The sequence below is a fragment of the Dyadobacter sp. CY261 genome (assembly GCF_021440085.1).
In the GTDB taxonomy this organism is placed as follows: Bacteria; Bacteroidota; Bacteroidia; order Cytophagales; family Spirosomataceae; genus Dyadobacter.
This window is the reverse complement of the sequence record NZ_JAKCPW010000007.1, coordinates 288,358-346,028: the sequence shown is the minus strand read 5'-3', so window position 1 is coordinate 346,028 and position 57,671 is coordinate 288,358. Positions and strand designations below refer to the sequence as shown.

Below are 57,671 nucleotides of genomic sequence, written 5' to 3'. Positions count from 1 at the left end.
ATTTCCGGAATACGCCTTCGATTGCCGCCAGTGACTCGCTGTTGTTATGAGCGGGATTAAGCTTGATATTAATGACGTTCGCCCAGCCATAATTCAAATGATAAACTGTTTGTGTTACGGTTTTAAACGGAGATTCCATAATCATATCTTTAATGACACCCACCACCTGAAACGCTTTATCGCCCCATTTGACTGTCTTTCCCACCGGATCTTTCAGGCCCATGTAGCGGACGGCCGTTTCATTTAATACCATACCCGATGAATCACCCGCGAATTGGCGGGAAAGATCGCGGCCCGCTACAAACTGCCAGCCAACCGTTTTGCCGAAATCATGGGAAACGGCAATGGTCCCGAAGTTTTCCTTGAAGTTGGGATCTTTTCCCTCCCAGCTAAACCCGCTATTCTGAGAATTCAGGTCCGTTGCAGGAGCAGACGAAGTCGACATATCGGTAACGGCCCCGGTTTGTATCAGGGCATCGCGGAGGGCGTTATAGTGGGCTTGCAATTCGGGCGTGTTGATGGCCACGGTAATCAGCCCATTGCGGTCATAGCCGACCGGCCGGTTTTTGGCGTACTGGATTTGCCGGAACACGATGATCGTGCCGATGATCAACGTGACCGAAACCGTAAATTGGACCACCACCAGCATCTGACGGGGAACCGATGCGAACCGGCCCACCCGGAAGGTACCTTTCAGTACTTTTACCGCCTGGAAAGACGACAGGTAAAGTGCCGGATAACTGCCCGCGATCAAGCCCGTCAGCAAGCTGAAACCAATGCCACAAAGCCAAAAGAACGGATTAGACCATAAAATACTAATCTGTTTATCAGCGACATCATTAAAAAGTGGTAGTATCAATAGTACCATCAATATGGCCAGTAAAAATGCGAAAGCCACCACCAGCAGCGATTCGCTGAAAAACTGACTGATCAATTGGTTACGTAACGATCCGACCGCTTTACGAATACCGACTTCCTTGGCTCGCTTTTCACTCCTTGCAGTGGAAAGATTCATAAAATTGATACAGGCCAGCAGCAGCACAAATGTCCCAATGATGCCGAATAACCAGACATACTGGAACCTCCCTTCCAGGTTACCGGCTTTGTCCCAGCCTGAGTATAGATGCCACTTGCTCATCGGAAGAAGGTAAACCTGTGGTTTCAGGAACGCTACCTCAGGATTGTGTTTCAGCCGAATGTCTTTGATTTTGGCAGAAATGGCATCAAAATCAGTATTGGGAGCAATCTGGGCCAGTACCTGCCAGGAGAAGTTCCCCCACTCCGCATTGTCCTGAGCCCTTTTTACCCACTGCTCCGATGATACGTATAAGTCCCAGGGAGCAATGAATTTCATATCCCGGAACTCGGTATTGTATGGAAAATCTTCATAAACCCCGGTTACCGTCACATTCAGCCTGTTATCGATTTTCATGATCTTGCCCAATGGATCGGTTTCGCCAAAAAGTGCCTGTGCGGCCGATTCGGACAACAGAATGGATGAAGGGTCTTTTAACCCCGCCCTGGTGCCGCTCCGCATTTTCAACGCCAGCATATCCGGGGCATCCGCACTGAGGTAGTTGCCCGTTTTGGTAAATTTCTTGTCGCCATGCGCCAGGATATGATCTTTGGTCCAGGACGACATGATCACGTGTTCAAAATCATCACCATAAACTGTCCGCAGTTCCGTACCCATAGGCGCCGGATTATATTCGCCATGAAACACTTCCCCATTGAAAGTCCCACGCTGCATGACTTTGGCGATGCGGTTGTAATTCTGAAAATACCGGTCGAAGGAAAGCTCGTCATAAATCCAAAGCCCGATCAGGATAGCGACAGCCATTCCTGCGGCCAGGCCACCGATATTGATAACCGAATACACCTTGTTTTTGGCCAGGTTTCGCCAGGCGATTTTGAAATAGTTACGAAGCATAGCAGGTTGAAAAATAAAGGTGGTCCGGTATTCCGGTTGAGATTTAAGTTTTCGGGCTTTGGAACGTGAAAAGGGCCGGATCAAACGCATGACCGCCAGCAAATAGCGCCAGTTGGCTTTCCGCAAACCTGCAGTCCTGCACCAGAATGCATGCATTTCCTGCATATCGCCTTGCAGTTCGTCCTCCAAACCCTCCGGCCCGAGACGGCTCAGCAACCAGGCAGCCCAACGCGGCGGCCCGGGGTAATTTTTATTGTCTACGCGCCCCATAGCTCCAATACCTGCGTTGGAATCTGTTCCCACAACTGGCTGCGCATTGCCCGGCACTCGATCAAGGCCCGTTGTCCGGCCGCGGTGACCGTAAACAAGCGCTTTTGCCTCCCTCCCCGCTCGGCCGTAGCACCGCCCATCCGCGAGATTGCGAAGCCCTTTTCTTCCAGCCGTTGCAGCGTTACGTGCACGGTTGGAAAGCTGATGCTCCGCGCCATCTGCTGCTCAATGGTTTGCGTAACCGATGCGCAATAGGCCTGCTCCTGGAGAGCGGCTACCGTCAGTAACACCAGTTCTTCCAACTCTCCTAAAAAAGCTCTTTTCATAGCAATAAAATCAGATGGAGTATTTGTATGACAAAGTCTATACAAATACCCGGCCAAAAACCTTAAACCGGCTTGCAAGGAGCAAAAAGTTAGTTTTTAGGCTTTTGGCAGTATAATGCCTTGTCCAGAAATGAACAAGGCCACTGCAAAACCGGACAGGATTTCGGCGGCTGACCGCAGTTTCCAGGTTCTTTCCAGCTTTATGGCCGATCTGTAGCCGTTATGAAAATATTGGTGATTGAAAACCAGACGAACCTGAGAGAGGTATAACGAAACCGATATGATTTTTTTCACAGAACTGCTCTGCTTCCGGCCCATTCCAAGTATGAACTTTAACAAATATACTTATTAGACGCAAGCCTCCGACGATTCGGCGTCCCGAACAGGCCGCATACTCAATGACCGAAACCACTTTTGTACGATTACCCATGCAACCGCTACTTCCGGACGACGCACAACTACTGGAACGCCTCGGAAATAACGATCCGCAAGCTTTTGAAGACATTTACCGTCGTTACTGGAAACGACTGCATGATTTCGCCTGCACCAAAACACACGATGCGGATACGGCCGGAGAGATAGTCCAGGAGCTTTTCGTAACCCTTTGGGAGAGAAGAGATTCGTTGCACATCAAGAACTTGCAAACCTACCTTTTCACCGCGGTCCGGAACCGCGTCATCGACCACTTCAAAGAAAAAGCCTTCACCGCGCTCGATTCCGTGGACTCGGCCAGCGAGCCTGAATACCCGATTTTCCTCGACGAACTGGAACAGGCGATGGAACAGGCAGTCGGACAGCTTCCCGAAAAAACACGCAGAGTCTTTGTACTCAGTCGCCTCGAGGGAAATACCGTTCGCCAGATCTCCTCGCTCCTTGGAATGCCCGAGCGGACCGTCGAGTATCACATCACCCAGGCACTACGGAAGCTCAAAACTTTGCTCAAAGAATTTATCTTCCTGATGATCGGCTTCCTGGCCGCTGGTAAATTTTGAAGAATATTTGGGCAAAATCCAGCCATTTAATATAAATATTCAAATAATTTATTTTCTATTTTGCGGTATGGGGACTTTTTTCAGTCTTCTAATCAAATCACTCGTTACCTATGAACAAGCGTCATTTTCATCATTTACTAACCCGCTACCGTTCGGGTGAATGCACCGAACGGGAAGCGAAGCTGGTGGATCAGTGGTTCGCATTGATAGACGGTGACGGAGCAGATTTTACCGACCGGCAGTCGCAGGAAACAGAAGCAAGGCTATGGCAGGCTATCCAGGCCCGGACCCAGTCGGCGACCAGATTCCAAACCGCGTCCCAGACCGAAAAGATTCCCAAGGTATTTGCAGGCACGAAACCACTTCATTTTTTCTTCAAATGGCGGTGGGTGGCCGCGGCGGTGTTGGTGCTGGTTGCCTGGGGCGGCTACGAATGGAGCGTCAGAAATACCGTTGACAATGGTGATCGGCTCGCGGCAGAAGCACCGGCCAACCTGCTTACCAAAACCAACACCACCGGCGAACCTGTGTGGGTATTACTTTCCGATGGCTCGCGGGTGAGCCTGCAACCGCAAAGCACTATCAGATACCCGGCTGATTTTCAGAATTATAAGCGTGAAATATATTTAAAGGGAAAGGCATTTTTTGAAGTCACGCGGGATGAACGGAAGCCATTTCTGGTGTATACCGGCGAGATCACGACAAAGGTGTTGGGGACGAGTTTCTGGATAAACAGATCACAGGCCAGCAGCGATGTGGAAGTGTCGGTAGTGACAGGAAAAGTATCTGTTTTTCAAAAAGACAAAGAAAAAGAGGCCAATGCCGGTGACCTTGTCAGCGGTGTGATCCTGAGCCGGAACCAGAGCGTGAAGTACGCACCCGGGAAGATTTTCGCGGCTATGCTTGTTAAGCGGCCTGTTGCTGGTGATGGCTATAAAACCGCATTTGTTTTCGACGATACGCGTCTGGGCGAAGTGGCTCAAACCCTCGAAAAAGCCTACGGGATTGATATCGTTTTAACCAGCGAAAAGTTAAAAAACTGCCTTTTTACCGCCGACATCAATAAGCAGCCGATGTTTACCCAACTGGACCTGATTGCAGCGTCGGTCAATGCGACGTATACCGTTAAAGGCACTAAAATATACCTGAGCGGAAAGGGCTGTCCGTAACACCTTTAAACTGAAACCGAGACAACTATTCCTGAACGATTACATACGCAGAACCGAAACCCTTTAACCTTTTTGACACCTAATTCCCTGCCTATGCATTAAACCATGACTTTTCTAAAAAGAAAAAGAGCCGAGTGTGTTGAGACCACCTTCGACTCCGATTCCCTCTCTGAACCTGGCCGGGTCCTCATCTGCGAAGATGAACGGGAGGGGTTTTGCCAAACTTTTCTGAAACCTTAACAAAACATTCAAAATTAATGAAAAAACCGATACTTCTTCATCCTCTGCTTCGACATATTATGAGGATAACCCTACTCCATTCGTTGCTGATGGGCATGGCCATGACGATCGGGTTCGCGCGCGAGGTACGCACGCAGGACCTGCTCGACCATTCCATTTCCATTAAAGCCGAGAACCAGGAGCTCCGCAAAGTGCTCGACCGGATCGAGGGCATTGCAAGCGTGAAGTTCGTGTACAGTTCCAACACGATCCAGGCCGAGCGGAAAGTGAGCATTTCGGCTACCGACCGCAAATTGTCCGAGGTACTAAACCTGGTATTGCGCCCGTACAATATTTCATACCGCCTGGTAGGCGGGCAAATCCTGCTGCAATCGGGAAACGGACCGGGGCCGGACGGGGCCCGAAAAGCTGACCTGTCCGTAACGGGGCGGGTTACCGATGAAAAGGGAGACGGCTTACCGGGTGTGAGTGTGGTCGAAAAAGGCACGCAGCGCGGGACGGTGACGGATATCGAGGGAAAATTTTCCATTGAGGTCGGTCATGCGCAATCGGTGCTGGTATTGTCGTTTGTCGGGTATGTATCTCAGGAGATCACGGTAGGCAACCAAAGCGTGATCGACGTGCCGATGAAAGTGGATAGCAAAGCCTTGAACGAGGTGGTCGTGATCGGGTACGGTGCTTTGAAAAAAGGGGATCTGACGGGCGCAGTGGCCACCATTTCAGCCGATAAACTGAAAAGCAAAGCTTCCGTTTCCTATGGCGAGGCTTTGGTAGGACAAATGGCCGGTGTACAGGTGCAGCAAACCAATGGCGCACCGGGTGGCGAGGGCCTGAGCATACGTATCCGGGGCACGGGCTCCATTTCGGCCAGTAGCTCACCGCTTTATGTGATAGACGGCTATCCCATCGACAGCAGTGCGTTCTCCCTGGTCAACAGCTCCGATATTGAAAGCATTCAGGTACTCAAAGACGCTTCGTCGACCGCCATTTATGGTTCCCGAGGCGCTAACGGGGTTGTGATCATTACGACCAAAAAAGGCAGCGCAGGCGCTCCGACGGTTTCATTCAACACCTTCTTCGGCGTGCAGCAGGTCGCCCGGAAGATTGATATGATGAATACCCGGGAGTATATCGAGTTTTTCAAAGACGGCCACAACCAGGCCTGGCTCGACCGCACACCCATGCCCGGCGATCCGGTGCATACGATCCACGACAGTAATGAAATGCGGTCCAAATACACGAATTCAAACTTTTACATTATCCCCGAAGCATTTAATGACCCGTCCAAATTCCCGGACATCAACTGGCAGGACGAGATTTTCCGCAACGCATCTACCCAAAAACACGAGCTTTCAGTAAATGGCGGTTCCGAAAAGGTGCGCTATGCTGTTTCGGGAAGTTATACCAACCAGCAGGGCATTCTGATCAACACCGATTTCAAAAGATATAATATCAGGGCCAACATCACGAGCAATGTGACCAAAAAGCTGGAAGTGGGCGTGGCGGTGAGCTCTTATTACTCCGAAAACAATGAACTGGCCAATGGGAAGGACAGCCCACTTGCCTACGCATTGTACCTGCCGCCGATTTATCCCTTGCGTAACGCCGACGGCACCTACGGCTCACAGGTCCGCAACCCGGAAATCTGGGCGGGCGACGTAGCCAACCCGGTGAGCATTGCGGAGAATGTGACGAATTTCACCAAAAAGAATGCCGTAATAGGCTCGGTATATGCGGACTACGAGATTGTTCCCGGATTGAAATACCGCATCAGCTTGAATGCGAACCTTGAAAACCGCCGGTTAAAATACTACCAACCTTCGTTTGTAGACACCGACGGCTCGCGTGCACCCCGCATTGCAAATGCGCGTAGCGAAACGTGGTTTGGCGGCAACTGGCTGAACGAGCATACATTGACCTGGTCTAAAACCCTGGCCGAAAAGCACAATTTCAACCTGCTCGCGGGTTACACGGCCCAGAAATCATTTGGAGAAAGGAACCAGCTGCGCGCCCAGAACTTCCCGAACGACGCCGTGCGCACTTTGAGTGCCGGGCAGATCGTAGGTGGTACCAGCACCGAATACCGCAATTCGTTGATCTCCTACCTGAGCCGCCTGACCTATTCGTACGACGATAAATACCTGTTCTCGGCCAGCATCCGTCGCGACGGTTCCTCCCGCTTCGGTTCGGAAAACAAATGGGGCACATTCCCCTCCGCGTCTGTCGGCTGGCGCGTGAGTAACGAGGCGTTCATGCAGAATGTAAGCCAGATCTCCGACCTGAAAATCCGCGGAAGCTGGGGTTTGGTAGGGAACAACAAGATCGGCGATTACGACGCCATTGCGCGCACGGTCGTGAATTACTATCCGCTGAACAACACGCTTGTGAATGCGGTGAACCCTTTGAATTATCCCAACTCCCTCCTTGGCTGGGAGAAAACCATGCAATGGAACCTGGGCCTCGAACTCGGCCTTTTCCGCGACCGTGTGCGTTTAGAAGCGGATTTTTATAATAGTAAGTCCGTGGATTTGCTCCTGGATGTGCCGGTACCGACGATCAGCGGCTATGCTACCCAGCTGCAAAACATCGGAAAAGTACAGAACAAGGGGATGGAATACCTTGTCCGCACCCGCAACTCCGTAGGCGCATTTAAATGGTCGACTGATTTCAACATTTCTTTTAACCGGAACAGGGTCCTCGCACTCGGCTCCGACGCCCGCCCGATCTACGCAGGTGCGGCCAATGCGAACAATACCTTCATTACAACCATCGGCCAGCCCATCGCTACCTATTTTGGTTATCAATATGATGGTGTTTTCAGAAATCAGGCTGAACTCGACGCTGCGCCCCACCTCGTGAACGACCGTCCCGGCGATCCCCGCTATGTGGACGTCAACAAAGACGGCCAGATCACCGCTTCCGACAAAACCTTCCTGGGCAGCAACCAGCCGAAGTTCATTTATGGTTTCGGAAATGATTTTTCCTACAAAGGCTTCGACCTCAATGTGCAGCTAACCGGCTCTCAGGGTGCGAAACTGTTCAGCTTTTTCAACCGGATGATCGGCATTTACCATGGCGACCGCAATGGCCGTGCGAAGCTGAAAGACCGGTGGCGGTCGGAAGAAGAGCCAGGGTCGGGTGATATCCTGCGGGCTAACCGTGACCCGAAAGGTTTGCAGAAGGAGCCATCGAGCTACTGGGTGGAGAATGGTTCGTTCCTGCGTATACGCAACGTGTCGCTGGGCTATACTTTCGCTAGCGAGATGCTGCAACGCATTAAAGTGCGTTCGCTGCGTCTGTACGTGACAGGCCAGAACCTGTACACATTCACCAAATACCCGGGTTTCGACCCTGAAACTAGCAGCGAAGGAAATGGCCTTTCACGGGGCGGCGATTACCTGGGCTATCCGGCCGCGCGGACAGTCATTGCAGGGCTTAATGTAACATTCTGATTATTTTCCGGTAAAATTCATTCTTATGAAAAGATATATTATAGCAGCATTCCTCGTCGCGTCGTCGTTGTCGTGCAAGGAAAGCTTTATAGACCTGCAACCCATATCCGATATGAATGCGGGCAATTTTTATAAAACCGAGCAGGATATGAACCAGGCGGTAATGTCGCCCTACTCCTCGCTCCGCGACCTGTACAACCAGCTCTACATTTACACCGGCGAGATCCGCTCGGACAATACAACTTTTTCCTGGGTGCCGGGCAGTTCGAAGGACATGACTTCTATCGACAACTTCGGCGATGTGCTGCTTTCCGACAACCAGAACATCCTCAACCTCTGGAACCGCAGCTATATCACCATCCTGCGCAGCAACATCGTGCTTGATAAGATCGACGCCGTCGCATTCCGGGACGAGAAATTGAAAAACCAATACAAAGCCGAGGCGCGTTTCCTACGTGCATTGGTGTATTTCTGGCTGGTCAGGATTTACGGCGATGTGCCGAAGGTCGATAAGCAAATTTCCGTTCAGGAAGCTTACACCCTTGGCCGGGTGCCTGTGGAAGAGATTTACAATTTGGTGGTGGAAGATTTGAAATTCGCCGAAGCCAATCTTCCGGCCACCTATGCCTCAGCCGACCGCGGGCGTGTGACAATGGGCGGTGCCAAAGGCTTGCTTGCCAAAGTGTACATGTTTATGGCGGGTTATCCGCTGAAAAAAGGTGCTTCGCATTATGCGTTAGCAGAAGCCAAAGCACTGGAAGTGATCAATGACCAGCAATATTCGCTTTTGCCGGATTACAGGGCCGTTTTCGATGTCAAAAACGAAAACAATTCAGAATCGCTTTTTGAAGTACAATATAAAAAAGGCGGCCCCGCGCCCATCGTGACCGGCAGTCCTTGGAGCAACGATTTTGCGCCACGCTTTTCCAACAAAGAGGTGATCCCGGTAGGCGACAAATCAGGTTTCAACGCACCAAGCCCTTCCATGTCGGCTGCTTACGAGAAAGGCGATCCCCGAAAGGCCATTTCCATGGCCGACGGCTACGTATCCGACCCCGGCGGGCAGCAGGTCAATGAAAAGTATGTCAAAAAGTATTACGATGTTTCGTTCTCCGTCGCGCCCGACAATGATAACAACTGGCCCGAACTACGCCTGGCCGACATTTATCTGCTCTATTCCGAAGCGCTCGTGCGCCAGGGAAAACAGCAAGCCACTGCCCTCCTCTATCTGAACAAGATCCGCCAGCGCGCGCGTAACAGCGCGGGTGCGACTGCGGGCGCATTAGCCGATTACCCTGCATTCACCTCGGATGCGGATTTTCTGCTGGCCATTGAGAAAGAACGCCGCGTGGAGCTGGCTTTCGAAAACCACCGCTGGTTCGACCTTGTGCGTACCGAACGTGCGAAGGCGGTCATGAGCCAGGAGCAGAAAGAGCAAAATGGCTTCAATCCGGCCACATGGAGCGATAATATGCTGCTGTTCCCGATCCCGTTGCAGGTGATCCAGTCCAATCCCGAAAAAATCAAACAAAACCCTGGTTACTAATGTCAATGCAATCCAAAATGCTACGCGTGTTCGCGGGCGGAATACTCGCCTGGATGTTCATCTCCGCCGCCTTTGCCCAAAAAGACAACGCGCTCACTCCGAAAGAAAAGAAAGAAGGCTGGGTGCTTCTGTTCGACGGCGCCTCCACCAAAGGCTGGGCCACCACCGGCGGCAAACCGGTGCCCGCAGGCTGGGAAGTCAGAAACGGCACCCTTTCAACAAAAGAAGGTGGTAAGGGCGGCGACATCGTCAGCGACGGCGAGTTCTCCGACTTCGACCTCAAAGCCGATTTCAACATTGCGCCAGAGGGCAACAGCGGCCTCAAATATTTTTTTACCAAATACGAACAAGGCGGTAACCTGGGCTTCGAATACCAGATCCTCGACGACAAGCTGGCCGAGGACAACAAGAAAGCCAACCACCTCACCGGCTCTTTCTACGACGTCATGCCGCCCGACGAATCCAAAAAGAAAGTGCACGCGCCTGGTCAATGGAACACCCTGCGCATTGTAGCCAAGGGTAAAAACGTGCAGCATTATCTCAATGGCGTAAAAATCCTTGAATTTACCCGAAGCGGAAAGGTATATATTGACGCCGTGGCACTTAGTAAATTCAACAAGGCTGTTCCGGCATTCGGATCGGTGGAAAAGGGCCATATCCTGTTACAGGAACACGGGGCCGAGGTTTCATTCAAAAACATCAAAATCAAAGCATTATAAATCATGGCAAACAGACGCGAATTTTTGAAAACGACCGCCGCAGGAACGCTGGGCGTAGCTATCGGCGGCACGGCTATGGGTTTCAGTGCAAAAAGCTATAACCGCATTGTCGGTGCCAACGACCTGATCCGCGTAGCGACGATCGGGGTTAACAGCCGTGGCAAGAGTATGAGCGCGACTTTCGCCGGTCAGAAGAATGCCGAAGTGGGTATCGTGTGTGACGTGGACGAACGGGCTATCCCGAAAGCCATTCAGGCCGTGATGGACGCCAAACAAACCGCAACGCCGAAATCAGAAAAAGACTGCCGGAAAGTACTCGCCGACAAATCCATAGACGCCATTTACATTGCCACACCCGACCACTGGCACGCCCCACTGACGATCATGGGCTGCCAGGCGGGCAAGCACGTGTATGTGGAGAAGCCATTGAGCCACAACCCGCGCGAGGGTGAGCTGGCGATTGAAGCCGCGCGCAAGCACAAGCGCGTGGTGCAAATGGGCGCGCAGCGCAGGTCCGCACCGGTGCTCACGGAAGGCATCAAGCAATTACATCAGGGCATTATCGGCCGGGTGTACCTGGCTAAAACCTGGTATACCAACAAGCGCAAGGCCACTTTCCTGAAACCCGGCACCGTCCCTTCCTGGCTCGATTATGAACTGTGGCAGGGCCCGGCTCCGCGTATGCCGTATAAGGAAGGTCTGATCCATTACGACTGGCATTGGTTCTGGCACTGGGGGACCGGGGAGGCACTTAACAACGGGACGCATGAAGTGGATGTAGCGCGCTGGGGCTTGGGAGTAGACTTCCCCACCCGTGTGAGCTCTATCGGCGGACGGTACGAGTTCAAGGACGATTGGGAGACGCCCGACACGCAGGTGATCGCGATGGATTACCCGGGCCGCATTTCGCTGATCTGGGAATCGAGAAGTTCCAACGGCCGCAAGATCGAAGGCCAGGACCGTGGGATCATTTTTTACGGGGAAAACGGCAGCTTAGACACCGGTGGCGACAGCTACAAGGTGTACGACCTCGACGGCAAGCTGATCAAGGAAGTAAATTCCCCTACAGAAGAAGCTGGTATGCAGGGCCGTAACCTTGCCAGTCCGAGCCTGGGCATGGACAATCTCCACGTGGCCGATTTCCTGGACGCGATCCGCAACAACCGCAAACCCAACTGCGACGTCGAACTCGGTTACAAAAGCGTGGTAGCCATGCAGCTCGGCAACATCGCCTGGCGCGTGGGCCGCGACCTGAAAATAGACCCGAAAAACGGGCACATTATAGGCGATAAGGAGGCCGAGAAACTATGGTCACGCGAGTATGCCAAAGGCTGGGACCCGATCGTATAACCTGACCAACGCCCTGCAAGCCTTTGGTTCGCAGGGCGTTTTATACACGAAGCGGCACGGATTTTGAGGGGAGAGTCGACAGAATCTCTTGGTTTTGAAACTATGGTTTTACGTTTTCTGTCGGTTGCGGCTATCGGCCTGGTTGTTCTTGCCTACTTCCTTTATAATTTCTTCTTCTCTGTTAATTTCCCCTTTCAGGATGACTTTTTATTAATCCAGTTTATCGAAGTGGTCTCGCATGGCGGACTGAATTTTAGCGATATTACAAACGAGCTTTTTCGAACTTTCAATGATCACAAGGCAGCTGTGCCCCGCCTGATCGCGCTCATCGATTACAATCTTACCGGACACCTAAATTTTCGATTCTACATATTGCTGGTTCTGATCAACGTGATCTATATATTCAGCTTTATTCTGATACAGTTCAGGAAAACCCGCCTTCCCATTTACTACTTCCTGCCTGTCCCCTTCCTGTTTTTCCAGCCCTTGTTTCATGAAATCTCTGGCTGGGCATTAAACGGTATGCAGCATACGTTTCTAACTGCCTTTACCGTGACAGCCATATTACTGGTTTCCAGTCGTATACGAGGAGCATTCTACATGGCCATGCTTTGCTGCTTCCTCGCGACGTTTACGCACGGCAACGGCATTCTTTCCTTCGCAGCGATCATCTTTTACTTTTTGTGTTTCAAAAACTTCCGAAAAGCGATCATGACTTTCGTATCCATGGTTGGTTGCCTGGGAATTTATCTGGTCGACTACGAATCCGGCCAGGCTGTGAGATTACCCAAAGATGCCGCTTCCTTTCTGGCTTCCTTTTTCGGGTTCATCGGTTCGGAAGTGTCGCTATGGTCACACCCAAAATTACTATCGATAGTATGGGGCCTGGTTATCACCGCATTTATGACCTACCTCCTGGTAAAGATTGCCGGGACTTACTTTAATAAAACCGCCACGATAAAACCGGGAACGGTGGAACTGTTATCCCTTTTCGCGTTTATTGTAGTGACCAGTTTGGTAGTCGCATTATTCCGGTCCTGGACGGGAAGCACCATTGCGAGCCGCTTCCAGATCTACGCCGCGCTTTCGACTGTGTTGTTTTATATTCTAATGCTGGATTACACAGCATTTTTTAAGAAAACGAGTGTCCTGGTTGTTGTGACCGGTCTCAGTATCCTTTATTGGAGCTATTCACATTATTACTTTACCGGCGTGGTGGCGGCCAAGAAAACAACCTACCTTGCCGACCTGTATAACTGGCCTACTAACCGGACGATGTTCTCCGTAGAAAAAAGCATTCTGAAAAATGCAGATTTTTACCTGACACCAGCCTACGAGAAAGGTTTCTTTCAATTGCCTAAATCATTTACAGATAAGAATCAACTTGATTCCATGTTTCTGGCCAACCCGTCCGCTAATGGGGTCTACAAAATGTTTGTGGAAATCTGGCAGGTGGAGCGGGCTAACAGGGGCGGCAATGAAACCTTCGACCAGTTTTTCATCAGCAGCCTCGACGCCCCCCATCCAAAGCACGTCCTTGCCGATCGCTTTCTGGTTTTGAGCAACACGAAGCAGCATGTGGTTCACCTGATGTGTGCAAATCCAAAAATAGAAGGCCGTAAAAATTTCCTGACGGGCGGCGCCTATTACAAGCCGGGTTTCAATACAGTAATCCGCCGTGACGATCTCGCTCCGGGCAAGTATGAACTGGGTTTGCTCGACGTTGAAAATGACGGGCTACAAACATTTTACCGGCTCGACAAGTCGTTGCTGGTTGAGAACGAGCGCCTTTCCCTTCAATAGTTTGTCATTGGGAAGTGACAAACTATTTCTTTTTATATTCTGATAATCAATTGATTACACAGAATAACTTATTGAAAATAAATCCTCATATTTACTTCCACGAGACCCGTCAGAACGGACCAAAAGGCTTTGCTTTAACGGCCTTCGTGCCAATTAAATCAATCAGTTACACCCTCTTAAATTCAAATTCATGAAATCAGCCATCATTACCGGCGCCAGCAGGGGCATCGGGTTCGAAACTGCGCTTGCATTCGCAAGGGCCGGCTACAATGTATTTGCAACGGTACGTAATCCCGACGGCGTGGCCGAACTGAAGGAAACAGCGGCAAGAGAATCCTTGCCGATAAAAGTCCTGAAAATGGATGTCAACTCGGACGAATCGGTCAACGATTGCATTCATGCGATTTATGAGGAAACTGACACGATCGATGTACTGGTCAACAATGCCGGTATTGAGCGCCATGGGTCCATCGAAGAGATGACTCTGACCGATTTCAGAGATGTGATGGAAACAAATTATTTCGGTGTGCTCCGATGTACGAAAGCAGTCATTCCACAAATGCGTGCGAGCCGGGATGGCTGTATCATCAATATTTCTTCCGTTGCAGGTAAGATCGCCAATACGCCGCTCGGGGCTTATGCACCCACCAAGCATGCCCTCGAAGCGGTGAGTGAGGCATTGGCACAGGAACTGAAACAGCATCATATCCGGGTCGTGATCGTGCAGCCGGGAATCATCGATACCGATATGGCCCAGGCTTTAAAACCCGGCGTCAGTTCGATCTATCCGCAGGTAAACAGGTTTGGAGGCCTGTTCCAGGCTTCGCTCAAAAGCCCCAGACCATCGTCGATGGTGGCGGACAAAATTCTTGAAATTGCGGATAGCTCGTCCTGGCAATTACGTCACCCGGTCGGGCCCGATGCCGCTCCGTTTCTGGGATGGCGGGGCACGATGACCGACGAGCAATGGGTGGATTGGAACGCAGCCGAAGACGAAGTCTGGTTCGATGCCGTTCAGAATACGTTCGGCATGGATGTGAGGTAACGAACATTTTGGGGCAGAGCCGTTTCACGGCTCTGCTAAACCCCAATTACCATCCGGGATTTTGCGGATAAGGATCGCCCGTTACCACGGCATCTACCTGGTTTTGCGGAATGGGCCGCAAAAGATGTTTGGGGGACTGGATGTTCGGCGCGCTTTCCAGATTGTGCTTTTTCACCCGTTCAACCAGCTTTCCGGTCCGCACGAGGTCCCACCACCGCATATTCTCCCCACATAGTTCGCGGGAACGCTCGTCGAGGATAAAATCGAGTGTCAGATCGGAAGCTTTTACCCGCATTACCTGCGCATTCCCGCCCGGGTAAGCCGCCCGTTCACGGACCGCATTGATGTATGGCACCGCGGCGCCGGCCTGGCCGTCCATGAGCAGCGCCTCCGCTGCAATCAGATAGGTTTCCGCCAGCCGATATACAATTACTGGTCGGATCGACGGGTAATTCAAGTCGGCACGTTTGGTGTCGAAATATTTAAACATGGTCGGCGATAGCCTTATCGTGTAATTTTTTGGTGGAATCAACAAATAGGGCGCAGCAGCAACGGCTGCGTTGGAAACATCTTTGCCGGGCATATAAATGGCCGTGTCACCCACACTGAATTTCAACCCACCCGGCTGCGCATTGGCCGGTGCACCCGGCGGAAGCGTCGCGGGCCAGCGGGAAATGGACGCGGCATTATTGGAATACCAGACCGTCTGAAATGTTTTACCATAACGCGTGTCGTTGGTCCGGTCGGCAAATACCGTGTCGGTAAGCCAGCGGGTAGGCACGCATCGGATATACGGCCTCCCGTAGTTGACGTCCCGCTTCATCCCAGGCTGGTTTTCATATTGTGGTACCCACATGTGGTTCAGCACATTATCAGCACCGCCGCTGTTGTTTGGGCCATTGTAGGCAAGGTTGGATGTATGCTGAACTGTCCACAATACCTCCCTGCTGCCTTCATTGCCTTCCGCATGCACCTGCCCAAAGTCCTGCAAGAGGCCAAGGCCCAGCGAAGCGCCGCTTTCGATCAGCCCGGTAGCGATGGTATGGGCATTCTTGTAATCATCGCCTTTGGCTGCGACAGACCCGGCACGCGTGAGGTACACCTTCGCCAGCAGGTGTTTTGCGGCCGCAGCGGTAGCTTTGCCTGGGAGCACGCCACCGGTCACCGGGCTTGCTGGCAGCGTTTTGACAGCCTCATTTAAGTCCTCGATAATGAAATCATACACTTCGGCCATCGGTGAACGGGAAGCCGACGTACTTGGCAGCGACTGGAAAGTCTTGTTGAGCGTCACATCTCCCCAGAATTGCACGAGAATAAAGTAAAAATTCGCACGGAGGAATTTGGCCTCAGCCACCATCCTCTTCTTTTCGGTCTCGTCGATGCCAGTTATTTTTTCGGCATTATCCACCAGTCCGTTACAGGTATTGATGAATGTGTAGCAGTTTGTCCAGGTATTCGTCACCTGCCCATTGTTGGGAAGATAATTGCTGTTGTACTTGTTAATGTTATTATTCCCGTCCTGACCGGTAAAAAATTCGTCGGTGCCGATTACGGTGATGGTGAACAGGTCCTGGTTCCCCCAGAACATACGCGTGCCGGCGTAAGCCGCGTCGAGCCCCGATCTGAAGCCTTGCGCCGTACTAAAAAATGCGGGTGTCAGGATCGATTTTGGTTCTTCAATAAGCTTCTCGTCACAGGAAGGCAATATGCCGAATCCCAGAAGGCAAACCGCTGCTATGGATAATATTTTTTTCATTGATCGTATTCTTAAAATGTAAAATACTGTATTTCAAAAAGATACATTTACACCAAAGATCATGGAGTAAGTAGCTGGGGTGTCCACGTTGATGGAACCGCCTTCCGGGTCGATGCCATTGTATTTATTGCGGTAAGGCGAGAAGAGGATAAATGCATCGTTGGCGGTTGCATAAAGCCTGGCCGATTTACACCCGATCCGTTTCAAGAGGCCCTGTGGCAAATTGTAACCCAGGCTCAAACTCCTGATTTTTAGAAAACTCGCATTGAAATACCCCATAGTGGAATTGAATGGCGTGTTGGTGGCAGCCGAGTTCGGTTTTGGGTAGAAATTCTGTCCATTTGTCGGTGTCCAGTAGTCCACCACAAGATTGTTGTAGTTTCCCTGAAATGTATTGGCAAAGCCACTGTTATGCATCCGGCTGATCAGTAACCCTCCTACCCGTGCAAAACCCACTATCGTAAAGTCGAAGCCTTTGTAAGCCACACGGTTGGTAAACCCGCCCTGCCATTTTGCTTGCTGGGAACCCACGATAACACGGTCGTTGGCATTGATCACTTCATCCCCGTTGGTGTTTTCAACTTTGATCGTTCCGATAACCGACCCTGTACCGGTCACGGATAGGGCGAGCTTTTTGGCCGCGGCACTATCTGCGGCGGTGTTTTGCCAGATGCCGGTTTTTTTGTAATCGAAAATGGTTCCGACAGGCTCTCCGACAAACCAGTTGTTGGCAATATCACGCGTTACGTTATTGGCCAGCTGCACAATTTTTCCGCGGTTCAGGAAAAAGTTCAGGTCTGTGGTCCAACTGAATTTATCCCTGCCATTACCGGGAATATTGATCAGGCTGAGCTGTATCTCCAAACCCTGGTTCTCTGTCTTACCCACATTTGTCAGGATGGAATTGGGAATGCCGGTGGTAGGCGGCAGGTTCTGCGGCAAAAGCAGGTTATTGGTTTTCTGCTGATAGTATTCAACCGAACCGCTGATCCGATTGTTACGCAGCCCGAAATCCAGCCCTACGTTGAACGAACTGGTATACTCCCATTCGAGCGACGGGTTGGGCGTGTTGGTCGGATAGGTGCCGGTAACATTGGTTGAACCATAGTTATAAACCAGGGGCGTCAGCCTGCCCAGCGTCGAGTACGGGCTGATCCCCTGATTACCCACGGTGCCATAACTTGCACGCAGTTTAAGGAACGTTACCTCGGTCATTGTTTTCATAAACGGCTCCTCGCTCAGGTTCCAGGCCACGGCCGCCGATGGAAATACATGAAATTTGTTACCGGGCGCCAGGCGGGAAGAGCCATCCGAACGCATCGTGAGCGTGACAAGGTATTTATCATTGAATCCATAATTCAGCCGCCCCATGTAAGATATGATCGCCCATTTCTCGTAGTTGCCCGTACCGGTAAGGTTTGCACCCAGTTGAGGATTGGTGTTTTCCAGCACGTCGGCCAGGATTGTGTTGTTATTGAACTCGTTGGTCTGATTCTGCGATTCCTGCAAACTGTATAATCCCGTAAAATTGAGCTTATGGCGCCCGGCGAACGTTTTGTCGTAAATGACCATATTTTCGAGCGTATAGTCTGTGCGAAAGCCGGTGCTGTTGCGGGAAGTCGATAAGCCACCGAGGTTGTTCGAAGTGGCGCTTCCGTAAAAATTCCCGTACACATCCGAGCGTACCTCTGTCCCTGCATTGAAGCGGTACCGGAGCCCTTTGGCCAGATTGACATCCGCATAAAGCGTCGTGAATGTCCCGAGCCTGCGGCGGTTTTCCACTACCGCCCCGTCGACGAAATTGGCGAGCGGGTTCCATACCTGATTGGCACTTCCGGGCACAAAACCCCACAAATTCCCATTGGCATCGTAAGGGGTCGTCAGCGGGCTCGCGCGCAGCACCTGCCCCATCGGATTGGCATTTTCACCTTCGTTCCGGCTAAAAGTGTTGATCGAACTCAGTCCGATCTTGATAAAACGTCCCAGTTGCTGATCAATGCTCAGCTTGGCAGCAAAGCGGTCGAAGGCCTGGCCGGGATAAATGCCCGTTTCCTTGAAATAGCCTCCCGAAAAAGCATACTGGGTTTTGCCCGTGCCGCCCGAAACACTCACCTGGTGGTTGGTCATGATGCCGGTTTTGTAAATCAGGTCCTGCCAGTCGGTGCTTCTGTTCATATTAATCGACTCCACTTCCTGCGGATCGAATGTACCGTCGGTCAAAAACTTAGGATCATCGAGACCGGTGTAAGTACCGGCCGCCGATCCGTTGATCCTCGACCATTTTTTAAGGTCACGAAATTGCGGCCCGTTCATGATATGGAACTTGCCCAGGTTTTTGGTAACACCCACATAGCCGCTGTACGACACCTGCATATTGCCATCTTTCCCCCTTTTGGTCGTGACAAGTATCACCCCATTAGCACCGCGTGAACCGTAGATGGCTGTCGAAGACGCGTCTTTCAGCACTTCAACCGAAACAACGTCATCGGGATTCAGGTCATTGATACTCCCGTTGAAAGGCAGTCCGTCCACCACGAACAGCGGATCGTTTCCCGCTCCCAGGGAACGGTTACCCCTGATCCTGATCACCGGCGGGGAACCGGGCTTGCTGTTGCCGCCATTCTTCTGGATGTCGATGCCGGCAGCCCGGCCCTGCAGTGCTTCCGACAAATTCGTTACGGGCACATCGCGGAGCGATTGTTCGTTCACCGAGGCAATGGCCCCTGTGATGTCGGACTTCCTTTGCGTACCGTAACCCACCACCACCACCTCTTCGAGTGCCTTCGTATCCACCTTTAAAGTAATGTCCAGCTTCGACCGGCTTCCTACCTGCACTTCCTGGGGCAAATAGCCAACAAATGAAAAAACCAGCACCGCTTTCCCGTCAGGAACTTCGAACTGAAAGTTTCCGCTTTCATCGGTAGTGGTACCCCGCTGCGTGTCTCTCTGCAATACACTTACACCGGGCAGCCCATCGCCCCGCTCGTCGGCAACCCTACCCTGTACACGGATATCGGGGAGGCGGTAATCGCCGATTCTATTGCCTGGCCCGGGAGGGATTTTATTGGCAAAACCATTCGAAGCATCCGGTACCTGGTCCCGGCGCAGAATCGGCACAATCCCCTGCTGAGGCCGCAACATTTCCTTCTTCCTGATTACGATCATCTTGTCGATAATCGAATATTGCAGCAACTCATTGTGCAGCAAAAGATCCAATGCCTGCGCTAGCGGTACATTCCGGACCGATATATTCACCTTCCTGGACGCATCCAGGATATGGCTTTCGTACCAGAAAATATAGCCCGTCTGGTTTTTGATTTCTTTAAATACTTTTTCCAGCGAGGCATTTTTCTTCGAGAGGGTAACGGTTTGCGCATTGCCGTCCGCGAAAACGTGTATGCAAGCGCAAGCGATCAGGAAGGCTGTGATTTTGATCTGCATGACGATTCGTTTTTTGATGACCGGATCCAGCCGGATCAGCGTGGGCAGTTTCGCGGAATGAATTCCGGAAAACTGACCTGTTTTTTGGGCAACAGAAATGCCGTAAGTACAAAAATTCATACTTTTGCTTCGTTTGGGTTAAATGAAAAAATAATCTGTGGAAAGATTCTTTGCCGGTTACCGGCGCTTCGTTTGGCCCTGATCTACCGTCTTTCGGGAGGGTAGTCGCCGGAAGTGTTGGTCGCACTTCCGGTTTTCTTTTCAGGGGCTTACAAGAATGACTTTGTTCCTGATTTCGAAATGGATATTGTTCAGTTCAAGCACTTTGAGTACGCCAGAAAGGTTTGACTTTCGGGAAATACCACCGGTAAACAGGCGTCGCGGGATTTCACCCCGATATTCGACCCGCACATCGTACCACCGTTCAATCTGTCGCATAATCGTTTCGATATCCGCGTCTTCGAAAGAAATAATGCCGTTTTTCCACGAAATAGACTCTCGCGCATCTATGTCGCTACGGACTACAAATCCCTTTTTACCGTCATACACGCATTGCTGTCCGGGCCGCAGCAGGCTGCTGCCTGGCTTTCCGGGCTTGGTTACGCGCACGCTTCCTTCCAGTAATGTCGTTTTGATCGTACGCTCTTCGGCATAAGCCATAATATTGAAATGCGTCCCAAGAACCTCCACCGTCTCGCGGTCATTGACGTTGATCCGGAATGGTACCGACCTGCCATTCAAGCGGGATTTGGCCACTTCGAAATAACCTTCGCCGCAAAGCCGCACGGGCCTTTCGCTTCCGGTGAATGTAGTGGGGTATCTGAGCGACGACGACGCGTTGAGCCATACCTTGCTGCCGTCGGGCAGTACGACCCTGAACTGTCCGCCGCGTGGTGTTGAAATGGTATTGTAGGTTGGCGCGCTGGTCTTGCTGCCTTCTTTCGCCTCGTAAATGAGTTCGCCGTCTTTCTTCCGGATGCTGAACTGAGATTCCAGTTTGAGCGCACCGTCAGCCAGTTCGTCCAGTATAAGCACTGAACCGTCTCCCAACGTAAGCGTGGCCTTGTCGCTTCCCGGCGCGACGTCCGTCACAACCGAAACCGGAACGTCTGTCTCCATTGCCTGATGCTTCATTAAAAAATAAGCACCTGCGCCCAGCAAAAGGAACACAAGGGCGGCTGCCACCGATGGCCTGAATAGCCAGAACCTCCGGCGATGTTCGGTCTGTGAGATCCTGTCACGGATATCGGCTAGCAGACGGTCGCGGTGTTCCTGTTCATCGGATGCGTGCGACGTGGGTATTTGTACTTCCTCGTCCTGGTTATGGTTATACCAGTCGGCAAACTCCTGCCGTTCCTCAGAAGTGATCGTGCCGGTCATCCATTTTCCGGCAAGTTCGAGATATCGTGCGTCAGGCGGTTTAGGGGACATCGGTTTAAAGGCTTTTCTTATAAGTTCCTTTAAGCAAACCGATCCCTTAGTCGGAGGAGAAAAAAAATGTATTATTTTTTTAAAAAATTATATTTGATAGCGAATTTGCTACAATACGAAGGAAAAAAGGAATTGATTCAAACCGGTACGAAGCGTTTTTAGCGCCTTTCCAAGATGTGCTTCCACGGTCTTTTCAGAAATGCCCAGTTCTTCTGCTATCTGCCTTTGCGAATAACCCGACTCCCGGCTCATTTTGTATACCAATCTGCATTTCTCCGGCAGTTCGGCCACCAGATCGCTTAGCCGCCGCTGCAACTCTTCGAATTCCAGCCATTGCTGCGTAGAATCGTCTATCAGGTCGTATTGAAACGAGCGATCATCGCCAAACCTGCTTTTCAGATTTTGTTTGGCGAGGGATTTGATAACCCGGTATTTGACCGAAACAGCGAGGTAATTTTTAAGTGAAGATGTCAGTTTGAGCTCCTCTTTCCTTCTCCACAATGAAACGAAAATATCCTGCACGATTTCCTCCGCTTCATCCAGGTCGCCCGTTTTATTCGTCGCGATCACCAGCAACGTTTTCCAGTACCGGTTATAAAGTTCCGTAAACCCGCTCTCATGCCCGGATCGCATTAAATCGAGCAATTCCAGATCCGTGCGTTGCGTTAGGGACATAGCTTTAACCGATACAAAATATCATTTAAACAATGGCAAACATAACGATTAAAATACAAAAATACCGACCCATACAGCCAGCGTATGATCATGACACGTCAGGCATCCTGTAATTGACTACCCCGTTTGACTAATTCTGAGGCTATTCACCCTGAGCGGGGCGATGTAATTCAAAAAAAAACTGCCGCCCACAGACTAGCGGGCGGCAGTTTTTCATATTCTATTAAAATCTATACTTCCCGTAATTCCTCCTGTGGAAGGCTCTTCCCTTCCCGGTGTGGACGTTCGTAACGTTCGTAAAAATCTTCCTTCGAGTCCTGATAACTGGATACCGCACCCAGCATACTCAGCAACTTGATATAATACCAGGCCATATCTACCTGATGCGGTTTGAAGCCGCTTCGAGCGCTGCGGGGATACAAATGATGGTTGTTATGCCACTCGCCCGCCACAATACCCGGCCAGAGTTGATTCACCGACATGTCTCTGCGATTATAATCGATGCCCTCGCGCTGTCTGTTTTCGCCTTTACCATGTCCTTCGTAATTAAAAGTACGCACGCCGACAGCCCAGAACCCGGCTGCTCCAAACAACGTACAAGCGAGCGCATGACCGCCGAGCAAAAAGAAAGCTCCATACCAGAATGACCAGTTCGCTAACGTATAAAGAATAGCCCTGCCGGGATTCTGGTAGGATCCCCACTTAACGTATTGCTTGTAGGTATTGGCACGAATGCCAGTGTGCCTCATCATTGATCTAACCCGGCCATATTGCGCCTCATTCAGGTCCCATGCGATGGGCTGGTGGTTTACATCTGCCAGAAAACAGTAGAGGAAACCGCCTTGCGCATTGTAGGGATCGCCAGGCTGGTCGGATTTGACGTGATGAACGTGATGCGAGACCACGTATATCTCTTCCGGGATCATGCTGACCGTCAGATTTTGTGTTACGAACTGCCAGAACCTGTTACGGAACGTGTATGCGCGATGTGTACAGTACCGATGGTGCCAGATGGTACCATGCGTGCCCATTATGAACATGCTGTACACAAACGCGGCCAGAAGCAGTCCCCAGCTGAAAAATTTGAAAATGAACAGCGCCAGGAACGGCACCATGATCAAGACTTTTAGCCAGCTCATAAACGGCAGCCAATTCCGCTTGTCGCGAATGACATTCAGGCGGTGAAAAAATTCCTTGAAGAGCTGGCCGGGAGAAGGCTTAACCAAGTTGCCCGACTCATCTTGCCATCCGTACGACGGCCGGCGTAGCACAATATCAATGAAAGCCATAAAAATTTGGTGCTATGGTTAACGTATGTCTAACAACAAAAATCCTCCCATGCCGGGAGGATCTTCTGCTTGCTATATGATGTAGCTAATTAAAGTAAAGTCACATTAACTGCGTTCAATCCTTTTCGGCCGTTTTCAACTTCGTAAGTTACACGGTCGTTTTCGCGAATGTTGTCTTTCAAGCCTGTTGTGTGTACAAAAATGTCGTCTCCGCCATTTTCGGGAGAAATGAATCCGAAGCCCTTCGATTCATTAAAAAACTTAACCGTTCCTGTGTTCATAATATTTTATTTGTATATTTTTCAAAGATACGGTACCAAATCCGGAAATGAAATTATTGCAACTATTTATTTTAAAAAAATAAGCTCCGTCTGCCACCGATAAGGCAGAAACCCGAAAACCTGCAACAGGCAAAAAAAGGACGTCTCGAACCGATTAATAAGTTTGTCTTCTTACGAAGCCGTACCTGGTGAAGTTGATAGCTGGCTTCCTCCGACATTGATTAACTTTAATCAGATGCCACTCCGGCCACATTTCAACGATCCTCAACACTATGGCAACTTCACTCCAACACATCCATGATCATTCGCCCATGGGCGCAAACCTGATTGCCGACGGCGCTATTTTCAAAACATGGGCGCCCTATGCGCAAGCCGTTTATGTGATCGGCGAATTCAACCAATATGCACGCAACGATGCCAGCCTGCTAAACCGACAGATTGACGGTGTTTGGGCCGGGTTTATCCCCGGGGTCGAAGACCGGCAACGTTACAAATTTTACGTCATCGGCGAGGGAAGCGAAGGCCCTAAACGGGATCCCTATGCCCGCGAGCTGCAAACTCCATTTCCGAGCGACTGTATCATCCGCAAACCCGACTTTCCCTGGCATGAAACAGGTTTCCAAACACCCGCTTTTGAAGACTTTCTGATCTACCAGTTACACGTGGGTACATTTTTTACCCCACGTCTGCCTAAGGGAGGCACCTTTCTAGATGTTGCCCTCAAAATTCCACACTTCGCGAACCTGGGCATTACTGCCATTCAACTCCTTCCCATCCAGGAGTTTCAAACGGAATTCAGCCTGGGCTATAACGGCACCGACTATTTCTCGCCGGAAATGGATTTTGCTGTTGAGGACGCATTTATCGAAACTTATCTCGCACCCATTAACGCATTGCTAAGTGACCATGGTCAAGCTCACTATCATCCTGGTGACCTGCGGGGAGAGATGAACCAGCTCAAGGCCCTGATCGACCTTTGCCACGTTTATGGAATAGCGGTCATATTGGATGTGGTTTATAACCATGCCGGAGGTGATTTCGGGGCGGAAAGCCTGTATTTTTTTGACCGTCAGTCGTTCGACAATGGCGGAAACCTGAACTCACTTTATTTTACGGACAAAGGCCATGCGGGAGGGCTCGTTTTCGATTTTGCCAAGCCCGAAGTCCGGGAATTCCTGATCCAGAATGCCCGGTACTTTCTGGACGAATACCGCATAGATGGCATCAGGTACGACCAGGTCAGCGTCATCGACCATGATGGCGCTCCTCATGGGTGGGATTTTTGCCAGGATTTGACTTCTACCCTCAAATACCACAGACCCTCCGCACTCCATAAAGCAGAATATTGGAATGTCAACCCTTTTATAGTAAAACAGCCCCCTACCGGCGCGGGTTTCGATACTACTTTAACTGACGGATTGAGGATCGCATTGCGGGATGTCATTGCCAACTCCAGCCGCCCCGACGAACGCCCGCTACCCATGCAACGGCTTGGACAAAGCCTGTGGCCGGAAGGTTTCCCTGAACACTGGCGATTTGTACAAGGGCCGGAAAATCACGATATCGTTTATCTGAACCGGGAACCCCGCATCGCGCGCCTGGCCGATCCGTCCAATCCGAGGTCATGGTTCGGACGCAGCCGCAGCAGGGTTGCTGCCGCCATCAGCCTCACAGCCCCGGGAATACCGATGCTTTTTATGGGCCAGGAGTTTTTGGAAGACAAACCATGGTCCGATAACCTGGAATTCCACCAGGACCTCTTGCTACACTGGAAAGGCATCGACCAGGACGACAAACAGATGACGGATCACATACGGTTTTGGAAAGATGCCATCGCTTTGCGGCATAACCATCCCGCATTGCGCGGCCAGGGCTTCCGGGCCATTCACAGCCATGACGAAAATCGCGTGCTGGCCTGGCATCGCTGGACGGAACAAGGCGGTGACGTAATAATCGTCGCTCACCTGGCCACGCACGCCCACTACGATTACCGTGTAGGGTTTCCCAAGCCAGGAAAATGGCGTGAGATTTTCAATAGCGACTTTTACGAAAACTATCCCAACCCTGACGTTACCGGGAATAATGGGTCGGTTGAAGCGCAGGCTCTGCCGTTGCATGGCTTCGCGTATTCGGCTCCTTTGACCCTGCCGGCGAATAGTTTGCTCGTGTTTTCGCAGGCGTGATTAGGCAGGCGCCGGAGTTAGTTTACAGCCATAGTGCGACCAGCCCGGTGGGTCTGGGCAGGAAGGGCGTTTGATCATTGACAGTGTCTTACGGAATCCCCTAATCGCCGTTAAATAAATTATATAATCCTCTAAATAATTTTTTGAATATATTAATGAGGACGTTACTTCGAATTGCCTCGGGAAAATTTCATTATCAACGGGAGAAACAACAGACGTTCCCTCATTTTACCCAATTGTCTTCTAAACTTCCAAAATAAGATGGAATCGGTTGTTGTGTCCTATTTTTCCCAAAACCCCGATCAAAAATTCCTGGAATTGTTGAAAGAAGAACATCGCGAAATTAGCGCGGCATGGGAACAATCTAAAGACCCGAATAAGCAAGGTTATTTCAAGATCGAACATCTGGATCGTCCATTTGCTCAACAAGATCAGATACCAAATGATGTAGCCACTTACGGCGACAAAATTGTTCTTTTTCACTTTGCGGGACATGCCGGTCAACAGAAAATAGTTCTGGAAAATGGGGACGGACAGTTGCCGGGATTTTCCCTTCTTTTAGCAAAAGCAAGTAACTTAAAGTTAGTGTTCCTAAACGGCTGTGGTACACACGATCAAGTAGATCTTCTTTTTGAAAGAAGCAAAGTGAAGGCAATTATCGCAACAAGTCAGGAAATACCGGACTCCGTAGCAAAGGACTTTGCGACTGATTTCTATCGCCAAATAGCTAAAACCGGGGTTACTATCCAGGCTGCGTTCGATTTTGCAAAAGGCAAATTATTGTTCAAGGGCCAAGCGACGGGTGGTTATACCGAAAACGCTATTGTTTGGCGAGGGCTCGGAACAACAACACAGAGACAAGGCCTTGACCTATGGAAATTACATGTTCGGGAAGGGGCGGAAGCAATATTGACCGATCCATATTGGTGGGTCATCGGCGATCTGGCATTGACTCGTGTCATAAACCTCCCGATTCCTAAGATGTTTTTCATCTATGATGAACTTTCGAAAAATGAATATAACACATTTATTGACGAATTAACGCCGAAAATAGATAATGGAGAAGTCGTTGTAAACGGAACGTTCAACATTCAGGAGCAACTAAACATTGTTTCCGTCAATGCTGAAATAAATGCGGCTGATATTGTATTTATAATGATAAAAGACAAGCAGTTTTATAAATTCTGGCAATCATTACAGCTCAAAGTTGACGACTTTAAAGGCAAATTCATTGTCTTCGTTAAAATAAGTGATCCCGATTATTGTTTAGAAAAATTCAAAAAAGACAATCTAGAAGCAAACGCAATCATACCTTCAAATAAATGGGCGTATATACATCCACTTATCGGCGATGTGGATGATAAAATGAAAAAACTACTATTTGCAGAAGTATATAACGAGTTTATTAGGGATGTGATTGATGTTTTACCGAAATATATTGATGACTTCAATTTCAAAGATCCCAAAAAAGATTTTAAAAAATCTCTTCAATCCAGTCAAAGTAATATAATATTTGCCTGCCTGGAAGGTACGCCAAATTGCGGACACAATCTTTTACTGAAAAAATTCATCAAAGAGTTATCTAAAACAACCAAATCAATAAAAAAAATAAACCTTTCTTTTCGATTCAATCACACAGCAGACATAGATGAACTCGAAAAAGTAATTTCCAAAGAGCTAGGAACAGACGACAACTGTTATATTTCAATTAAGAATATAAATAGCCAGGAATCCGTCATCATCATCTTCGATGATTTACTACCCCCAAGTAATGTTGTAGATGCTAATTGGAAAGAACCAGTTGAATTAGTCAGTAAATTTCTTGATCGACTATCCGATAAACTTCCTCAGAAGATCATAAATAAGGTTGTAGTCATTGCCATACATCGGCAGTTCGATACAAATTCAATATTCAACTCCATTATAGGAAACACACCTGTCGCAAATATTCAAAAGGTATCATGCACAATGAAGTCATTGGAAAAGGATGAAATTGTGCAATGGAGGGAAGATGTCGATCCGGGAGGAAGCATCTTGACAAATCTGGACCCGGAAAACTTGCAAGTACAATGGCCTGGCTATCTCATCCCCGTACTTACGGAGATGGGCAAACAATTGCAAATTCCATCAAAGCTATTAGCAAAGATTATCGACTAAATTCATGACAGAGAAACCCTATCTCGGAGAGGCGCTAAAAGTGTCTCAGCCGGATTACGATGTGCACGGAAATCTAACAGGAAAAGAAATCCCACCATATAGACCAAGCAAAAATTTAATCGATGCCGTAAGGTACGCCCGTCTTCTCGGGCGGCCTCTCCTCATACGGGGGGAGCCAGGCTGCGGGAAGACAAAACTGGCACAGGCAGTCGCTTATGAGCTTTATGGTGAGCGCTATAAAAACTACTTCTTTGAATGGTATGTGAAATCAACTGCCAAAGCGGTTGATGGTCTTTATACCTTTGACCATCTGGCCCGCCTGCGCGACCTTCAGGGACTCTCAAAAACAGCAAGAGTTTTTAAAGACAAATATCTGACGCTTGGCCCTTTAGGACAAGCATTTAAAACGGACCGTCCAGCGATTGTACTGATAGATGAGATTGATAAAGCAAACATTGATTTTCCAAATGATCTGTTGCTTGAACTCGATCAGCGACGATTTAAAGTTCCCGAAATGAATGAACGTGGAAAAACCGATTTTGAAATTGAAGCAAAACATCCCCCTATTGTCTTTATCACCTGCAACGACGAGCGAGAATTGCCGAATGCGTTCTTAAGACGCTGTGTATTTCATTATATCACCATGTCGGGAGCGGAATGGCTCGAAATTGTAAAAGCACATTTCCCCGAAGAAGAATACAATATCTCCGACATCACACTCACTACCATCGTAACGTACTTTGACCAACTGGTTAGCTCCATGAAAAATGGAAATGCCACCAAAGCACCCGATACCAGTGAATTGTTGGATTGGGTCAGAACGATCCATCATTTTTGGTTAAATGACAAGGGTATCAACGATCTAAACGTTGAAGGAAATGAAGCAAATCAACGTACCGTAGAAGACTTTCTTCAACGTCTGAGCGAAGCGGGCCTCCCATATTCAGAAGTTCTCCTGAAGACCAAGGAAGATAGACAACGCTACAATGGATTGAGCAAGTGAAAAATCAAAACGACTTCCAGCCATTCCTTTTTAGTTTCTTCCTACGTTTAAAGAAGGAGGCCGGCATTGAATTGGACACGGAGCAATACGAGGCATTTTTAGCATGTTGGCTCGAAACCAAAACAAATGATAAGAGCAAAATTTTCCATATCTGTGAGGCCTTATGGTTATCCAGAAAAGAGTTTAAGCCTCGCTTTACCAAATTATTTGAAGAACAATTTGCGCTTTTTCAAAAATACTCCGCTCCTGAACATATTAACCTTACGAATCAGACCGAGAAAGAAGACGAACCCGAGTCTCCACCAGCAGATGCCGAGATAGCTCCGTTTCCTGCCGGGGGTGATGAAGAGAAAAAGGACGATGAAGCCGAAGACGACGATAAAAATCCACCCCGGAATCCTACTAACCCAGGTATTCCCTTACAAGGGGTTCCTCTACCGGAACCAATTGTCGATACCTCAGAGTGGTCTGAACTAAGTCTATCCATTCAAGATACTTCCAGGAATGGACATAGCTTAAAAGCAGATAAAAGATCCAGTTATAGCAAATCGACCTTTACATTACTTCCAGAAAAAGCGTTGCCTTTCACAACTCGGAAGGTGACCCAAATGTGGCGAAAAGTACCGACCTATTTTATTGACAAGCCCACTGCCAAATTGGACGCCCCGGCCCTTATTCAGCAATTGGTCACAGATGGCGTCATTCACAAGCCCGAGTATAAAACTGAGAAAACAGAAAATCAGCAAATCGTTTGGTTAACAGACCACGATGGCTCAATGAATCCATTTCGTGCCTGGGAAGCTTCTCTTTTACAAGCAATAACAAATAATCCTGGTAACAGACCCATCAAAGACCACGCTACGAATTTTGATCGCTATTATTTTCACGATTGTCCGATTGTAAATAGCGATACCAATAATTTTCGTTTGTTTTCAGACACATCACACACAAAACTGGTCGATTGGTCGAAGGAGCTAAACAAACACAAGTGGAATAAACACACCCAGGTAATTATTTTCAGTGATGCTGGTGCAGCCCATAAGAAACTCGATTTCGGACTCATCAGACAAATGCATGAATTATGTAAAATTATCCGTCAAACCACTTCTCGCATTCTATGGATCAATCCCGTACGCAAAACCGATGATTCCTCAGCACAATACATCTCCTACTTTGTAACAATGATATATCCCGACGACGCCAGTATAAAGCGATTTACGTCGGGGTTACCGCCTTTGGGATACGTTAATGAGAAGGTATACATCTTTGGTTTCAATGATCTCAAAAGTTATGACGACTGGGAGATGACGTTGCTTCCGGGATACGAATCTTTAAGCAGTCTTAATCAGGCCCAGATAGAAGGATTTTGTCAGGTATGTCCCACGGACGCACATTGGTGGATGCTCTGCCATGCTGCGTTCCCTGTCGCGCTGACTACCGATCTTCTGCAACAAATCTGGTGGAATTTCCAGGCAGACGAAACCGGCAAAACGTATCCTATTCCACTCCACACGGTTGATGAACTGCTTCATTCCCCGATTGTCCGCGAAATTGGACGAGACTTATATGAAATCAGTTTACCTGTTCGGGAAGTGTTGCTCAGATATCTGAGGGGCAAAGACAATGTTAACGGCGCGTCTTCCATTCTGTGGGGTCCGGTGCGCGAATGGCGCCTGGCTGCCTTTATGGGGCTATATCTGAAAGAGCGCCGAAACCATGTACCTACCGGCGCGCTTGCAGCAGCAGAAAAAATCAACTACCAAAAGCAAACTTTGACCTCGTCCGAGTTAACCGAAGAAATAAATTCACTATTGACAACTTCTCAAACCAGTACAAATCCTGCGCAGCGACTGGAAGCACTGTCTCAAATTGAATATTTATTAAGCACCATTCCAAGCGAATCAAACGCGGAGAAGGGAGCCCACAACTTCGATTCTATTCAAGCCCTGAAAAAACTGGTTGATAGCATAAATTTGGCTAAAAAAGGATCACCAAATGCCGTGGAGTCTTTCAAAGAAGCCCAAAGTCGTATAGGTGTCAATCCCTCGCAGCAAGGATATAAAGTCAAACTGCCTAGGGAGGTGCAAGAGGTGTTGCTGCGGAATACTACCAGGGATCTTATTAACCATGAAAGTTCTATCGTCCCGGTTGTGCTGTCTTACTTTTTATCGGGATCAGAAGATAATCTTACGTATTCATATGTGGTACAAGAGTACAATACTTTATTGCTGGTATGGGACGAGCATAATCTGGACTCAAATAATTATTTTAAAGTCGATCACAGGGCTAGGCGCTCCCCGCAGTTAAACGACATTCGGGAGGATATTTCTTTGTTTGGAGACCGAACAGTCTTGCTTCACTTCACTGGGTTCATTCCCGAAAATACCTTTTTCACTAATGATAGTTATAGCGACGGGCTTGCTGACATTTTAGTTGATTTACCAAATCTTAAATTGGTTTTTTTTGACGGAGGGATCGCCGATCACATAGTTAGCAGATTAGTCGAGAGAGGAATTAAGGTGGTTATTGAGTCCAGATCAGGGGCTTTGAACAAGGAAGGATTCGATTTCGCAAGACACTTTTATCGGAAACTTACTGCAACTGGAAATACCATACAAGAATCTTTCCAATATGCCCTCGCTAAACTCCAACTAACAAGAACAAACTCAACAGGTCTCGATAGCGACTTAGATGAATCTATGTGGAAGTTATCCGCGAACCCGAGATATGAAACACTACTTCACGATCCGGATTGGCACGTCATCACAAAGGAGCAAGAAAAACCTAAGCACTTAGAAGTACCGAAGCTGTATTGTGTTTTGGTTGGAATAAGCAATTATGATAAAGCAAGAAAAATTTCAGCCAGCTTACACACTGACCTTGAATTAGTTGAGAAACATTTGCTATCACTTGCCGATTTTGAGGTCCACCTGACGAAGCTAACAGACCACGAGGCGACCAAAGACAAGATAGTCCGCACCTTTCGAAATACCCTTGGCCAAGCCCATTCAGAGGACACGGTTTTATTCTGGTTTTCAGGACATGACGCGATGGAGGAAGCCGATACGATTTGGGGAGAAGCTGACGGTCTTTTGGATTGCCTTGTTTGCTATGATGGCGGAACAAATAAACCGGCTGACTATTTGATTACCCACAAGGAAATCCACCTTCTGCTAAACGAACTGTACAGTGCAACAAGAGCTCACATCGTAACCATCTACGACTGCAAATACCAAGGGGATGGCAAGTTAAAAAATGACGTTCCTGACTCCTCGTTGAATACTAATCGAAGTTCGGCATTCCCAATGAGAGATTGGAATGACTTTATATTCAGTGACTCAGTATCCCGAACAGACATTATTAACAAACGATCCGGCTATCTGTCGGAAACAGGGACATATTTTCAAATATCAGCGAGTGAGCGCACTAAACCCGTGACAGAAGTAACAAAAGGAGGAGGATTCATCAAATCATTTGTTAAAGCGCTCGGAGATCAAAAAGAGACCATCTCCTATGCGCTTCTCATTAACAGAATCCAACAATATATGCGGGGAAGACACAACGGGCAATCTCCCCGGCTGTTTATTGCGGGAAACAACAAGGATTCAAAACAGATTGGTTTTTTAAATAAGCCTACTCCAAAAACGCGAAGACCTCAAGAAACAATTTTCAATCCCGACCTGGGATGGCTGTTAAACCTCGGTGTCCTTCATGGCGTAAACAAACATTCGAAAATTACGCTCACTGACCCACTTGCTGCAAATGACACTTACTTTGCTAGGCCAAAGGAACAGGAGATCTACGCGGACTACACTGTACTGGATGTCCAGGGCATTCATGCCGAAACTGCCTACCAAGCGGACGTTCGGAATCTATCAACAGGAAAGCTGAAACTATTTCTGGAAAATCATGATGCAACGATCGAAGAATGCGACGATTTACTTGCTGCCCTGACTGACACGTCAAATATTGAATTTGTCGACAGCGACTGTAATTACAAGTTTCATATTCGCTGCGCCAAGGTTTATATCACTTCCCCAAGTGACAAATATAGGCCTCTGATCGTACCAATGCCATACAATACAAAGGAAGACGTACAGAAGTTAAAAGAAACATTTCAACAAATCGCCCGCTGGCATTATGTAAAGAATCTAAAAGATGGGCTTCAAGTCCGTCAATCCCTGATCAGTACTGAGTTATTTGAATTGAATAGCGATGGATCTAAGTCGGCAATAGATATATCGAACAGGCTTGCAAGACCTGTATTTCGAAAAAATGAAACAAAATGCGAGTTAAATCTTGTTGTTAAAATCACTAACATTAGTGAACAGGATCTCTATGTTGCTGCTCTCTATTTGAGCAACTTATTTGGAATTACTCCCCGGCTTACGCCTATGCAACCGCAGTTATTACTCTCAGGAGAGTCGATGGTACTCAGCTATCAACAAAATCACTTTATTAGACTCGAATCAATCGGTCTTGAACAAATTTACAATTTCGCGTCCATTAACGAGTCTATAAAATTTATAGTAAGTGATCAACTGTTCGAGACAAATGGATTCAGTATAGATAATTTAGAAAACTTAGAGAAGTTGGAGAATCCTGTAACGAGATAAAATATGGCTCTTGGCAGAGAAAAAAAGACCCTTTCAGAACCTTCCGGTTGGTCAGAAGAAACCCTTAATCTTGAAATAGAAAATCCATTTTACAACAGGTTTTCTGAAAAAAAACTTCAAGAATTATTGGAATCCGAAGACAGTGCCTACTTCGCAGCTGGTCAATTTTGTGAAGTCGAGCTCGATAGGTTCGGACAACCGACAAGATGGAGATTAAAGCCAGATTTGATAGTCGAAAGCGAATTTGAGAATCAGACCACGGCGCGGTCATGGCTGGGAAATCAAATTGAAACGACTATTAGACACAACCGCTATCGTCTTTTAAAAAAGAACCCCAAGAGAAGCAAAATTCTTGCATTAGGTGATTCCTGGTTTCAATATCCGCTGCTAGAAGTAGATATTTTAGATCAGTTATCAAGATTATACGCGATTTACAGTGTCGCAAATCCAGCAGCTTCACTGGAAGAAGCTATCAATTCGGGCAACTATCTGAAAGCAGAAGAGTCCGGCGGGTTTGATTTCATCATTGTGAGTTATGGCCTTAATGACCTTTTTGGAGAAGATTTCCCCTCCTTCTTGAATGGCAAACCCAACGAGGAAAATAGTAAAATTGATCGTTATCTATCGACCGAATTCTTCAAAAAATTAAGTACCATAGAAATAAATTTTAAAAATCTTTTTAATAAATTATTATCAAAACATCCGAATTCGAAAATATTTTTTCATTGCTACGATTATTTCATACCACTAAAAACAAGCGCTGAAAAAATCAACTGGGTAGGCCGCACTATGACTGAATCTGGTATAAGTCCTCAGAGCCAAAGACAAAATTTAGTCAAATACATTGTAGACAGATTTGCAGATAAACTAAGCAGTATTACCCAGGATAATCAATTCAGAAATAAGGTAACTTTTGTTGACACTCGCAACAGTATCCCTCCAGACCAATGGGCCAATGAACTGCTACCGAGCAAGAATGGATTCCAGGCAGTCGCAAATGCTTTCATTAATCAGATACAAAAATCGTTAGCAGATGATAGCTTGGCTGACCTTGATTTTAAAGAAAGAGTCCAGCAATTGTATAGTGAAAGAAAGATGGTCGTACGCGACGATCTTCAAAAATTCCGCTGGGGTGGAAATGCGAAGACTGATGGATATTCTTTAAATGCGAAGGTCGACAAAGCAACGAGTTCAAGTGTATCTTATAAGGTTAAAATTACAGTACTTTCTCCCGATAAAAAAGACGACAGGCAGGTAGCCATTTTTCTGCATGATACATTTTCCAGCGAGATTAAGTATTTGAATTTCAAAGACGGAGCAGCCCGGCTCGAAGTTACAGCTTACGAAGCCTTCACGATCGGTGCCTATACCGAAGGTGGTACGATGCTGGAACTTGACCTATTGGAGCAGTCGGACCTCCCTGAAAAATTTTACTACAAACATGATTTTGACATCTTGTGGCTGCATCACGATAAATCATTTGACAGGCTTATCAAAACTTTAACAAAATATGGCACAACATTTTATCAGTACGAATCATGGCAGGAGGCGCAGGAGAAATGTCTGAAAAAGGAATTCGACTTCATTATTTCGTCCCTTTCAGCCTACAACTCAGGAAGCGACCACTCCAACCTATTGAATGCTTTCGATAAACTTAATCAGTCTACACCTATATTGTTATTTTCAGATGAAAATAACTACTTGAATACCCAACAACTAGATCCATTATTACGTAAGAGTCTGCCGAAAATTCTTTTAATAGGAAACAACTATACTTTCTTGAACCCTATCATTAATCAGCTACCTCAGAACACAATTTACCGGCAATCTTCATTCGCCAAGGCATCGGTCTTTCTTAAAGACAATCATTGCGACCTGATTGTATGTTCAATTCCAGGTAGCCGACATCAGGAAGAGCAATTAAAAGAATTGAATGAATTTAATAAAATCAGGAAGAAAACGCCATTGGTTTTCTATTCAGGTGAAGAAAGCCTGGAACCTTCTTTACTTCAAATCTTAACAAACAACGCCGTTGTGGCTCTCAACCTGAAAACAACAGTTCTAGTTAAACTGATTTACAAGATTATCACAAGCTCTTAGAAATACAGCAGTCGTTAACGCCATTAAACAAAAAAATCGGGATGACCGCAGCCATCCCGATTCTCACTTAAGCTTTAACAGATTACAACTTAAAAGTTTGAAGCTTTTCCAGTATCCCACCACAAACGGGTAGCGATATCATCTTTCGCGCCAGCGCCCATTTTCGTTACTGCATCTGTAACGGCAGCAGTATTGCCGGTTCTTTCTGCGTTTACAAACGGCATCCTTTTGATCCATTCAGTCGCAGGAATTACGCCCCAGTCGCCATTACTGTCGTTTTTGGCTACGTGTGGGATTTTTGGATAGCCTGTACGTCTGAAATCAACCCAGGCTTCCTGCGTATTGGTGAAGGTGTTCAGGTATTTCTGTGTAATGATCTTTTCCAATTTCAGCTCGTTGGAGTCCGCATTGTTCCAAGCCACGGTAATAGTTGAAGCAGCAGTAAAATTGTTACGGGCATCAATAGGATCGACGTAATTGATGGGTTTGCTCGTAGCATCCGCAATATAAGCATCTACGCCGCCTGCACCCCAATCGGAGAAAGACAACTTGATACCTTCTTCATAGTTGGTTTTAGGATCACCTGCACCTTTCCAGCCCCTGAGTCCGGCTTCCGCTTTCAAAAATGCCACTTCCGCCGCAGTGAAGTTCCTTCTGAACTGCACCGTCTGGAAATCTTCGGCCACTTTTGAGAACGGAACGTGGTCCGCTTTCGCTTTGATGTAAGCACCGTTCCTTACCCCTTTGTAAGGCACAGAAGGGTGATCGGCATACAAAGCGGCGTTCGTCATCGGAGCATAGTATTTGGAGATCCGGCCGTCTTTCAAACCAATCAAAAACGATTCCATCGGTGCGCCCATGCGGGTATCATCCCATTCGTAGCTAATCTGAGCAACGGGTATCTTGCTTCCCTGCAAAGAGTTGGTAAAATTGTCAGCATTAGTGGCAATCAAACCGGCAGGATCGGCCAATGCTTTTTCACCCTCCGTTTTTGCCAGTGCCGGATCTACTTTCGAAATCCGCATAGCCAATCTCAGACGCAAGGAGTTAACCACTTTCTGCCACTGCGGGATACTGCCAGCATATTTTGACGGGTCGAATTTTTTGAATCCGACATACTCCTTGTTGGCATTGAAGTCTGTCTGGATAGAATCCAGTTGCTTAAAGAAATACGGATACAGGTCCGACTCCTTATCGTATAATATCGAATTGGCGCTGCTACCATATTGGGAATAAATAACCGGTCCGTGCACCCCTGTCAATTTGGACATTCCGTAAATGCGGATCAATTTGGCCCAGGTCGCAAACATCGGCAAATTATATTCTTTGGCTAGCTCGATCACTTGTTTTGAAGGCGACATAATGCTACCATACACGCGGTTCCAGTAGGTGTTCCAGCGTATGTAGTAGGTAGTGTTATTTACGTTACCTACAAAGTCGGTCGGCGTACCCATGTATCCCATCCAGTTGTCGGAGCACAAATCTTCTTCGATCTGGTGCCCGTTGAGGTTGAAGATCATGCCGGAGAACGGAGAGCCAAGAAGGTTGTTATCTTCGAGGAGCTGCTCTCTTGAAATTTCATAAGGATTCCGGTTGGCTTCAATAAAATTATCCGTACAACCTGCGAATGCCACCAGGGATATCAATGCTATAATTATTTTTTTCATGTCAATAACTTTTGAGTTTTAGAAAGAAAACTTCAGGTTCAAACCATATGATCTCGTAGATGGCAATCCAAACACATCGGTCGATTGCAAATCGTTATTGGTACTCATAGCCTGCTCAGGATCGAAAGGCGCATCTTTATAGAAGAAGAACAGGTTTCTGCCTACGAAAGAGATAGAGGCATCCTTAAACACTGGATTTGTACCTTTTGTTTTAAAGTTGTAGCCTATCACAAGCTGCCCTAATCTAACGTTGGTTCTTGAATACACATATGGTTCCATGATCTTATTTCTGTCACCAATCGCGGAATAATAAGTGTATGGAGCAATGGAAGTAACAGCTACTCCCTCAGGTGTAACCGCATTGATGGCTACTGATCCGGCGTCCCTGGCTACCGCAGATCTCTCGCTTACACCATAAGAATCCAGGAATGCCTCAGTTTTGGAGAATGCTACGCCGCCGAATTTACCGTTCACGAGTACGCTGGCAAAGAAGTTACGATAACTCAGGTTGTTGGTCCATCCCAACAGGAGCTTAGGGTTCACATTGCCTACCAATTCTTGCTTAGCTGCCTTAGTGGTGACACCATTGGCATCCAAAATGATCTGCCCTGCGTCATTTCGCGCGAATTTGTAGATATACACGTCGTTAAACGAACCACCTGCTTTGATGATCGACGCAAAACCTTCATTGTCACCGCCCACCTGGTAGTCAGGGTTAGACGCGATCAGTTCTACGATTTTGTTTTTGTTCTGAGAAGCATTGAGCGTGGTATTCCAGCTGAAATGATCCGTACGGAAAGGCTCTGCATTCAAAGTAAGCTCAAATCCATGGTTTTCTATCCTTCCCGCATTGATATAATAAGTTGTATATCCTGAGCCCGAAGGTGCCGCCAGCGAAAGGAACTGGTTGGTGCTGACGCCGGTGTAATAAGTAAAATCAAGCCCTAACTTGTTGTGGAAGAATTTGGTTTCCAAGCCATACTCGTTGGCTACAATTTTCTCCGGTTTCAGAGTGGTAAATGGTACTTGTGAAGCGTACGTAATACCACCCACACCATCCGCGGTGCCTGCGCCGCCAATGACGTTCAAAGGAACTACCCTGTTATAAGGTACTTCGTTGGCAGTCTGAGAAAATGAAGCTCTTACTTTCAGCAATGAAACAGCCTGAGGCAAGTCAAGCATCTGGCTAATTACAGCAGATCCTCCGACAGAAGGGTAAAAGTAAGACTGATTACCGGTAAGAGCCAGTGTAGAAGCCCAGTCGTTACGCCCTGCAAGATCCAGGAAAAGGAAGTCCTTGAACCCAAGAGACAAGTTGGCGAATGCGCCTTGCTTAATGGTATTGCTGTAACTCGGATGGTTATTGAAAACTACGTTGTAGGGCATATTCGAGAACGTGAATATGTTGGGATACTGTAACGTGTTCGTGCCATTGTTGACAGTCATTCCATCGTAGTACTTATTTTTCTGATAACTAAGACCGGCCAAGGCAGTCAAACTGAACTCACCAAAGCTCTTGTTATAGGTAAGGATACCATCTGTGTAGATCGACTGATCGGTGTATCTTGCGTAGTTCCACGTACCGTTCGGGCCAACGCTTACAGAGTTGCCGCCCGCCGCGTAGCGCTTGTCATCCAAAACATTGTTATAGTCAATATTCGCCCTTACATCGAATTTAAGATTCTCAATGATATCATACGATAGTTTCACATTGGCAATGAGCCTTTTGTAGGTCTGCAACTTAGGATCCTTGTAAAGTTCCCAGTAAGGGTTGTTCTGTTTTTCTTCAGTAGAATACCAGTTCATCTTGTTCATATTCCGATCCTTATTGAACACCGCGTAGTTGTCTTTGTAGCTTTGGAAATCGCGGTCTCTGGCGAACAGGTACAAACCAGTCAGCGGGTTGTTATAATAACCTGCACCCGGGCGGTTCTTGGATACTTCGGAAGACAGGATCACACCGGAGCTGATTGTCATCTTGTCTTTCAGCAGTTTGGTGCTTTGTCTGAACGAAAAGTTGTTTTTCCGGTAGGTATTCGTTGGCATGATACCTTTCGAAGAAATATTCGCGTAGGAGAAGTAGACATTCGTTTTAGCGTTCCCGCCAGTGATTGCCACTGAGTTGGTGAAGGTAGCGCCAGTCTGAAAGAAGTCTTTAATATAATCTTTCTGATAATTGTCTGATTTCACTTCCGCTGTTCCTGTTGGCGTCCAGCTGTAATCCCCGCCCACACTGCCATAACGATACTGAAAATCAGGAAGGCCGGATACTTTTTCCAATACCGCACTGGAATTGAAGTCCACAGACAATTTACCTTCTTTGCCCTTTTTGGTGGTGATCAGAATGACACCATTCGCACCCTGGCTACCATACAGAATAGAAGCATTTGCTCCTCTCAGAATGCTGATACTTTCGATATCAGCCGGGTTAATGGCAGAGAGACCATCGCCACCATCCGTTCCTCCATAAGAACCTGGCTGGCCGCCTTTGTTATTGACCATCGGAATACCGTCGATCACATAGAGCGCCTCGCTTGATCCCTGCAAGGATTTGTTACCCCTAAGGACGGCCCTGGTAGAACCACCCGCACCGGAGCTACTTACTTTGATGTCGATACCGGCTGCCTTACCATTAAGTGCATCGACAAAGTTGGTGTTCGCTGCGGCTCTCAGTTCTTGTCCGCCGATTTGCTGCGTCGCGTAGGTAAGCGCTTTCTTGTCTCTTTGGATACCCAAAGCTGTTACCACAACTTCTTCCAGGACGGCGGCTGATGTTTCCAGGACCACATCCAATACGCTCTGTGCTCCAACGGTAACTTCCTTAGAATTAAAGCCGATCGATGAAAATATAAGGATTGCCTGGTCATTGGGAACTTCGATCGAAAATTTACCATCTGCATCTGTGCTCGTACCCACTTCACTTCCTTTAATAAGCACCGTAGTTCCTGGTACAGCCTCACCCTTAGAATCGGTTACCTTCCCTGTAACAGCTTTTACATTGGCACGGGATTTCACCGCTTGACTTAACGCACCGTCCAATTTCACAGGCGCGGCAAACGATGTGCCCATCGACGCTGCGAAAACGGCGGCTTGATAAAAAGTAAGTTTCATCCACAGAGGACACTTAACTTCCTTTGTTCTTTTCATAATTTTTGTTGGTTAATTGGTATAGAAATTTTAGCATAGGGACTCCGCTCGTCTTGGCAGACGATTGCAGTATGGGAAACCTATAAAGTCTTAACTAAGAGGCTTCTTTCATTCGTAGGGGATGATGTAGAGGGTTACGGCATAGGCAATACTTGAAATTATTTGATAAAAAGTAACTTAATTAGGCAATTCGTACAATGAACAGGCCATTGATTTTGAATTTTTTTTCAAATTAGTAATTTTATTAGGCAGTTTGTACGATCGGCGATCGATTATTTTAATTTTTTTCAAATTATTTAGATCTGGGCCTGCAAATTGGGCTCAGGTCATTAAAAATTTAGATTTTTTCCGGTTGAATCACTTGTGTTCTCGAACCCATCTTTGCTTTTACCGCTTTTCCGGGATTGATTGACCAAGTCGCGGGCGCCATTCCAGGGAAGTGCCCCTTCCGCCAGTTTAGTTAATGAAAGGAAGCCATTAACGAGCCACAGTATACGACATTGGATTGCACATTTCCCAGATCGACTTAAATAATCACAAGCCGTACAGAAACGCTCGCCGGTTCGATCGGCTAACGAAGTAATAATATGGTATCCCTGATCACCCGCGTGCGACCGTCGTCGAATTCAACCGTCAGTTCGTAAGGATAGGCCCCCGGCTGCGCCCTGTCGCCTTTGTAAAAACCATCCCACAGCGCGTAGCCGCTCTCCACCGTTTGGTCACTCCGGGAGGCGACCACAGTTCCCCACCGGTTGAATAACCTGAAATGCCGGATTCTCAACTTACCGGTGGCAAATTTCAGTTCCATCACTTCGTTTTTTCCATCAAAGTCGGGAGAGAATGCCGTGGGGATGTACACGTTTTCCAAACAAATCTCGCGGATGTAGAGAGACCGGGCCACATGACAGCCGGCAGTGTCTACCATATATACAGTCTGAACGAGGGGCGACAAACCGTTGAATACGGTGTCAGGCACAAAATTGATCGCGTCGATCGAAAACAACAGCGGGCCATTACCGATAGCATGGATAGATATGGCACCATCGTTGCCTTTGCAGCTCGCATTATATTCGATGATATTCAAAAATTCTGGCGCCGGCGCCTTTCCGATCACAATTTTCTTACTGGCCATACAACCGCCTGGGTCTTTTACAAAAACCTCATAAGCGCCCGGAGTTACATATGAGAAATTGGGCGATGTTACATAGTTTTCGCCGTCGAGTGAATATTGCAGCTCGCCAGTACCCGTGGCGATCACCGTGAAACCACCGAATTCAGCTCCGCATCTCGCGTGTTCGATTTCTACTTCCTGTAATACAACCGCATCGTTTTTATCAGCGACTTTCACAGCCATACTGATTTCACATCCCAGCGAATCTTTCGCCCGAAGCATGTATTCGCCGCTTTGCAAGTCGGAAAAAACGCCCGACTCCCGAAACGGCTGGTTGTCGAGCGCATAGGTAAGCGGACCATACCCCCCTTGCGCTTGTGCAAGAATACCGCCACTTTCTGATGTACAGGAATTGGTGGCCACTACCATCAAAAAGGTTGGGCGCGTCCTCTTTTCTACGGTCACCTCGCGCGAAACAGGACACCCGGCGCCCGATTTGACAGTAAGCTGATACGTTTTCGCATACAAACCCGGGAAAACGGATACTGATTGAAACATGCCGTTGTCCAGGCTGTCAGTCATCGGCCCGTCTCCGGTAGCCGTCACCGAAATAATCCCATTGTCCTGGTCGCAACTGGTATGGGTCACTTGCAGGTTCGTTATACTCGGCTCACTGACCTTGATAATCACAGGAACCGGCGGCGTTTCCACGGCGTGGAAGATCTGGGTTACATAGAAAGTGTCGGTTTGGGTCACTTTCGTTTCATAGGTATTGCCGGTGTGCAACCACTTCGATTTTTGCGGGTCAGCATACCACCGTATATCTTTCCCCGTCACTTGCAGGGTTGCTGTTTCGCCCTTGCAGTAGATGTCTCTGGATTTGAGCCTCATTCTGTACAAGTCCATCGTGAGTTTCATCCCGCATTCGAATTCCCTCATCCCTAATAGCCTTTCTTCGTCGGGATAATAGGTAAACGAATATTTGCTGTCACAAGGCGCAGATTGTGCAACGTTCATCGCTGTGATCTCGGCAAATTGCATTTGACCTACATTGCTGTTCACGGAAGCGCCACTGATTTTCCACTCGACAAAGTAGGGTGTCTGGCTCGTAACCTGCTGAAAACAGCTACCATTGATTGTACTGCCGTTTTGCGTGAGTTCCAACGCAGTGGGCCAGAAAGTAACCTCATCCGGCCTCGGGCCAAAGTCCATCCCCTGCCAATAACCGGAAAGATCCTGTCCCACAACAGGGGAAAGTCCCGGTAAGACAAACAAAACAAAAGCCAGCCCTTGCAAAATTCCCTCATACGATACTCCTACCCGGCAAACAAATTCTGATAACAGCCCCCGCCCGAAGGACAGATAAACGTTTGGCTAGCAATATATAAAAAGAGAAGATCATTGTGGCTGGCTATTAACCGATTACTCGCCGGAACTGTTCACGTGCAGATTACCGCAGGCATCGTTGTGGGTGCCGGAGGTTATCCTCCGAACATCGAAATGAGCTTATCCGTAGCGCCTTCCGCATGCATCCATTCCACCCCATCCAGCGATTCCCGCGCCTCTGCTAACGCTCGGGCCTGCATTGGCTTTTCATAGGCGGCAATGGCAGATCGCAGGTCTTTATAATCTGCGTTTGTCAGGCATTCGCTTAACTCCATAGCATCCAGCATGGCTAAATTCACCCCTTCTCCGGACGGAGGCATAATATGCGCCGCATCTCCGAGCAAAGTGATGTTCGATTGAGCGTCCCAGAACTGATCCAATGGCATACAATATTGCGGACGTATCAAAAGCGGCAGACTTACATTTTCAAAAAGCTCCAACCACAGATCACCCCAACCCACAAACTCATTTTTGTACCATTCCAGCAGTTGTGACCTGTCCTTCAAATCAATCCTACTGCTTTTTTCCCAGTTTTCATCCAATTTCTGGCTGACATAAAAATCAATACTGCCATCGCCTTTTGCGGATACATGTAAATACATATCATTACTGTGCACATAAATTTTCCCACCTTTTAGCAATGCATTGATACGGGATGCGCTGTTTTCGGAATCTTCCACATTTCCCTGAAAAATGGTGGTACCGGCATAAAAAGGTTCTTCAGACGTTACAAAAGGACGGATTTTTGAATTCGCACCATCTGCACCCACCACAATGTCCGCGACAACAATGGACCCGTTTTTAAATTCCAGCTCCCATGAATCACCGGTTTTAGATATGGTTATTAAATGACTGTCCCAAACCACCGTATCAGTCTGAAGAGAATCCAGCAAAAGATCCCGCAAATCTCCCCGGTCAATTTCCGGCCTGAACGACGCGTCGCCAAAATCTTTACCGGATTCTGTGAGGTGTTCGTCGTAAATGACATTGCCTTCCCTATCTACGACGCGCCCTTTGTCTGCACCCGGCCTGTATGCCTTTTTAAATGCGTCCAATAATCTTGCTTTTTCGATCGCCTTCAAGCCCGAATCATCGTGCAGGTCGAGTGTCGCGCCTTGCACGCGTACATCCCTATTAAAGTCCCTTTCATAAACTTTCACATCCGCGCCTTTGAGTTGTAAAAGCCTTGCGAGTGTCAAACCACCCGGACCACCGCCTATTATGGCTATTCGTTTGTTTTCCAGTAACATGTCTTGCTGTATTTGTTAATGATTATTATTTCGCAAGCAAAACTATCGTTACTTTTATAGATAAAATAGCCACATTGAATTCAAAAATAGTCGTAAATGAAAATAGCAGTTACTGATCACGGATCGGGGATCACGCGGGAATTCGCCAGGGCGATCGGCGCTACCGTTCGCGGCCGCTTCATCGATATCCCCAAAAGCAAGGGTGAAGGCTACATTACAGGCTTCTCCTGGGGAAGCGACTTGCGCATGATGATCCGTCATTACCATCTCAAAGAGGATGTCATTATTGAGCGGACAAACTTGTTGGCCGAGGAGCAGGACGATGTCGTCTTTCTACTGAGCGGTATTTTCGCTTTACCGGTACAGTCCGAAAAAGAACTGTCACCCGAACGGGCCTATGTTTTTATCTGTACGCATGCTGTTTCCTCTGTCATGGAAATGCCTTCCAACACGATTTTTGGTAGCGTTTCCATCGCAGTTTCTAGAAAATACCTGCGTCAGCTCTTTGGACACATAGATCATCGCGCTGTGGCGAGCCTTCTGAGAGCCGGAGGTAATTTTGTTTTTGAAACCGGCATTTCTCCCGAAATGATCAGGGCCGGCAGCGAGCTTCTGCATTCATCGGTGCATGAAAGCCTCGAAAGTCACTACTACAAACTGAAATGTGAAGAGCTTTTATGCTACATCTTTGACATATTGGTTCAACGCGAAGGGATGTCGGCAACGAGCATGCATATCGACGATATCAAAGCCATTTACGCCATTTATTCCCGTTTGCAATCGCATTTGGATCAGCCGCCCCACATTGCCGGGCTCGCAAAGGAAGCGGGCATGAGCGAACCCAAACTACGAAAATTATTCAGGCAGACCTTCGGCAAAGGCGTTTTTGAGTATTACCAGTTTGCCCGGATGCAGGAAGCCGCAAAGCGGCTGACCGGTAAGCGGCTGACCGTCTCAGAAGTTGGCTACCGACTGGGTTTTACCAACCTGAGTCATTTTTCAAGGGTTTTTGAGGAGCATTTCGGCGTGAAACCGAAGAAGTATTCTGCTTTGTGAAAAAGCCTGTCTAATCAATGCTGTAAAAGAAACTAGCCAGTTCCGCGGCAAAAACATCGGGTACTTCCAAGGCCGCGAAGTGCCCGCCTTCTTTCATTTTCCGGAAGGTAACCACGTTGACGAAGCGTTCTGCCCATTCTCTTGGGAATTGCGCTTCCCTCGGGAACACGGCGACGCCCGCAGGCACGGCTGACTTCTCCAACGGCTTTGCCCCGCTCCATTGGGCAATGGCATCCACCTTGTACATCCTCACCGACGTGGCGACCGTTTGTGTCACCCAATAGATCATGATGTTCGTCAGCAATTCATCTCTGCCGCCAAAGGCGTTTTCCAGGATATCGGCAGGAGCGCCGGCATTGCCAAAGCTAAGTATCCAGGCCGCCAATCCAGCGGGTGAGTCGTTGAGACCATAGGCAAGCGACTGTGGTTTGGTGGAATGCACCATGGCATAAGCACCCTCGCTGTACCACCATTGCTGTACAAATTGCGCAAACTGTTGTTCAGCTTCCGTCATCGTAGCCGGATCTTCCTGGCCCATCGGATACCCGATATCCGTAAAATGGACGCCCGCTACCACACCGACATATTTGGACGCCAATGCCTTCGTTACGCCCATTCCCACATCCCCGCCAGCCGCATAGAATTTTTCGTAACCGAGATTTTCTGTCATTAATGCCTTCCATAAATCGGCAACTGCCTCGCTTGTGAGAGCTGTTTTCTCCGAAAACCCGAAGCCTGGAATGGAGGGGATCACCAGGTCGAAGCTCTGTTCACCTTCGGTCAGGAGTGGAATGATTTTGTGAAACCGATAGTAACTGTCGGGCCAGCCGTGCGTCAATATGAGCGGCTTGGAATTTTTGCCCTTTCCCGTGATATACTGGAAATGTACTTTCACGCCATGCACATTGGCGATGTATTGCGGATATTCATTGAGGGAAGCCTCCTGCTTGCGCCAGTCGTACGTGTGGAGCCAGTAATGCAACAGTTCTTTCAGGTATGTTTCGCTGGTGCCGAAGTGCCAGCCGGAGCCATCTGCTTCGCCAGGCCAGCGGGTATTTTGCAAACGGCTTTTTAATTCATCCAATACTTGTTGCGAAACCGATACTTTGAATACCTCAGTGTTTTTCATGGTCGACATCTTTTTGTTTCGTGAACAGGTTAAGTGGAACGAAGGTATCGCTACCAACGGAGGCGCTGTTAGGAAGGATGTCGGGAAAAATGGTAAAAATGTCTGCCCGGATACATTAACCCCGGCGATATTCGGTAGGCGTCGTGTTGGTAAATTTTTTGAATGATTTATTGAAATGGGAAGCATCTTCATACCCCAGCCAATAACATATCTCCTGTATGGAAAAACTGGTCTGTTTTAGTAAACTTTTCGCTTCCATTATCACATATTCATCGATAAAGGTTTTAGCTGTCTTACCCAGCTCGGCTTGTAACACTTCGCTCAGATATTTCGGGGTGATATTCAATGCGCAGGCGTAATGGGCCACTTCTTTATGCTCGGGAAACTGCTCCGCGACCAGCTTTCTGAATGCGTGTGTGATCTTCTCCCTGTTCGAAATGGTATTGTTTTGGAGCTGGCCCGCTTGTTTTGCGTGAAATGAATCCGTCAACATCAGGATTGAATAAACAATACCCGGAACAGCGCTTGGTTCATCTTTTAATTCTTTCAGCAGTTTAAATAGTGAGGCCATTCTGCTGGTTTCGTCGGCAGTCAGCCTGATAACATGTTTGCCGCCATGAAAAAAGTATGGCATTGCCTGTAAAAAGGAATTGGTTTTCATTCCCTGAAACAATTCTTCAGTAAAATAGACCGTGTCGTGTTCTGCGGAATAGTTGCCCGTCCATTGGCAAACCATTCCAGGCCCCACAGTGGTAAGAGATCCTGTGGCCAGCTCATAATCCGTACTGCCGATCCTGAAAATATCTCCATCTCCGGAATAGGTCATTCCCAGGCCATAAGTAAATGTCCGGAATGGAAAGTTGACATGGGCACTTTGGTAGGTTTGTTTGTCGGCCAGAAAGAATGGGACGTGAAAGCTGCCGGCATTCTGGTGTTTCAGGAACTCGTAAAGGTTGAATGATTTCAAGTTAAATTTCTTCTGCATGGCGGTTTAGTCTGTTCGTTGAAGAGGCAATGATATGCTTTTCCGCCGATCTGTAAAAACAAAATACATCTCGCCCAAAACAGGGATGTATTCCTGGCTACCACTACACTATGCATCATCCATCCACATAAATTACTGATTCTACCTCCCTCACGGTAGGGTAACACTCCAAACCTGCACTGTATGCGCCGAAAATATGCCTAATGCCATTGCCCAAATCAGGGCGTGCATGGCGACATTAACACGTTTAACCTTCATAACTCCTTAAAGTAATCCTCAAACAAGGGATATATTCCCCTCTCCGCAAAAAACTTGAGACGAATGGAGATTATTTGTGGAAGTATGAATGGGGTTTGCGAATTGCCCCTCTTGTCCGCTTTGGTGCGTACAACGTTCGAAAGCGGACATTTTCCAAGCCAGCCATTTACAAAAAACCGCGAAAACTACACCAAATAACGCATTTACGAAAACTGGCACAGCATTTGATCGGCATTATCATAGGAAATAGCTTATACCATGAAACGCACGTTTTTAGGAGAGTTTGAGGAACTGGTTTTACTGACCGTGGCGGTACTCGAAGAAGATGCCTACGGTGTGTCGGTAACCCAGGAGCTCGAAAAGAAAACCGGCAGGATTGTCGGGTTTAGTACGGTGCATACAACGCTTCAACGGCTGGAAGAGAAGGGCTACCTCTCCTCCCGGATGGGTGGCGCTACGGCCGAGCGGGGTGGCCGCCGCAAACGCTACTTTATCGTCACCGCGTTTGGACGGAAAGCTTTGCGAGAGGCCAAACAGGTGCGTGAGGATTTGTGGAGCGCCCTATCGCCCGCCGCGCTGCAATTGATGGGAAGCTGACATGGGCCGCAAGAGCCATACCTCCGATCCCAGGCCGCCTCGATGGGCGGGCAAGCTGCTAAGCATCTTCGCCGATCCCCGGGCCGAGGAAGAAATAGCAGGCGACCTGCTCGAATTGCATGCCTACTGGTCGAAAACAGGCAGTCGCGCAAGCGCCAACCGGCGTTATATCTGGAATGTATTGAAACTAATGCGACCGTTCGCAATTCGCAAGCAATCAAACGATTATCCCAAAACCTATTCTTTAACGCCGGCCATGATCAGGAACCATTTCACCATCGCAATCAGAAATTTTTTCAAGAGTAGAGGTTATTCGTTCATCAATGTATCCGGACTGGCCGTGGGGATGTCGTGCGCCATTCTGATCTTCCTGGCGGTTCGTCACGAAACGAGTTACGACCTATACCAATCGCGCATACACCGCATTTACCGCGTCGAAACTGAGAATATCAAAGAAAACCATACCTATCCCGGCACGTACACAGGGATGACCAACGCGCTGCACACCGATATGCCCGAGGTCGAAACGGTAGTCCCGCTTTTGAAATTCAGCGACAAAACCATGGCGGTTGGGGACAACCGGTTCAGGGAGTCTTTCATTTTTGCGGACAATAATCTTTTTAAGACTTTCGACTATCAATGGGTTTCCGGTAATCCGGCAAACGCATTGGCGCAGCCGAACACGATCGTGCTTACACGCAAGTATGCGGAGAAATATTTTGGCAAGACAGATGTGATCGGAAAAACGGTCCGCCTGGACAACAAGCAAGACCTAACCGTTGCGGGCGTGGTGGAGGATTACCCTTCGGCCACTAGTTTCCCTTTCGATATGCTCGTGTCGTTCCCCACATTAAAAAACGTGAATCCGGATTTTGACCAGAACCGCTGGAACGGTTGGAATGACAATTTCCAGGTGTTCGTATTGCTCAAAAAGGGAATTCGCCCGGAGCAGCTGGCCGGCCGCTTCGCTGCGATCGTCGAAAAGTATATCGGTAAAGGGGAGGGAGAACACAAGCGTTTCAAGTTCAGTCATTTATCCAACATTCATTATTCTGGTAACCTTGGCGGGCGAAGTGCCAATGTGAGCCTGCTCAAAACACTGTCATTCATCGGGCTGCTCGTTTTGCTCATCGCCTGTTTCAATTTCATCAACCTGAGCACGGCGCAGGCATTCAGACGGGCAAAGGAAGTAGGGATACGCAAGGCCATCGGAAGCAACCGCAAGTCGCTCGTGTTCCAGTTCCTGACCGAGGCCGCGCTCATCACATCGTTTGCCGCTGTGGGTGCCGTTGTGCTCAGTGTGATTGCCCTGCCCTCGCTCGCGAATGCATTAGCCATTCCATTGACCACCGCTGATTTGTTTACCTGGGAAACGGCATTATTCTCTGCGGTGCTGCTCGTCGTTACCACGCTGCTGGCAGGCGTTTATCCGGCTCTGAGGTTGTCGGGCATGGCGCCGATATGGACGTTGAAAAGCAATGCTACCCAGCAGACAAGCCAATGGGTCTCCATGCGTCAGGGGCTGGTGGTGGTCCAGTTCACGGTATCACTGGTGCTCATTAGCTGTGCGATGCTCATCAACCGGCAACTCGATTTTTTCCGCCATGCCGACCTGGGTTTCGATCAATCGGCGATTATCACGGTCGGACTGCCCGACAACACGCCTGAGAAACTGCATGCATTTCGCGATCAGCTGCTTAGGTCGCCGCAGATCCGGGACGCCAGCTTCTCCTTCAACAGTGCTTCCGCCGAAAGCAACTGGATGCAATCCATGGAGTACCGGAAGGGGCCGGAGGTAGTGCAGGTAAAAACGCAAATGAAAATGGGCGACTCGCATTTCCTGGATACTTATGGCATTAAGATGCTCGCCGGCGAACCGCTTAAAGACAGTGACACTACTGATTTTAAGGTCATTGTCAACGAAATCGTTCTGGCACGCCTGGGCATTACCCATCCCGCACAGGCGATCGGCGAGCGGCTGTATTTCGGCGACGGAGACCAGTTTGCTGTGATAAAAGGCGTAGCTAAAAACTTCAATGTCAACTCATTGCACCAGAAAATAGATCCAACAATTATCCAGGTTGTACCGAACAACTACTATCAGGTTGGCGTGAAACTGCAAAGCGAGCGTCCGAATGCGGCCTCCGTGCAAACTGCATTGGCCCATATAGAAAAGGCCTGGACCGCAGCATTTCCGGATCAGGTTTTCGAATACAACTTTCTGGACGAAACACTCGCGCAGGCCTACCAATCAGAAACGCGCACGGCCAAACTTATTGAGGTAGCTACCTTTTTTGCGGTCCTGATCGCCTGCATGGGGCTCTTCGGCCTGGCTACATTCACCGCCGAGCAGCGTACGAAAGAAATAGGTGTGCGGAAAGTGCTGGGCGCTTCCGTAGCCAGCATCATCGGTTTACTTTCCAAGGATTTCCTGAAACTGGTCATGATCGCGTTTTTGATCGCCTCACCTATTGCCTGGTACGCCATGAGCCTGTGGTTGCAGAATTTCGAGTTCAGGATACAGATAGCCTGGTGGATGTTCCTCTCCGCGGGCGTGCTGATGACCCTGATCGCCGTGCTGACCGTCGGCTTCCAGAGTGTGAAGGCGGCCAGGCTGGATCCCGTCAAAAGTCTTAGGAGCGAGTAACGCAGCGTTTTTAGCTAAAAATCAACTTATGCCTAACCGCCGGGAACCGACTACCGACAACCCACCAGGATGGAGCAACAAACTGCTGGCCTGGCTGGCGCATCCCGACACGCTGGAAGAGACTGCCGGCGATATGATGGAACTCTATCAATACAGGCTGAAACAATTGGGAAAGCGTAAGGCGGACCGGTTGTACGTGATCGATGCATTCAAGCTGCTGAGACCGTTTGCCCGGTCGAAAAAGAAACATGTTTCAGGTAACCCGTTTAGTTTAGTCATGATACAAAATTACTTCAAGATCGCGCGCCGTAACCTTCTTAAAAACAAGGGATATTCGGCCATTAATATTTCCGGCCTGGCCGTAGGTATGGCCGTGGCACTGCTGATAGGTTTGTGGGTTTTCGATGAGCTGTCGTTTAACAAAAACCATGCGCATTACGACAAGATCGCGCAGGTTATGCAGAGCCAGAGCTTCGCCGGCACGATCCAGTCTGGCAACGGTGTGCCCAAGCAGCTAGAACGGGAACTGCGGAACAAGTACGGCAGCCATTTCAAATACATTGCGCTTACAGGCGGTGGTGGCGAACATCTCCTGAGTGTCGGAGAAAAAAAAATAATGAAAATTGGCCGTTACATGAGCCCCGAAATCGTGGAAATGCTTTCGCTGAAAATGTTGAAAGGGACGCGGTCGGGGCTTGCGGATATGAATTCCGTGCTGCTTTCCGAATCTGCTGCCAAAGCCACATTCGGCGATACAGATCCGATGGACAAAATACTCAAGATCGACAACAAAAATGCGGTGAGGGTAACGGGCGTCTATGCCGACCTTCCTGCCAATTCATCCTTCGCGGGCCTGGCTTTTATCGCGCCATGGAAACTGTTGGAAAGAGACCTGCCCGAATGGCTGGGTTGGGGAAACAATTGGTTCGACATGTACGTACAGATCGCCGATCACGCAACGATGGACCAGGTTTCGGCTACCATTGCCAAATCGAAGCTCGAAAACATCAATCAGGGAGAAGCAAAGTATGAGCCGCTGATCTTTTTACATCCAATGAGCAAATGGAATTTGTATTCCGAATTTAAAAACGGCGTCAATACCGGCGGCAGGATCAGTGTGGTATGGCTGTTTGGGATCACCGGCTTGTTCGTTCTTATGCTTGCGTGTATCAATTTCATGAACCTCAATACGGCGCGCAGCGAAAAACGGGCGAAAGAAATCGGTGTCCGCAAGGCGGTAGGCTCTGCCAAAATACAACTGGCGATGCAGTTCCTGGGCGAGTCGCTGATGGTGGTGGCTATCGCATTCCTATTGTCCCTCCTGATCGTAGTGCTGTCGTTGCCCGCATTCAATCAACTGGTAAACAAGCAAATAGAATTACCATTTACCCAACCCTATTTCTGGCTTGCCTGTATTGCGTTTGTCGTCATTACGGGCATTGTGGCGGGCAGTTATCCTGCACTTTATCTGTCGTCGTTCAAACCCATAGCTGCATTAAAAGGCGTTTCCGGAAAGCTGAGTAGCGGCCTGCTAGCCGGTTCACCACGCAAAGTGTTGGTGGTGTTGCAGTTCACCGTTTCAGTGACGCTCATCATCGGGACGATCATCGTGTACCGGCAGGTGCAGCATGCGAAAAACCGGCCCATCGGTTACAGTCGCCAGCAGTTGCTGACCAGCCCCATCAAGTCCGACGAGATTATCAAGCATTATTCGGCATTCAGGAATGATCTGATCAACACAGGCGTAGTCGAGGAAGTGACAGCCACCGACTCCCCGATAACCAACACCTACGTGACCAACAGCGGTTTCAGCTGGAAAGGGAAAAATCCTGCCATGACCGACGAGTTCGTGACGCTCCGGATTACCCATGAGTTCGGCAAGACCGTGGGCTGGAAAATTAAGGAGGGGCGCGATTTTTCCAAGGAATTCGCCACCGACTCTTTGGGATTTGTCCTCAACGAAGCCGCTGTTAAATATATGGGACTGAAAAACCCCATCGGTGAAATGATCCAATGGAGTGATAATGAGAGCTATAAAGTAATCGGCGTCGTACGGGACCTGGTGACGCAATCGCCCTACGAGCCTGCCAAACAAACTATTTTCTTTTTAAACTACAAGCGGCTGAATACGGTAAATATCAAGATAAGACCGTCGGCCAGCGCTTCGGCGGCTGTCGCCAGGATCCAATCTGTTTTCAAGAAGTATGATCCCGAAAATTTATTCCAGTATGCATTCGCCGATCAGGAATATGCGCGGAAGTTCAGTGACGAGGAACGTGTCGCAGGACTTACCACATTGTTCGCCGCTCTCGCAATAGCCATTTCGTGCCTCGGCCTTTTCGGACTGGCATCATTTGTGGCCGAGCAGCGGACCAAGGAAATTGGTATCCGCAAAGTACTGGGCGCTTCAGTGGCCGGACTTTGGGCTCTTTTGTCCCGCGAGTTCCTGGTACTGGTGTTGATCTCCTGTACGATTGCAGGGCCGATTGCGTGGTATCTCATGAATGACTGGTTGGAAAAATACACCTACAGAACAGAAATAAGCTGGTGGATTTTCGCTGTGTCGGCGCTGGGCGCCGTGCTGGTAACACTGCTTACCGTCAGCTTCCAGGCCATCAAAGCCGCATTACTGAATCCTGTGCGCTCGCTCCGATCGGAATGATCGCTGTTCAATGCGCGTCAATGAAGCGTCCATTTGATTTTACCACGAAAAGGGTCTCCCGTAACAGCAAGCTTGTTACCCTTGCCAGTTACAACCACTTCCTGCACCTGGTCATGGCCAGGCAGGTAAAGTGGTACTTTTACGTTCCCGAAAGCCGTTCCGAAACGCTGCAATTCGATGTTGTTCCAATCTATATCCCCGGTGGATTGTGCCACTTTTACGTGCGGCAATATCGCGCCTTCGCGCACGAGCATGACAACTTCCAGCTCACCTGCCGTGATCTCGTGCCAGCCGCCGTCGTAAAGCTTGCGTGTCTGGTAATCCACCCATTTGCCCTTTGGCAGATACACCTGCCGACTCCTGCCGTTTTCAAACAAGGGGGCAACCAGTATCTCTGAACCCAGCATATATTGGTTGTCCACCAGCCACGCGCCAGGGTCGTTCGGAAATTCCACCAGCAGTGCACGCACCATCGGCAACCCTTTTTCAGATGCGAGTTTGGCTTGTGTATAAATGTAGGGCATGAGCTTGTACTTCATCTCCACGACCTTTCTGAAATAGTTTTGAAAATCTTCCCCGTACTCCCAGGGCTCTTTCGGCGCCTGGCCGTGCGTGCGGGTGTGCGAGGAGAGCAGGCCCATCGGCAACCAGCGCCGATAAAGGTCTTCGGGTGTTTTTAGGGTGAAACCGCCAATATCGTGGCTCCAAAATGTAAAACCGGACAAGCCGAGCGACAAGCCGCCTCGCAACTGCGCTTCCATACCCTTGTTGGTCGTTTCGGCATCGCCGCCCCAATGGATCGGGTAACGCTGGCTACCGGCCCAGGTGCTGCGCGCCCAGATAATGCTCTCGCCGGTCAGTTTTTGGGTCAGCTCCGAAACGACTTTATTGTACCGGAGCGGGTAAAGGTTGTGTTCATAGAACCCGGTGCGGCCCGAAGCATACACGCCCGACAATGGAGCTGCCTCGCCAAAATCTACCTTAATGGCCGATACACCCAATTTCAGCAGGCCGGCGATCTTGTCCTGGTACCATTGGATAGTGTTGGTGTTGGAAAAATCAAGGACCGCATCTTCATATGGGATCGTGCCGTTCGCATTCTTTACGGCAAGGCCTTTGGCTACAATCTCCGGATAAAGGTCATTTTTAGGCACAAAATAGGGTAACTGCCAAAGTGATGTGCGAAAGCCCTGCTTTTTTAAATCGGCGATCATTCCTTCCGGATTTTTGAAACGGCTCGGGGCAAAGCGGTAATCGCAGCGCCAGTCGGTTTCGAACCAGCCCGTATCGAAATGGATCACGTCAGCAGGAATCCGGTTTTGGCGGAGTTTCGCGGCGACATTGCGGCCATCATCTTCCGAAAAGTAGGTAATGCGGCTCATCCAGAGCCCAAACGACCACAATGGCGGCATGGAGGCCTTGCCGGTCAGGTTAGTGTATTCGCCCAGAATGGCCTTGGGTTCTCCCAAAAACACAAATAGGTCCAGGTTTTCATCGCCGATTTGCATGGCATTGGATTCCCCGTAAGTCGCGCCGAAATCGCAGGTAATGGGTGATGTCGTGTGCATAAACATGCCATACCCGCGCGAGCTCATGTAAAATGGGATCGGCTTGTACATGGTCTGTGTCTCCACGCCATTCGGGTCGTGTGTCCATAGCACCACCTTTTGCCCATTCTTGTCAAGCCGGGTAAACGACTCGCCGCAGCCGAATATCTTTTCATCCGGTGAAAGCGAAAACACCGCCGCAACGCTGCGCGAGTAATCCGAGGCGCGGCGGACGAATGAAAACGGCAAGGTAGGCGTGTAGGACGATTTCCCGTCGGCTTGCCCGCGGGTTTGGGTCAACACCCTCCCATTTGCGTCGCGGATCAGGATTTTCCAGGGGTTTTCATAAACGGTCACCGAGCCGTGCGGGCCGCTGTACTGATGCCCTCCGCTAATCTTACTATACTTCCAGGACGCGTCCTTCACAGGCTCGCCCGTGAGCATGAGTGAGGGTTCCTGCGCATGAACCTGCCCACTGGTGTTCGCGCGGATGCGAATAGTGCGGGGGGATGTAAAGTCAATGGAGAATGGCAATACCGGGTCTTGCGCGTACTCGATGGACGGGAACTCATTGCTATATGAGCGCTTGTAGCTCAGCATCGAGTTATCGAAGTTGTGGGCCGAAAACGCTTCATGCCTTTTCCATTTGATCTTCCCCAAACCAGTCGCCGGATCAAATGTGGCCAGGCTGTCGGCGAAGAAAACAGTGTTGGAAAAATCCCGGAAATCGCCGCTGATATCGACCGGCTCGTTCACCAGTTTGCTATGCTGGGCGGTAACAGGGCCACCGCCCAAAGCCAGCAAAAGAAACAAAGAAAGTGAGGGTGCTTTACGTAAAAATTTCAGATTGTGCATGGATGGAGTTCAAAATATGGATGCCTCGAATAAATGGACAATGGTTTTTTAATGCACTATGATTTTCCTGACGGCCGACAGTCCATTGGCGCCGGTTAAATGGATCAGGTAAACACCGCCGGTCAGTTTAGGACGGATTACCGCCTCCCGCTGCGGTTTTGCAAGCGTCCTTTCAAGAACTTGCTTGCCGCTCATTTCCGTAATCATGATTTTGTCAAAATCCTGGTCGGCCCATTTGACCGTAATGCTGTCCCACGTTGGGTTCGGAAAGACCTGAAAAGGCTGTGATGTCGCCTCAGCGCCCATGATATTTCCCCCAGCCTGCAACAATACTGATGTGACCGACATAGCGGGAAGCGTCAGACTAAGCACATTGCCGACGGGAGCCGATTCTGACTTTTTTAGTGCATTTTGTGTGTGCGAAATGAAGGTTTCCGTTTCCGGAAGTTGTGATAATGTATAAACAGCAGCTTTTTCCTGCTTAGGCATAAAATGATCGAGCCGTACAGAGACATGCTGGATTTGGTCGGGCGAGCGATTGATCAGGACGACCGTCATAGAATCCGCCGTAACATTCACACTCGGGTAAGCCGATATCAATGCCTCGTTTGCAGAAACCGCCCGTACCGAATGCGTCTGGTTGTAGCGGCTCAGCAGGTGTAATGTTTCCCACATGCCGGGCTTCCAGGTCCAGGGCGTGAAAATTTCGACATTGTTTTTCATAAACTCTCCTACCGTGGACGCGTACCAGACAGCCGCGACGGACGGTGCAACGCTGCCGTCGATCCCCGTCTCGGTCAGGCCGAGGTTGACGCCGTGGCCGGCTCCCAGGTACTGGTTCAGCCAGTCGTTGCAGCGGGCGAAAATGTACTCGCGGGTAAGGCTGTTGTCATAGCCGCCGTTAATGGTCTTTACCCCGTTGGCTTCGGGAAAAATGTAGTCGCGGTCGAAAAACACGCGGTGGAGCTGAACGACCTCCTCTGTTTTTTTGGTAGCAGGATAAAAATGAATATCCAATACGTCGAGCAGCCGGACGCCACTTTTCTGCTGCTCTTCTGCCACCGTCTTGATAAAGTATTCGAGCCAGGGATAGGTCTTCCCGTTTTCAGTAACCGGTTTGCCATCCCAATTGTACCATTGCCATTCATTCGCCGTAACCGGCCCCGCGAGTCTAATTTCCGGATCAATAGCCTTCGCCTTCTTCGCCGTCGCGATGTACCGCTGCATAAATTCCTGTGGTGTGATTTGCTTAGGCATCACATCATCGTGCGTCCCCGACCATATTTCAGGCTCATTGTCCATGTTCCAGTACCGTATGCCTTCCCTCTTCAAGCCGATCCCACCGGCACCAAACCAGTGACCGAGAATTCCGACCACTGAATCGGCATCCCATTTTTCAAGATATGCATGAATATCCCCTTCCTTTTTCGCCTTCGTACCCGTGGCATTAGGCACGCCGCCACCGGCAAGGTTCTGATTTACACCTTCCCACCATTGTGAGCGGTTGTAATCCCAGTCGGCGAAGTTGGCGGTGCTGCTTTTGGCAGCCTGGCCCAGGAGCGGAAATGCCCACATGCCCTGCGCAGCCGGGAAATGCTTT

General features: G+C 48.7%; 33 protein-coding genes (2 of these 33 only partly in view). 17 read left to right on the top strand and 16 right to left on the bottom strand.

The window, feature by feature from the left end:
• A protein-coding gene (locus tag LZD49_RS20860; protein WP_234669720.1) for an ABC transporter permease crosses the window boundary here: on the bottom strand, positions 1 to 2,200 show its 5' portion. 458 nt of this gene lie to the left of the window's left edge; only the first 2,200 of its 2,658 coding nucleotides appear in the window; it begins with the start codon at positions 2,198 to 2,200; its stop codon lies off the left edge, out of view.
• On the bottom strand, positions 2,188 to 2,526 hold the full coding sequence (locus LZD49_RS20855; RefSeq protein ID WP_234669719.1) for a PadR family transcriptional regulator: 339 nt from the start codon (positions 2,524 to 2,526) through the stop codon (positions 2,188 to 2,190). Before LZD49_RS20855 ends, LZD49_RS20860 begins: the two co-directional genes overlap by 13 nt.
• 428 nt (positions 2,527 to 2,954) lie before the next feature.
• Here LZD49_RS20855 and LZD49_RS20850 point away from each other — a divergent pair, with 428 nt between their 5' ends.
• The 8 genes from LZD49_RS20850 to LZD49_RS20815 all read left to right on the top strand — a co-directional run bounded on the left by LZD49_RS20850 (position 2,955) and on the right by LZD49_RS20815 (position 14,842).
• Positions 2,955 to 3,518 carry an RNA polymerase sigma-70 factor gene (locus LZD49_RS20850; RefSeq protein WP_234669582.1) on the top strand — a complete coding sequence of 188 codons (564 nt, stop codon included), beginning with the start codon at positions 2,955 to 2,957 and terminating at the stop codon, positions 3,516 to 3,518.
• 110 nt (positions 3,519 to 3,628) lie between these two features.
• Entirely contained in the window at positions 3,629 to 4,687 is a 1,059-nt protein-coding gene (locus LZD49_RS20845) for a FecR family protein (RefSeq protein ID WP_234669580.1), read from the top strand.
• Between the two features lie 299 nt (positions 4,688 to 4,986).
• Positions 4,987 to 8,379 carry a TonB-dependent receptor gene (locus LZD49_RS20840; RefSeq protein ID WP_234669579.1) on the top strand — a complete coding sequence of 1,131 codons (3,393 nt, stop codon included), beginning with the start codon at positions 4,987 to 4,989 and terminating at the stop codon, positions 8,377 to 8,379.
• Between the two features lie 25 nt (positions 8,380 to 8,404).
• The gene (locus tag LZD49_RS20835; protein WP_234669577.1) at positions 8,405 to 9,925 is read left to right on the top strand and encodes a RagB/SusD family nutrient uptake outer membrane protein; all 1,521 of its coding nucleotides are present in this window, start codon (positions 8,405 to 8,407) and stop codon (positions 9,923 to 9,925) included.
• Positions 9,925 to 10,644, top strand: coding sequence for a DUF1080 domain-containing protein (locus tag LZD49_RS20830; RefSeq protein WP_234669575.1), 720 nt, complete (start codon positions 9,925 to 9,927; stop codon positions 10,642 to 10,644). The genes LZD49_RS20835 and LZD49_RS20830 overlap by 1 nt, the downstream gene beginning before the upstream one ends.
• Before the next feature lie 3 nt (positions 10,645 to 10,647).
• Entirely contained in the window at positions 10,648 to 11,994 is a 1,347-nt protein-coding gene (locus LZD49_RS20825) for a Gfo/Idh/MocA family oxidoreductase (protein WP_234669574.1), read from the top strand.
• A 102-nt stretch (positions 11,995 to 12,096) separates the two neighbouring features.
• The gene (locus LZD49_RS20820; RefSeq protein WP_234669573.1) at positions 12,097 to 13,797 is read left to right on the top strand and encodes a hypothetical protein; all 1,701 of its coding nucleotides are present in this window, start codon (positions 12,097 to 12,099) and stop codon (positions 13,795 to 13,797) included.
• 190 nt (positions 13,798 to 13,987) lie between these two features.
• Positions 13,988 to 14,842 (top strand): SDR family oxidoreductase, encoded by an 855-nt coding sequence (locus LZD49_RS20815; RefSeq protein WP_234669571.1) that lies wholly within the window; start codon positions 13,988 to 13,990, stop codon positions 14,840 to 14,842.
• A gap of 46 nt (positions 14,843 to 14,888) precedes the next feature.
• Here LZD49_RS20815 and LZD49_RS20810 read toward each other — a convergent pair whose 3' ends face one another.
• From LZD49_RS20810 to LZD49_RS20785, 6 genes are all read right to left on the bottom strand, one after another.
• Complete coding sequence (locus LZD49_RS20810) at positions 14,889 to 16,598, bottom strand: RagB/SusD family nutrient uptake outer membrane protein (RefSeq protein WP_234669569.1); 1,710 nt, start codon at positions 16,596 to 16,598, stop codon at positions 14,889 to 14,891.
• A gap of 33 nt (positions 16,599 to 16,631) precedes the next feature.
• Positions 16,632 to 20,159 (bottom strand): TonB-dependent receptor, encoded by a 3,528-nt coding sequence (locus LZD49_RS20805; protein WP_234669567.1) that lies wholly within the window; start codon positions 20,157 to 20,159, stop codon positions 16,632 to 16,634.
• A 141-nt stretch (positions 20,160 to 20,300) separates the two neighbouring features.
• Positions 20,301 to 21,470 (bottom strand): FecR domain-containing protein, encoded by a 1,170-nt coding sequence (locus LZD49_RS20800; RefSeq protein ID WP_234669565.1) that lies wholly within the window; start codon positions 21,468 to 21,470, stop codon positions 20,301 to 20,303.
• Positions 21,471 to 21,578: 108 nt separating this feature from the next.
• Complete coding sequence (locus tag LZD49_RS20795; protein ID WP_234669564.1) at positions 21,579 to 22,145, bottom strand: RNA polymerase sigma-70 factor; 567 nt, start codon at positions 22,143 to 22,145, stop codon at positions 21,579 to 21,581.
• Between the two features lie 230 nt (positions 22,146 to 22,375).
• Positions 22,376 to 23,434, bottom strand: coding sequence for a fatty acid desaturase (locus LZD49_RS20790; protein WP_234669562.1), 1,059 nt, complete (start codon positions 23,432 to 23,434; stop codon positions 22,376 to 22,378).
• An 89-nt stretch (positions 23,435 to 23,523) separates the two neighbouring features.
• Positions 23,524 to 23,715 carry a cold-shock protein gene (locus LZD49_RS20785; RefSeq protein ID WP_234669560.1) on the bottom strand — a complete coding sequence of 64 codons (192 nt, stop codon included), beginning with the start codon at positions 23,713 to 23,715 and terminating at the stop codon, positions 23,524 to 23,526.
• Positions 23,716 to 23,987: 272 nt separating this feature from the next.
• Here LZD49_RS20785 and LZD49_RS20780 point away from each other — a divergent pair, with 272 nt between their 5' ends.
• From LZD49_RS20780 to LZD49_RS20760, 5 genes are all read left to right on the top strand, one after another.
• On the top strand, positions 23,988 to 25,898 hold the full coding sequence (locus tag LZD49_RS20780; RefSeq protein WP_234669557.1) for an alpha amylase C-terminal domain-containing protein: 1,911 nt from the start codon (positions 23,988 to 23,990) through the stop codon (positions 25,896 to 25,898).
• Positions 25,899 to 26,159: 261 nt separating this feature from the next.
• Positions 26,160 to 28,055, top strand: a complete 1,896-nt coding sequence (locus tag LZD49_RS20775; RefSeq protein ID WP_234669554.1) for a CHAT domain-containing protein — start codon at positions 26,160 to 26,162, stop codon at positions 28,053 to 28,055.
• 4 nt (positions 28,056 to 28,059) lie between these two features.
• Positions 28,060 to 29,058, top strand: a complete 999-nt coding sequence (locus LZD49_RS20770; protein ID WP_234669552.1) for a MoxR family ATPase — start codon at positions 28,060 to 28,062, stop codon at positions 29,056 to 29,058.
• Positions 29,055 to 33,674 (top strand): caspase family protein, encoded by a 4,620-nt coding sequence (locus LZD49_RS35840; protein ID WP_234669550.1) that lies wholly within the window; start codon positions 29,055 to 29,057, stop codon positions 33,672 to 33,674. Before LZD49_RS20770 ends, LZD49_RS35840 begins: the two co-directional genes overlap by 4 nt.
• 3 nt (positions 33,675 to 33,677) lie before the next feature.
• Complete coding sequence (locus LZD49_RS20760) at positions 33,678 to 35,774, top strand: SGNH/GDSL hydrolase family protein (protein ID WP_234669548.1); 2,097 nt, start codon at positions 33,678 to 33,680, stop codon at positions 35,772 to 35,774.
• Between the two features lie 89 nt (positions 35,775 to 35,863).
• On the opposite strand, the gene LZD49_RS20755 is transcribed toward LZD49_RS20760, so the two are convergent.
• The 4 genes from LZD49_RS20755 to LZD49_RS20740 form a co-directional block, all read right to left on the bottom strand.
• The gene (locus LZD49_RS20755) at positions 35,864 to 37,441 is read right to left on the bottom strand and encodes a SusD/RagB family nutrient-binding outer membrane lipoprotein (protein WP_234669546.1); all 1,578 of its coding nucleotides are present in this window, start codon (positions 37,439 to 37,441) and stop codon (positions 35,864 to 35,866) included.
• A gap of 18 nt (positions 37,442 to 37,459) precedes the next feature.
• Positions 37,460 to 40,588 (bottom strand): SusC/RagA family TonB-linked outer membrane protein, encoded by a 3,129-nt coding sequence (locus tag LZD49_RS20750; protein ID WP_234669544.1) that lies wholly within the window; start codon positions 40,586 to 40,588, stop codon positions 37,460 to 37,462.
• A 571-nt stretch (positions 40,589 to 41,159) separates the two neighbouring features.
• Positions 41,160 to 42,944 (bottom strand): gliding motility-associated C-terminal domain-containing protein, encoded by a 1,785-nt coding sequence (locus tag LZD49_RS20745; RefSeq protein WP_234669542.1) that lies wholly within the window; start codon positions 42,942 to 42,944, stop codon positions 41,160 to 41,162.
• Between the two features lie 236 nt (positions 42,945 to 43,180).
• A complete protein-coding gene (locus LZD49_RS20740) occupies positions 43,181 to 44,335 on the bottom strand; it encodes an NAD(P)/FAD-dependent oxidoreductase (protein WP_234669540.1) in 1,155 nt (384 codons plus the stop codon).
• Positions 44,336 to 44,431: 96 nt separating this feature from the next.
• Here LZD49_RS20740 and LZD49_RS20735 point away from each other — a divergent pair, with 96 nt between their 5' ends.
• The gene (locus LZD49_RS20735) at positions 44,432 to 45,391 is read left to right on the top strand and encodes an AraC family transcriptional regulator (RefSeq protein ID WP_234669539.1); all 960 of its coding nucleotides are present in this window, start codon (positions 44,432 to 44,434) and stop codon (positions 45,389 to 45,391) included.
• A gap of 10 nt (positions 45,392 to 45,401) precedes the next feature.
• On the opposite strand, the gene LZD49_RS20730 is transcribed toward LZD49_RS20735, so the two are convergent.
• Together LZD49_RS20730 and LZD49_RS20725 are read right to left on the bottom strand one after the other, a co-directional pair.
• Positions 45,402 to 46,520: an epoxide hydrolase family protein gene (locus LZD49_RS20730; protein ID WP_234669537.1), complete on the bottom strand. Its 1,119-nt coding sequence runs from the start codon at positions 46,518 to 46,520 to the stop codon at positions 45,402 to 45,404.
• Positions 46,521 to 46,635: 115 nt separating this feature from the next.
• Positions 46,636 to 47,505, bottom strand: a complete 870-nt coding sequence (locus LZD49_RS20725) for an AraC family transcriptional regulator (protein ID WP_234669535.1) — start codon at positions 47,503 to 47,505, stop codon at positions 46,636 to 46,638.
• Between the two features lie 516 nt (positions 47,506 to 48,021).
• On the opposite strand from LZD49_RS20725, the gene LZD49_RS20720 reads away from it, so the two are divergent.
• From LZD49_RS20720 to LZD49_RS20710, 3 genes are read left to right on the top strand one after another with little or no spacing between them, the layout of a single operon-like run.
• Entirely contained in the window at positions 48,022 to 48,360 is a 339-nt protein-coding gene (locus tag LZD49_RS20720) for a PadR family transcriptional regulator (RefSeq protein WP_234669533.1), read from the top strand.
• Position 48,361: 1 nt separating this feature from the next.
• Entirely contained in the window at positions 48,362 to 51,007 is a 2,646-nt protein-coding gene (locus tag LZD49_RS20715) for an ABC transporter permease (RefSeq protein ID WP_234669532.1), read from the top strand.
• Positions 51,008 to 51,035: 28 nt separating this feature from the next.
• Positions 51,036 to 53,669 (top strand): ABC transporter permease, encoded by a 2,634-nt coding sequence (locus LZD49_RS20710; RefSeq protein WP_234669530.1) that lies wholly within the window; start codon positions 51,036 to 51,038, stop codon positions 53,667 to 53,669.
• A gap of 17 nt (positions 53,670 to 53,686) precedes the next feature.
• On the opposite strand, the gene LZD49_RS20705 is transcribed toward LZD49_RS20710, so the two are convergent.
• Together LZD49_RS20705 and LZD49_RS20700 are read right to left on the bottom strand one after the other, a co-directional pair.
• The gene (locus tag LZD49_RS20705; protein WP_234669528.1) at positions 53,687 to 56,071 is read right to left on the bottom strand and encodes a TIM-barrel domain-containing protein; all 2,385 of its coding nucleotides are present in this window, start codon (positions 56,069 to 56,071) and stop codon (positions 53,687 to 53,689) included.
• Positions 56,072 to 56,119: 48 nt separating this feature from the next.
• Positions 56,120 to 57,671, bottom strand: the 3' portion of a protein-coding gene (locus LZD49_RS20700; RefSeq protein ID WP_234669526.1) for a glycoside hydrolase family 44 protein. The gene runs 320 nt beyond the window's last position; only the last 1,552 of its 1,872 coding nucleotides appear in the window; its start codon lies beyond the right edge, outside the window; it ends in the stop codon at positions 56,120 to 56,122.

What these genes read in the sequence shown, in the direction of transcription:
- LZD49_RS20770 (WP_234669552.1), top strand. Translation starts at nt 28,060, where the DNA reads ATGACAGAGAAACCCTATCTCGGAGAGGCGCTAAAAGTGTCTCAGCCG.
- LZD49_RS20710 (WP_234669530.1), top strand. Translation starts at nt 51,036, where the DNA reads ATGCCTAACCGCCGGGAACCGACTACCGACAACCCACCAGGATGGAGC.
- LZD49_RS20720 (WP_234669533.1), top strand. Translation starts at nt 48,022, where the DNA reads ATGAAACGCACGTTTTTAGGAGAGTTTGAGGAACTGGTTTTACTGACC.
- LZD49_RS20715 (WP_234669532.1), top strand. Translation starts at nt 48,362, where the DNA reads ATGGGCCGCAAGAGCCATACCTCCGATCCCAGGCCGCCTCGATGGGCG.
- LZD49_RS20780 (WP_234669557.1), top strand. Translation starts at nt 23,988, where the DNA reads ATGGCAACTTCACTCCAACACATCCATGATCATTCGCCCATGGGCGCA.
- LZD49_RS20855 (WP_234669719.1), bottom strand. Translation starts at nt 2,526, where the DNA reads ATGAAAAGAGCTTTTTTAGGAGAGTTGGAAGAACTGGTGTTACTGACG.
- LZD49_RS20795 (WP_234669564.1), bottom strand. Translation starts at nt 22,145, where the DNA reads ATGTCCCTAACGCAACGCACGGATCTGGAATTGCTCGATTTAATGCGA.
- LZD49_RS20740 (WP_234669540.1), bottom strand. Translation starts at nt 44,335, where the DNA reads ATGTTACTGGAAAACAAACGAATAGCCATAATAGGCGGTGGTCCGGGT.
- LZD49_RS20845 (WP_234669580.1), top strand. Translation starts at nt 3,629, where the DNA reads ATGAACAAGCGTCATTTTCATCATTTACTAACCCGCTACCGTTCGGGT.
- LZD49_RS20840 (WP_234669579.1), top strand. Translation starts at nt 4,987, where the DNA reads ATGAGGATAACCCTACTCCATTCGTTGCTGATGGGCATGGCCATGACG.
- LZD49_RS20730 (WP_234669537.1), bottom strand. Translation starts at nt 46,520, where the DNA reads ATGAAAAACACTGAGGTATTCAAAGTATCGGTTTCGCAACAAGTATTG.
- LZD49_RS20815 (WP_234669571.1), top strand. Translation starts at nt 13,988, where the DNA reads ATGAAATCAGCCATCATTACCGGCGCCAGCAGGGGCATCGGGTTCGAA.
- LZD49_RS20755 (WP_234669546.1), bottom strand. Translation starts at nt 37,441, where the DNA reads ATGAAAAAAATAATTATAGCATTGATATCCCTGGTGGCATTCGCAGGT.
- LZD49_RS20835 (WP_234669577.1), top strand. Translation starts at nt 8,405, where the DNA reads ATGAAAAGATATATTATAGCAGCATTCCTCGTCGCGTCGTCGTTGTCG.
- LZD49_RS20800 (WP_234669565.1), bottom strand. Translation starts at nt 21,470, where the DNA reads ATGTCCCCTAAACCGCCTGACGCACGATATCTCGAACTTGCCGGAAAA.
- LZD49_RS20750 (WP_234669544.1), bottom strand. Translation starts at nt 40,588, where the DNA reads ATGAAAAGAACAAAGGAAGTTAAGTGTCCTCTGTGGATGAAACTTACT.
- LZD49_RS20790 (WP_234669562.1), bottom strand. Translation starts at nt 23,434, where the DNA reads ATGGCTTTCATTGATATTGTGCTACGCCGGCCGTCGTACGGATGGCAA.
- LZD49_RS20830 (WP_234669575.1), top strand. Translation starts at nt 9,925, where the DNA reads ATGTCAATGCAATCCAAAATGCTACGCGTGTTCGCGGGCGGAATACTC.
- LZD49_RS20760 (WP_234669548.1), top strand. Translation starts at nt 33,678, where the DNA reads ATGGCTCTTGGCAGAGAAAAAAAGACCCTTTCAGAACCTTCCGGTTGG.
- LZD49_RS20820 (WP_234669573.1), top strand. Translation starts at nt 12,097, where the DNA reads ATGGTTTTACGTTTTCTGTCGGTTGCGGCTATCGGCCTGGTTGTTCTT.
- LZD49_RS20785 (WP_234669560.1), bottom strand. Translation starts at nt 23,715, where the DNA reads ATGAACACAGGAACGGTTAAGTTTTTTAATGAATCGAAGGGCTTCGGA.
- LZD49_RS20850 (WP_234669582.1), top strand. Translation starts at nt 2,955, where the DNA reads ATGCAACCGCTACTTCCGGACGACGCACAACTACTGGAACGCCTCGGA.
- LZD49_RS20775 (WP_234669554.1), top strand. Translation starts at nt 26,160, where the DNA reads ATGGAATCGGTTGTTGTGTCCTATTTTTCCCAAAACCCCGATCAAAAA.
- LZD49_RS20810 (WP_234669569.1), bottom strand. Translation starts at nt 16,598, where the DNA reads ATGAAAAAAATATTATCCATAGCAGCGGTTTGCCTTCTGGGATTCGGC.
- LZD49_RS20735 (WP_234669539.1), top strand. Translation starts at nt 44,432, where the DNA reads ATGAAAATAGCAGTTACTGATCACGGATCGGGGATCACGCGGGAATTC.
- LZD49_RS20705 (WP_234669528.1), bottom strand. Translation starts at nt 56,071, where the DNA reads ATGCACAATCTGAAATTTTTACGTAAAGCACCCTCACTTTCTTTGTTT.
- LZD49_RS20725 (WP_234669535.1), bottom strand. Translation starts at nt 47,505, where the DNA reads ATGCAGAAGAAATTTAACTTGAAATCATTCAACCTTTACGAGTTCCTG.
- LZD49_RS20805 (WP_234669567.1), bottom strand. Translation starts at nt 20,159, where the DNA reads ATGAATTTTTGTACTTACGGCATTTCTGTTGCCCAAAAAACAGGTCAG.
- LZD49_RS20825 (WP_234669574.1), top strand. Translation starts at nt 10,648, where the DNA reads ATGGCAAACAGACGCGAATTTTTGAAAACGACCGCCGCAGGAACGCTG.